Genomic DNA, 53,931 nt, shown 5'->3' with positions numbered 1-53,931 from the left:
CCAAGTCGCAAATCTATCCCGTCAGCAGAAGGTGATCGCCAGACAACGCTTACACGTTGATGAAAAAACAGCGTGATCATTGAACCAGAAACTCTCCGGCAAACCCGGGCCGGTTCACAGTGCCAAAGCATTATGCCCGCAGCGAAAGTCCACTGGGCGTGTCGCGATCAGGATCGGCAGCCGCCCGCCAGCGACAATCACGACGCCCCTCGCAACGCCTGTACCAGTGCGGCCGCGCGTTCCACTGCAACATCGCCGGGAATGCGCAGCAACAGATCGCGTCCGACCTCGATCACCATCACCCCGGAACCATCCTGCACGGCAACGGCAGTCGAAAAAGGCACGGGCTGATCCGCTGGATCGGGCAAAATGGAGAGCGGCACGAAGGCAGGCTCCGCCACCGCCGAGCCTGAGGATGTGGTCAGCTCGTCCATCAGGTCACCAGGGAGTGCCAGCCGACCCTGCCGGGCAAGGCGACGCCAATCTGACAGGTGATGGGGCAGAATGTCATAGCGCGCCGCAACATCGACAACAAGCACACCCGGTTGAAGGCTCTCGGCGACGATCCGTGCCTTGACCACAGTTGGCCACCGCCGCTTGCCTCGCCGCCGCGGTTCGACAACCTCGCACCGGCCCACGAACCCATCACCACCATCCGACATGCGCAACCTCCATCTGCTCAAGCAGACCCTATCGCAGGCGTGTCAGGCATCAGGAACACATCAACTCAATGGGGCGTGGCCGCCGCTTACGGTGAGGCGCAACGCAGCATCAAGCTGGCGACTGAACTGCAACGCGCCGGAGGTGGCAGGACGCTTTATGTGCTGGATGAACCCACTTCTGGCCTGCATCCCGCCGATGCCGACCGCCTGATGCGACACCTTCAGGAGCTTGTCGATGCCGGCAATACGGTCGTGGTCGTCGAGCACGACATGCGCATTGTCGTTCAGGCGAATTGGGTGATCGACCTCGGGCCGGGTGCTGGCAAGGAAGGTGGTCATGTGATCGTGGCCGGTCTTCCAGCCGAGGTTGCCCGACATCAAATGAGTCCTACCGCGCCCTATCTGAAAGCAGCATTGTCGTAGGAGCGGAGCAAGCGGGTTTATGGATCCTTCGGTGTGCCGCCCGAGGTCAATGGGATTGCCGGAGCCATTTATCGGCCTGCCGGTGCCGCAGCACTGCCGGCTGCGGCCACATCATGCTGTCTTGCCGCCCTCGAATGTCAGCTTTTCCAGTATGCTGCATCCGCCATGACGCGGTGCCGCCGGCGTCTTGATTACGCCATTGGGAAGCGATCCTCGACCCATCCAGCCAGCCCGGCTGTGGCGAGAACTGTATCCGCTTCGCCTGCTCCTGCTTCGGCATGCCCTTTCCAATCTCGTCAATGATCGGCAGAGCGCCGTAATCGCCCAGTGCCACAGGACGGTTCAGACCACATGGGGCAGCCAGAGGGCGATGCCCGGTGCGGCGATCAGCAGGGCCATGAGCAGCAGCAGGACGGCAAAATAGGGCACCACGGATCGTGCAATGCGGGTCATTGTCTCGCTGGTGATGCCCTGGATCACAAACAGGTTGAAGCCGACCGGCGGGGTGAGTTGGGCCATTTCGATGGCGACCACCAGAAAGATGCCGAACCAGAGCGGGTCCCATCCTGCCGAGAGGACTGCAGGCAATGCGATGGGAAGTGTCACGACGATCATCGACATGCCGTCGAGAATACAGCCAAGAAGCAGATAGATCACCAGCAGGGCCAGCACGACGCCAAGCGGCGAAAGTTCGGCACTATTGACGAGATTGACGACATAGGTCGGAATCTGAAGATAGTTGAACGCGACCGAAAGGAAGGCGCCACCCGCGGTGATCAGCGCCAGCATCGCCGAGGTGCGCAACGTGGCGATGGCTGCTTCCTGCAGGGCCTTGAGGCTCAACTCTCTACCCAAGGCTGCAAGTCCGATAGCGCCGGCGACACCGATGGCTGCGGCCTCGGTCGGGCTGGCAAAACCGCCATAGAGCCCGACGATGAGCAGCAGGACGAGGGCTGTGATCGGGCCGAGCTTGCGGATGCTGTCCAGGCGGTCTTTCGCGCTATAGACCTCTTTCTGTGGTGGCGATGCGCCGCGCAGAAGCGTCAGCGCCATGGTCATGAGGGAAAAGCCAAGGGCCAGTACCAAGCCCGGCAGAATGCCGGCAATGAACAACTTTAGGATAGAGACCTCGGCTAAAACCCCATAGATGATCATGGGCAGGCTGGGTGGTATCAGAAAGCCGATGGTGCTCGCCCCCGCGAGCGAGCCGATGGCGATAGAGCGGTCATAGCCGCGCTTGTCCAATTCGCTCAGCGTGATCCGCCCAACGGTTGCCGTGGTCGCGGCCGATGAGCCCGAGACCGCAGCAAATAAAGTCGAGGCGATGATATTGATGTGCAGAAGTTGCCCCGGAAGCCAGGTCGTCCAAGGCGCGAGGCCGCTGAACATGTGATCGGAAACCTTGGTGCGGAACAACAGCTCCGCCATCAGGATGAACAGGGGCAGGGCAAGCAGCTCGGTCGAGCTGACAGTGTTGAACAGGCTTTGCGCCAGGACCTTGTCAACCGGCAGCGTATGGAACATCTCCAGGCCGAAGATGCCTGCGGCCATCATCGACAGGCCGATCCACAGGCCACCGGCCAGAAGCAGCACGAAGAACAGCACGATCGCGGCAATAGTCGTGCTCATTCCTGGTCCTCCGCCGATCGTTCTGGCGCGCCAATAAACAGAAGCAGCAAGCGCGCGGCAAAGGTGAGTGCGAAGAGCGCCATACCAAGCGTGACGGCCGCCTGGGGCAGGACCAGCGGCAGCGACAACTCCCAGGACTTTGCGCTACGGCTCAGCGAGGTGAGGCTGAGTTTGGCGAGGGCCAGGGCGGCGTAGCTGCTGACCATAAAGGCGATGAGCAGGATGAGCGCGTCGAGAATGCGAGCAGGCCGTCCGGTCAACAGGCCCGATAGCATCACAACACGCACATGACTGTTCGCGCGCAGGGCGGGCGCAAGGCCTAGGCTGAACATCGCCGCCATCAGAAAGGCCGCCACCTCCCAACTGCCCGCCAGTGAATGCGAGAACAAGTTGCGCGACACCAGTTCAGCCACAAGGACCGCGAAGATCAGCCATAGCAGGATTGCCGAGACGATTTCGGCAATCCTGATCAGCATGTCCACGCCACGATCCGTGGCGCGGACAATTGCGGTCCGCGTCATCGGTCGCGCTCGGCCAGATAGGCGTCCATGACCTTGGCGGCTTCGGGACCGCCGGTGCTGGCGAAAGCGTCCCATTGCTTTTTCGCCGCCTCTTCCAAGGCGGTAGAGAACGCCTCGCTGGGTGCGGATACGACCATTCCGGCGGCTGCAAGTTCTTCCAGCCGGACGGAATCTTCGCTTTCGGAGACGGCGCGGAATTCGGGCTGCATCTTTGCGGCAAGCTCGGTGATGATCTGCTGGTTCTCGGGTGACAGCGCATTGAATGCATCAAGATTGACAGCAACCACGGCAGTCGGATTCACATAGCTGATCGTGTTGACGGCGCCCATGAACTCCCAGAACTTGCCATCGACGCCCGAGGTGGCGGAGGTGGCGATCCCGTCGAGGCCGCCCGAGGCGAGCGCAACGAGCGCATCGGCCCAGGGCATGAGCGTCGGAGCGGCGCCCATATCGGCAAAGAAGTCGGTGCTCGGCTTGTTGCCGGTGCGGATCTTCAGCGCATCGAGATCGGCGACATCCACGACTGGATTTCTTGTGTAAAGCTGCACGCCCGGCCAGAAGACCGAATAGAGGATCTTCTGGTTGTTGCGCTCGGCAATCATTTCATAGGTTGGGGCGGCCATCGCTTCCAGCTTGGCGGCGTCGGCGAAATTGCGGGTCAGGTAGGGAACGCCCTGAATGCCGAAGAACGGCTCTTCTCCGACGGCGGTGTCCAGATGGTAATGCGCGATGGGCACGATGCCGTCGCGAACTGCGCCCAGAACTTCCGGTCCTTTCAGACCAAGAGAGCCGCCGGGCATGACCTCGATCACCACCTCGCCATTGGTCTGCGTCTTGACGGCTTCGGCGAATTTCATCGCGTTCTGAGTGTCGAAATTTCCGGCTGGAAAATTGATATGCATCTGCCAGGTCGTTTCGGCTTGGGCCGAAGCGGTCAGCAAAACAAAGCCTGCCGTGAGTACTGAGAATTTCATCGGTGGTCCTCGCGTTGTTGGATCGGTCAGTTGGTGGGTTGCACCCCGCTGCGGGCTTCTGTGCGGCCCTTGTTCGCAACCGGGGATCGGAGTCGGGCGTCAGATCGTATTGAAGAAAGACTGCATGCGGTCCATAGCCAAGGTCAGGCGTTCCGGGCTTTCCGAGCCGAAGCAGACGCGCAATCGGCCTTCACCCGCCGGGCCATAGAAGGCGCCGGATTCGACGACGACGTTGGCTTCCGCCAGCAGCCGGTCGGCGGCGTCTTGGCTGCTCAGTCCGCTCGCAGAGATGTCGGGGAAGGCATAGATCGTGCCTTCCGGCAGCGGGCAACGGACGCCGGGCATCTGGTTCAGCCGTTCTACAACGAGGTTGCGCTTCAAGCGGTCGTCCTCGACCAGATGCGCCAAGATCTCTTCCGGCCCTTCCAGCGCGGCGCGGCCGCCATGCTGGATGAACGTGTTGACGTGAGTCACTTCGGTCGCGACGATTTTGGCGATGGCCGGCATCAACTTCGGTGCCGCCGTCAGATAGCCCAGGCGCCACCCATCCATCGCATAGGCCTTGGTGAAGGCATACATAGAGACCGTCCGCTCTGCCATGCCGGGCAGGGCGGCGATGCTCACATGCTCGATCCCGTCGAAAACGATATGGTCATAGACTTCGTCGGCAATGACGAACAGATCGCGGCGGCGGGCGATCTCGGCCAGGCCCTCCAACTCCTCGCGGCTATAGGCGCGGCCGGTCGGGTTGCAGGGGTTCACCAGCACGATGGCCTTGGTGCGGGGTGTCACGGCGGCCTCGATGGCAGCTGCGTCTATCGCATAGCCTTTCGCGGCATCCAGTTTCACGAAGACCGGTCGGGCGCCCGCCATCTCGATCTTGCCGACATGTTGCGGATAATAGGGCTCCAGCAGGATGACTTCGTCGCCATCGTCGATCAGCGCCATGAAAGCAGCGAAGGAGGCCTGTGTCAGGCCATTGGTGACGATCACGTCAGAGGGTTCGACATCCAGCTTGTTGTAACTGCGCAGTTTGGTTGCAATGGCCGCGCGAAATTCCGGCAATCCGGCGAGGTCGCTGTAATGCACGTCGCCCGCACGCAGAGCCGCGACCGTCGCATCGACAATATGCGGCGGCGTTGTGTGGAAAGGTTTGCCCAGTTCCAGATGGATCAAATCGCGGGCCGGATCGTCGATCCCGGCCGCCTTGGCGAACATCCCATAGCTTTTCTTGGATGTTTGCGTGACGCGTTTGGCGAGTTCGGGCATTTCCACTCCTGCTCAGGGCCGACGGGAGGATTGTCAGCCGGATCCGAACAAGATAAACATCATTTGATCAAATGAGCAAGTATGAAAGGTATGCAGAGGATGGCGGATAGGTGGACGATTTCATCCGGCTCGAAGTTCGAGGAGCTTGCCGGCTATAGCAGGGCGGTCGTTGACGGAGAGTTCATCTTCGTTTCAGGCACGGTCGGTTACGACTTTCAGACCGGCGAGATTCCCGAAGGCGCAGAGGCGCAGACCCGTCAGGCGCTGTCCAATATCGCCCATGCCTTGGCGCAGGCGGGCGCGACCTTGAAGGACATCGTGCGGGTGCGGGTCTTTCTGACTCGACGCGAGGATATCGTTCCTGTCTCGCGGATCCTCGGCGAAACCTTCCAGGAGCCGCGTCCGACAAACACCACCGTCATCGTGACCCTCGCAGAAGAGGCAATGCGGGTGGAGTTGGAGGTGACCGCGCTCAAACGCTGAGCGGCTGGTTCAGCCGGCCAGCGCGCGCAACGGCTCCTGCATCTCGAAGCGCGTGCGCCGGATATCTGCCTCGATCGCATCGGCGGCAGCCTCGGCATCGCCGGCGCGGATAGCTGCGACAATACGCCTGTGACCTTCGGCGTAGACGCCATGCCCCCCCTGTTCGCGCGCGGCATTCAAATGATCAGACAGAAGGCGCATATAGGGCCCATATTGCAGCCATAGCGATTCGATCAGCGGCGGTAGCACGGCAGAGTGAGATGCCCGATAGATCGCGAAATGAAAGCGGCGGTTTTTCAGCAGCATGTCGTAGACATCGCGGTGATTGGCAATTTCGGCATGGATGCGGGCGAGGCGATCAATTTCCGTCAGATCTTCCGCCGATGCCTGAACTACGGCAAGCTCCGTCGCCCGACGCTCTAGCAGCACGCGAGCCTCGGTGATGTCGTCGAGACGCCTTGCATCGACCGATGGCACCTTGGCCGAACCGCTGGTCCCCACTTCCAGCGCGCCTTCCGCCACCAGCCGGCGCAATGCCTCGCGCGCAGGCATGTGGCTGGTGTTGAACGCGTCAGAGATCGCGCCGATGGTCAACGCCTCGCCGGGATCGAACCGACCGACCGATAGCGCATCGCGAAGCTCTCGATAGACGGCGTCACCCAGGGTGGCGCGCACGGCGACCGGCTTGACATGCGAAAGACCGGGTCTGGCGCGATTTTGTAGCACGGTATTGAAAACCCTCAATTGAAAGGCGGTAATGCGCGATAGGAATATCCGTGTCAGCTTAGAGCGCTTCGTCATTGAAGGCCATATCCGGCCAATGCGGCGAAACGGCGCCTGTCAGTGGGTCAGGATCTGGTCAAGGAAATCCCTGGTCCGGCATTCGCGTGGGTTCTGGAAGAACTCTTCTGGCGGAGCTTCCTCGATGATCTGGCCGCGATCCATGAAAATCACCCGGTCGGCCACACGCCGGGCGAAGCCCATTTCATGCGTGACGCAAACCATGGTCATGCCACCTTCTGCCAAGGCGACCATGGTATCGAGCACCTCTTTCACCATTTCCGGATCGAGTGCCGAGGTTGGCTCATCGAAAAGCATGATCTTCGGTTTCATGCAAAGCGCGCGCGCAATCGCGACCCGTTGTTGCTGACCACCGGAAAGCTGCATCGGGAATTTCTGCGCCTGATCCTGAATCCGAACCTTGGTCAGATAGTCCATGGCCACTGCCTCTGCCTCGGACCGGCTGATATGCCGCACTTCCATGGGCGCAAGAACGCAATTCTCCAGGACCGTCATGTGCGGGAACAGGTTGAACTGTTGAAAAACCATGCCGATTTCACGCGTGGCCGCAGCGTTGGCGCGAGAACCCGGAACAAGCTCGGTGCCGTCGACGGTGATGCGGCCCTTCTGGTGTTGCTCAAGCTGGTTGAAGCACCGGATCAACGTCGATTTTCCCGAACCCGACGGGCCACAGATCACGATCTTCTCGCCGGGTTGCACCGACAGATTGATATCCTTCAGCGCCTGATACTCGCCGAACCACTTTTCCAACCCTTCGACCTTGATCACTGCGACTGTCGCGGAACGGTTTTCTGTCATCACCATGTCTCTCTCAGTCCTCGCTCGGATAAATGGGGCCATACTGCAAGTGCAGCATCAGGCAGGCTGGCGGAGGTTTACCCGGACCATTCCGCGCGGGTGAGCTTGCGGTAACTCTTTTCGCCCTCCATGACGAAGCGGCTCATGCAATTACTTGCGGCCAGAGCGTCCTTTGCCTTGAAGGCCTCCAGAAGCTCAAGCTGACCTGCGATGATCGTCCTTTTGGTGTCGAGGTCGCGCATCGTCGACAGGCGCACCGATTGAACCTGCCCGGAATAGCGCTGGATTGTCCGACGCAACTCCGTATTCGGAACAGCGTTGAGCCAGCTGTCCCTGAAATGCTCACAGGCGCGGAAGAATGGTTCAAAGGCGCGGGTTGTGAGCGTGGCTTGAATTGCTGACACGGCCTCCTGCATCGCGGCGATTACCTGCTCCGTCCGTGCCTGCGCTGCGCTCGCAGCCGCATGGGGTTCCAGCAGTCGGCGAAGCACGAAAAATTCCAGAATTTGCTCGTGGCTCAGGCTTGGCAGGGCAAAGCCCCGGCTGGTGCCTTCCAGATAGCCTTCGCTGACAAGCTGCATCAATGCCTCGCGGACGGGCATGCGCGACACGCCCAGTTCTCCGGCAATGGCTGTGTCGACAAGCTTGGTATCTGGGCCGATCTCTCCACGCAGAATCTGGGTCCGTATGTCTTCATGGACACGTTGGCGGATATTGCGGCGGGTCATGCTGTTCCTTCCCGGTTGCTTCAGGAGAACGCCGACTCGCGGGGGAAGTCAAGTCAATTAGTATACGATATCTCCACGTCATTTTGACCAATTCTTGTTCATATCCAAATATTTATCTTCTGTTTGATAAAATTTCAGCATTAACTGTATACTTTTTGTTGATATGAAAGCGGGACTCCGTGTAGCGTCGCAGGTGTTGCTACCGGGGAGGGAGCGATGCGACACGCTGAAAGCGCCATTGTTCATGTTGCCTCGGTCGAGGTTGCCGTGCCGGCGGACTATGCCTTTGACCGGCTATCTGACGCGGCTTTCGTTGGCGGGTGGTCGCTTGGCTCCATGGGGCTGGCACAGCATGACGGCGAGGTTTTCGTCGGCACGTCGTTGTTTGACCGCTCGCAGGCCTTTGTCGAAATCCATCCGGTGCGAAAGCTGGGCCTGATCGACTATTCGGTCGGCAGTGCCTCGCATCGGGAACCGCGAATCTATATCAGGATCACCGATGCCAGAATGCTCGGATGGCAGGACAGCCAGTCCATCGTCGCCCTGCATGCCATTCGTGGCGGCGCGGCGACGCCCGAAAGATGGGCTCGGACCTGCACGGCGCATGAGACTGAAATATTGTTGATTAAAGCGCAGCTTGAGCGCGCTTTCGGTCAGGCAGCATGACCGAGGCTTACGATCTTCGGCTCGCTGCCAGAAACGGCACCTTAATCGGACCGACGGGGTCGATGGCGGCGGGTTTCATGCAGGCCAATCTAGCCCTGATCCCGCTTGCCCTTGCTGATGATTTCGAAACCTTCCTGAAGGCCAACCCGGCGCCTTTTCCCCTGCTGGCCAGGGGCGCGCCCGGCGATCCGACGCTACCCGGGCTGGGGCAAGATATCGACCTACGTACGGACCTGCCGCAATATCGCGTATTCCGGGACGGTCATGCGGTTGAAATGCCCCGCGATATCTCGCGGTTGTGGCGCGATGATCTCGTAGCTTTTGCCATCGGCTGCTCGCTCAGCTTCGAAGCTGGTCTTGTCGCCGGGGGGGTCACGCTCAGATGTCATGCGCCGGGCAAGACCTGCTCGGCCTTCGACAGCAACATTTCCATGGCCGAGAGCGGCGCATTCGGCGGCAATCTGGTGGTGAGCATGAGGGCGGTGCCGTCGTCGCAAGTGCCGCGAGCGGTCGAGTTGACCGGCGCCCAGCCGGAATCGCATGGCGCGCCGGTCCATATTGGAGACCCACAGCGCATTGGTGTGGATCTGTCCCGGCCCATCGACGGCATCGGACTGACCGACATCGCCGATGGCGAGACGCCGGTGTTCTGGGCCTGCGGCGTGTCGCTGGAACGAGCAATCGCATTCGCCGCGCCGGATCTCGCGATCACCCATGCGCCGGGTCACATGCTGATTACCGACCGTAATACAAGAAGACGGGCGCCCTAACGGACGAACCCGGCAAGGAACACAAATTGAGCCGCAAACAACAGGGACCAATCACATGCTCAACATGAGACGCATTTTCCTCAAATCAGCAGTCGCCTTGTCGATTGCACTCACCGCCCTGCCAGCGCTGGCACAGGAGACGTTCCGGGTTGGCGCCTATCCGGCGAACCCACCCTGGCAAAACCGCCAGGAGGACGGCAGTTTCGTCGGCTTCGAGGTCGATATCGTCAATGAAATCGCCAAGCGTCTGGACATGACGCCCGAAATCAGTGGTTACGACTTCCGGGCGCTGTTCGTCGCAACGGCATCGGGGCGTGTCGATGCGGTGATCTCGTCCCTGACCATCACCGACGAGCGCCTTGAGGGGCAGTCTTTTACCCAGCCCTATGTCGAAGGTGCGCTTGGCATCGGCGTGAAGTCGGGCAGCGACATCAAAAGCCTGGAGGATCTGGAGGGGATCCGCATTGGCACTATCGCGACATCATTCCCGGAAACCTGGATGAAAGAACGCGAGGCCGAGATCGGTTATTCCAGCCTTTCCAGCTATGACAGCGTTGCCAATATGCTGACCGATCTGCTTGCCGGTCGTGTCGACGCGGTCGTCAACGATGCGGTCGGTCTGCGCTATGCGTTCACGCAGATGCAGGGACTGGAACTCAGTTATGAAATCACCACCGGCGAGCTGTTCGCGATGATGATGTCAAAGGATTCTGCGCTGCTGGAAGACGTGAACAACACTATTTCTGACATGAAGAGCGATGGCACCATGGCCGCGCTTTACGAAAAATGGTTGGGCGCGCCCCCGGCCGACGGCAGTGTCACGGTCACACCATTGCCCATTCCCACCGTCGGAAACTACTGACCGAACCACGCCGGGGCAGTACCTTACTTCCCCGGCCTTCCTAATCAGGATGATACCTTCGATGAATATCCTGGACATATTCTTCAACATGAGCGTGCTGCAGCGGGCGCTGCCGATGCTGTTGACCGGGCTGAAGTTTACCCTTGGCCTCGGCATTGTGACGATCATTGGCGGCACAGTCCTGGGCACTCTTCTGGCTGTCGTCCGGCTTTATGCGCCCAAGCCGATCCGCATCCTTGCGGTGCTTTACATCGACCTGGTTCGTGCAATCCCGGTGCTGGTGCTCCTGATCCTCATCTATTACGCGCTGCCATTTGCGGGTATCACGCTCAACTCTTTCGTGGCGGCAGCAACGGCGCTGATCATGGTTCTGACCGCCTTCACCGCCGAAGTCCTACGGGCGGGCATTCAGGCCATTCCCAAGGGCCAATTCGAGGCGGCGCAATCGCTCGGTCTCGGATTCACGGTGACGATGCGCAAGGTGATCCTGCCCCAGGCGGTGCGGATCGTTATTCCGCCACATGCTTCGAACTGTGTTTCGGTCATCAAGGATACGGCGCTCGCCTCGGTCGTGGCGCTGTCCGATCTGCTCAAACAGGCCACCGACGCGCAGGCACTGTTCGCCAATCCCACCCCACTGATCGGGGCCGCAGGTATCTATGTGATGATCCTGTGGCCGATGGTCAGATTCACTGGATACCTCGAAAAACGGGCATCGAAAGCCTTTGCCCGATGACGGAAAAAGGATGACCTCATGAAACTCAGCACCCTGAAGCCCATCAACATCACCGCCGCGGCCCTGTTTGCCCTGGCCGCCCCGGCGGCGGCGCAGACATTGACCGTGGGCTTGTCCTTGCCCGAGACGATCGAGGGTTTCGATTTCGTCAACGGCATGTATCGGACCTTCGAAGAACAGGTCGAGGCCAATACGGATATCAACGTCGAACTGGTCTATGGAGGCGCGCTGGGTGCTCCGAACGACCGGCTGGCGCAGATGCGCCGCGGCCTTCTGGAAATGACCGATGCTGCAGACGGCAATTATGCCTCGATCTATCCCGACGTGATGGTTCTGAACATGCCCTATCTGTTTCCGGATGAGGAAACTGCCTGGGCCGTGCTTGACGGGCCGTTCGGACAATCCATGGCCGACGCCATCCTGAACGAGACCGGCATCCGCGTTCTCGGCTGGTGGGAATCGGGCGGCTTCAAGCATTTCAGCGCCAACCGTTCGATCGAAGGTCCCGACGATATGAAGGGCCTGAAATTGCGGGTGCTCGGGCCGCTTGCCACCATTCCGGTCGAGGCCATGGGGGCCTCTGCCTCTCCGGTCGCCTTCGGAGAGCTTTATACCGCGCTGCGGACTGGCGTGGTCGATGGACAGGACAACTCGGTTGCGATCTTCAACCTGATCAATCTTGCCGAGGTGCAGTCTCATCTGTCGATGACCGGCCATGTCTATGCCTTCGGGCCGCTCGGTATCTCTGACGATTTCTTTTCCGGCCTGCCTGAAGCGGACCAACAGGCCATCCGCGATGCCGCCGACGCCGCCATCGCCTATAACCGCGAAGCCTCTCGTGCTGCCGAGGCAGAGGCAATCGCCGCCGCCGAGGAAAATGGTGTGACGGTTCAGCGGTTGACTGGGGAACAGCGCGATGCCTTCAAGGTGGTGATGCAGCCGGCAGCGCTTGACTGGTTGCGGGAGAACCTCGATACACCCGAACTGATCGAACAGGCCTTCGGCGCGGTTGAAGGCGCCCGGTGACATGCACAGGCTGGCCCGGTCCGCTTCGATACTCGATAAGGTGCTGCGTGCCTCGGCTGCCCTGTGCCTGCTGGCGATGTTCGCATTGGTCGTGATCCAGATCCTGTTGCGCTATACTGGTGCCGGCATCCCGGTCTTTACCGAGGAGGTCGCCCGCTATGCCATGATCTGGTCGACCTTGCTGGCATCGGCTGTTGCCATACGTGAAGCCAGCCATATCCGCATCAGCCTGCTGCCGGATTTTCTGGCACAATCCCTGCCCACCGCGGAACGCGCCCTTCGATTTCTGCTGGATATCGTGACCCTTGGCGTTGTCGCGGTATTGTTCTGGCAGGGCATCGAGATGGTGATCTTTGCGGCGGGTCAACGCAGCGACGGATTGCGGATCAGCCTCTCCTATCCGTATGCCGCCGTGCCGGTCAGCTTTCTGTTCGCGACTTTCTTCGCTTCGGACCGGCTTCTGCGCGGAGACCGGATCGAATGAGTGGTGCCTTGCTTGCGCTGTTGGCCAGTTTCCTTGGACTGATGGTGCTCGGACTGCCGATTGCCTGGTCGATGATTGCCTCCATGCTGGTCTGGATGGCCTGGGGGGACCATTGGCGATATCTGCCGCTTGCGTCGGAACGACTTTATCAGGGGATGGACAGCTTTGTTCTGATGGCGATCCCGCTGTTCATTCTGGCAGGAGAGTTGGTGAATGCCGGTCGCATTACCGAGAAGCTGGTCCATTTCGCGAATGTCCTGTTCGGCTGGATGCGCGGCGGTCTGGCGCAGGTCAATGTTGGTGCCTCTATCCTGTTTGCGGGCATCACCGGCGTAGCACTTGGCGATATCGCCGCCCTGGGCCGGGTATTCATTCCTTCGATGGTCGCACAGGGCTATACGGCGGCCTATGCGGCAGCGGTCACCGCCTCGTCTTCGATCATCGGGCCAATGGTGCCGCCGTCTCTGGTTGCTGTGATCTATGGCTCCATGACCGGCATTTCCATCGGCGGGCTGATGGCGGCGACGCTATTGCCCGGTCTGGTCATCGGGCTGGCCCAGATGGGGCTGATCGCCGTGCAGGCGAAAATGCATGACTACCCTCGGATCGAGATGGATCGTTCGCCGCGTGCAGTCGCGCAGGCCACCGGCGCGGCCGCCCTGCCGCTGATGATTCCCGTCATCATCCTGGCCGGGCTATTGGGCGGGATCATGACCCCGACCGAGGCCGGTGCAGTCGCGGCCCTCTATGCCCTGCTTGTGTCGATGTTCATCTATCGCGCGCTGGATCTGCGGGGGTTTTTTGCTGTCCTGCGCAGTTCTGCGGTGTTTTCGGGGCAACTGCTGATCATCGTCGGCTGCGGTGCGGCGTTTTCATGGGTCATGGGCCGTGAGAATGTGCCAGCCCTCGTTGCCGGTGCGATCGGTGGTTGGGAACTTGGATATTTCGGCACGCTTCTGCTCTTCAATGTGCTGCTGCTGGTGCTTGGGATGTTCATCGACCCGACCACGGTGATCATCCTGTTCGGCCCACTGCTGTCGGCAGCGGCCGTGCAATCCGGCATCGACCCGATGCATTTCGGTGTTGTTGCCATCCTCAACCTGAATATCGGCCTGCTGACGCCGCCGCTTGGCGTCTGCCTTTTCGCGGCCGAGCGGATCGCGGGCTGCGGGCTGGGCGCGCTTGTGCGGGCCAATATGCCCTTCCTGCTGGTCAATTTTCTCGCACTCGCGATCATCTCGGCCTTTCCGCAGATCAGCCTGGCGCTGCCGCGACTGATGGGCTTCTGACAAGGATATATTTCATGCCCCGTAACAAGCTGACCAACGACCCTGGCCAAGGATATTTCCTGTATCATTCCATCGGCCAGTATCCCGGGAAAGAGGCCGAACTGGCAACTGCAATGGCCGATTTCGCGCGGGTCTGGGCGGCACCGGATGACGGGCAATGGGGCTATATCATGCAGAAGCGTGCCGCCTTCATCGATTGCTGGCGCCAGGTTCTGAATACGCCCGAAGGCACGACGACAACCTGTGAAAGCGTCACGGCGGGGATGCACATGCTCATGCGCGCCCTGCCGGAGGCGATGCTGAAAGGCAAGCGCGTCCTGGTCACGGCGGACTGTTTCCCCTCGGTTCATTTCCTGCTGGCGGGGTTGGCGCCGAAAATGGGGTTCACGCTTGAGACCGTGCCTCTGTCCGAAGGGAAAAGCTGGGTCGAGACCGAGGACATGATCGCCCATTGGGACCGCGACGTCGCCCTTGGTCTGTTCACCTGGGTGACTTCTATCGCCTCGGCCCGCTGCGACGCCGCGGCGCTGACCGCCCATGGGCACGATATGGGCAGTCTGGTCTGCGCTGACATCACGCAGGCGGCTGGACTGTTGCCGTTCGATGCCCATGCGCTCGATCTGGACTTTGTGCTTTCGACGAGCCTGAAATGGATGTGCGGCACGCCGGGTGCCGGCATTATTTATGTCAAAGAGGCGCTTCTCGACGATCTGTCGCCCGAAGCGCGCGGCTGGTTTTCGCAGGCCAACCCTTTCTCATGGGATCTGGACAAATTTGCATATGCACCGGACGCCCGGCGCTTCGATAGCGGCACGCCGGCAGCCATGGCCGCAGTCGCATCCTTGCCCGCGCTGCAATGGCACACGCGGCAGGATCGTGACACATTGGTCAGTGACAACCGCAGAATGGTGGAGCGCATCATCGAATGCGCCGATGGGCTGGGCCTGACTCTGAACTCGCCCCGCGATGCCGCGAAACGCGGCGGGTCCGTCATGCTGCGGCTGCCAACAGCGGAAGATGCAACGGCCGTCGTGACCACTTTGGCCGGAGAGGGGGTATCGACCGACTGTCGGGGTCAGGTGCTGCGTCTGTCGCCCGGCCATGTCAGCGGCGCATGGGCGATCGAAGCTGCCTTCGATACCATGGGCCGGCTGCTTGGGCGGTCTTGAAGCCGGTCGGGCAGAGGGTTTTTTCCTGCTTATTACGAAATAAGAGAGGAAAGCGGCAACAGAAGCGACCTAGGGATTGTGGGGATTCAGGATTTCCATTTTGGCGGAGATGTGATTCATACTTTGGATGGAACGCTTTGTCTTGACCGATGCCCAATGGGCGAAGATGGAGCCGCACTGCTTGGGTAAGGCGACGGACCCGGGTCGAAGCGGCAGGAACAACCGGCTTTTTGTGGAGGCGGTGTTGTGGATTGTGCGAACGGGCAGTCCATGGCGCGATCTGCCAGCGATGTTCGGTAACTGGAGCACGGCGTTCCGGCGCTTCCGCGATTGGCGAGAAGCTGATGTTTTCAAGCGAATTTTCGATGCCCTGTCGGAAGAACCTGACATGGAATACGCTATGGTCGATGCCACCATCGTCAAGGTTCACCGGCACGGCCAGGGCGCAAAAGGGGGACTCAGAGCCAGGCCATCGGTCGCTCCAAAGGCGGAATGACGACCAAGATCCGAGACTGTGCAGAATTTTGTGCGTGACGCGTTTTCTTACGCCATCGGGAAGCGGTCTTCGAACATGATGGCGAACTGCGATCTGACAGCGTGCCATTCGCGGACCGAACGCTTCCACTCGGTCGATGTAGCATTGAGCGCCAGATAGATCAATTTCGCCGCCGCATCGTCGCTTGGGAAATGGCCGCGTGTGCGGACAGCGCGACGGACCTTCGAATTGAGCGCCTCGATGGCATTCGTGGTGTAGATCAGTCTGCGCACCTCGGGCGGGTAGTCGAGGAACGGGATGACCTCGTTCCAGGCGCGGCGCCAGCTCGGCGCGATCGCCGGATACCGTCGGGCGAGATCGCTGTCCTCGAAATCGGTCAGGGCTAGTTCGGCCGCGTCAGCATCCACCGCCGTGTAGATCGCCTTGAGAGCGGCGGCGACGGCCTTGCGGTCCTTGTAACTGGCGAAGTTCATGGAATGGCGCAGGAGGTGGACGATACAGGTCTGGATCCTGGTCTGGGGGAAAGCCGCCTCAATGGCCTGCGGAAAGCCCTTCAGCCCGTCCACGACGGCGATGAGGATGTCCTGGACGCCTCGGTTGCGCAGGTCGCTGAGAACCTTGGCCCAGAACTTCGCACCCTCATTGGCCTGGAACCACAGGCCCAGAACGTCCCGCGTGCCATCCGGCAAAACCGCCAGGGCTACGAAGACCGCCTTGTTCGAGACCGTCCCGTCGCTGCGGATATTGACCCGGATCGCGTCCATGAAGACGATCGGATAGCAGGGTTCCAAGGGGCGGTTCTGCCAGGCGGCAACCTCGTCCATGACCGCGTCGGTGATCGCAGAAATCAAGCTCGGCGATGCCTCGACGCCGTAGATTTCCTCGATATGACCCTGGATCTCGCGGGTCGTCATGCCCCGGGCATACATGCTGATGATCTTGCGATCGAACTCGGGAAAGCGCCGCTGATATTTGGCGATCAGCAGCGGATCGAAGGTGCCGTTGCGGTCGCGCGGAATGTCCAGGACAACCTTGCCGCTGTCGGTGGTCACCGTCTTCTGGCTACGCCCGTTGCGGCGATTGGGGGGCTGGTTCTGGCCCTCAGGCGCTTCCTCGGCGCGCTCTTCATCGAGATGGACGTCCATCTCCGTGCTCAGCGCACGTTCCGCCAGTGCCTTGGTCAGTTCCGACAGGATGCCGGTCTTGCCAAACAGATCTCCAGGCGACCGTCCTTCCATCAGGCGATCCAGCAAGTCTTTGTCGATGCTCATACGTGGGTCTCCTCTTCGAGCAGTTACCACGTCAGCGCACAAAATTCAGGATAGTCCCCAAGATCCTGGCGCTGACCGATGCCTTGGGCAATCTGGTCCGCTTCGAACTGCTGCCTGGACATCGCTTCGACACCATCGGCGTTGCGCCGCTGATCGAGGGCGTCAATTTCGGCGCGCTGCTGGGTGACAAGGCCTATGACGCCAACTGGATCGTCGAGGAACTCGACAAGCGCGGCGCCAAGGTCGTCATCTCGCAGCATCCCGGTCGCGCCCAGAAGCTCAAGATCGACGCCGAGATCTACAAATGGCGCCACTTGGTCGAAAACTTCTTCTGCAAACTCAAAGAGTTCAAGCGTATCGCCATGCGCGCCTGCAAAACCGACCAAAGCTTCTCCGCAATGATCTATCTCGCCGCCGCCGTCATCAACTCAAGATGAATCCCCACAATCCCTAAGCTGTCGATCGGTCGGTCCGTCAGGTCCCAAAACTGCCGAATGCCGATGATCTCTCTCGCACCACCTATCAGGTAGATACTGCCTCCTCGCCTGAGGCTGGCGTATAGAACGATGTCACACCAACGGCCCTGCAAGCTGACTTCTGCCCAGGTTCGGCTTCCTGCGGTTCGAAAGCCCCGCGAGCCCCTCGGAAATGTAACGATGCACCCAATCCCGCAACGTTTGCCTGTCCATTCCGCAACTCTCGGCTGCGGTCTTCCGGTCCACGCCTTCCATTACCAGCGCGAGCGCCAGCATCTGCCACGCCGCTCAAGCGTCCTTCGTTCGGATAGCCGACTTGCGCAACTGCCCCGCCGTCAGATCCCTCAGCGTGATCGCAATCCCTGCCGCCCCCAACTCCATGTTGTGCAATGGCATTGCTTCAGAAAGACGGCGCATCCCGAAGCCCCATAAAGCGAGTCAGGATCGAGGGCCGTTGGTATAAGTCAACAAACACTACCTTTGGTGTAGGTTCTTGAGACGCGCCTTAGGCCGGCGCCGAACCGGGTCATCGCAGGCCTGGCTCCTGATCATCGGCCTCGCTCCGGCTGAGCAACTGTCGGCTGGCCCGTGCCACGCGGCGCAGGACCGCGTCGTTGCCCTCTGCCGCAGCGAAGGCGGACATCGGCACCTCGACCGAGACGGGAAGGTCCTTCGGCAGTGCCGCGAGGAAGTCCCGCAGGTCGATCTGACCCTCGTCGGGGGGAAGTCTCTCGTCGCGGGCGGTGTGCAGCAGCTCCGCCTCGGAATAGGACGGCTGCACCATCGCATCGGCGAGATGGGCGAAGGGCAGGCGCGCGGGCGGGACGTGGCGAAGCTGGTCGAGCGTGGAGCCGGAGCGGTCGAAATGCAGGCTGTCGACGAGGATGCCGACCTTCTCGCCCGCGGCCACGGTCACACGGATTGCGGTGGCGAGATCCGGGACGACGGTCCAGGGGAAGAACTCCAGCACGATGCCGAGGCCGCGCCCGGCGGCATGGAATGACAGTTCCGCCAGACGCTCTGCAAGGCGGTGCAGATCTGGATCGTAGGGGGCGCAGATCACCTGCCTTGCGCCCAGTTCCGCGCCCGCGTCCAGGAAGGCGCCAAGGCTGGCCGGCTCGGTCTCGGGCGTGATCCGCACGAACTCGATGTCATGCACCGTCAGGCCCGTCGCCGCCATTGCGCGTCGGGTCTCGCGCATGGCTGCCGGGTCATCCATCAGCGGATAGCCGGGGCTGGTCCCCGTCACCCGCAAAAGTCGCAGGCCGACATGGTCGAAGCCGGCACGCGCGGCGGATTCGATGAAGGCCGCGGGCGCAAGGTCGATGGCGGTCAGATGGGCGACACCCAGTTTGCGGGTCATGGGCGGCCCCCTGCGGCATGGCGACCGGCGATGAAGCCGAAGGTCAGCGCCGGGCCGAGATTGATGCCGCCGGCGGGGTAGAAGCCGCGCATGACGCTCGCCATGTCGGTGCCGGCGGCATAGAGGCCGGGTATCGGCGATCCCTCCGCGTCCAGCACGCGGGCATGGCCATCGGTGAGCAGTCCCGCGAAGGTGCCGAAGCTGCCGGGGACAACCTTCACCGCATAGAAGGGTGCCCGGACAATTGGGGCGAGGCAGGGATTGGGGCCGTGATCGGGATCGCCCTGCAGGCGCATATAGGGTGTCGTGCCGCGTCCGAAGGCCGGATCCTCGCCTTGCGCGGCGGGTCCGTTGAACGTGGCGATGGTCTGCGCCAGCCCGTCGGCGTCGATCCCGCAGGCCCGCGCCAGTTCGGCGATGGTCCGGCCCGTCTTCAGATAGCCCGTGCGCAGCCACGGTCCGACCGGAACCGGCGACGGGCGCACGATGCCCAGCCCGTAGCGACGCAGGAAGCGGCGGTCGCAGATCAGCCAGGAGGCGACTTCCTCGCCCTCGGGGACATGCGCCAGCATGGCTTCGACGTAATCGTGATAGCCCAGCCCCTCGTTGCAGAAGCGCCGGCCAGTGGCCAGCACCCCGATCAGCCCCGGCTTGCCGCGGTCGATGATATGCGGGAAGACCCCATGAGTGCCATCGGGCCAGTCGACGCGCGAGACCGGGCACCAAGCGGCAGGGGCGGCAAGGCCCTGTGCCTGACTGCCGCCGGCGCTTTCGCCAAGGCGCAAGCCGTCGCCGCAGGCCTCGGGCACAGCCAGCGTCAGATGCCCTTCGGGGCGCGGAAAACTTCTGGCGCGGCGCGGCAGGTCATGGGGATAACCGCCGCAGGCCAGCACCACGCCGCGCCTGGCCCGGATGGCGATCTCGCGGCCATCGGCAACCAGAACGGCGCCGGCAATGCCGTCCCCTTCCGACACCAGCCTTGCCAGTGCATGTCGCGGTCGCAGGTCCACGCCGCTGTCGAGCGCCGAACGGATCAGCCGCGCGACAAGTGCGCTGCCATTGCGCATCTGCATGGCCCGGCCGTGGCGCAGCAGGTCCCGGAAATGCCGCCCCAGCCTGCCCGCGACATGCAGCGCCGCTCGCGGCGAGCGGGTCGCCGTCATGAAGGCGCGCAGGTCGGGGCCGGCCTGAATGGTCAGGCCGAGGAACGTCGTCTCGCGCATCGGCGGTCGCAGGAGGTGGATCTGCGCCCCGAGTTCGCGGCCGTCATAGGGCTTCGCGATGACCGAGCGCCCGCCCATGCCGGCCCCAGGTTGATGGCTGTAAGTGTCGGGGATCTTCAGCCCGGCATCGAATTGCAGCGCGGTATGGCTTTCGAAGAAATCCACCATTTCGGGCGCAGCATTCAGGAAGGCCAAGGCCAGTTCCGGGTCGAAGCGGTTGCCCAGCACCGCTTCGAGATAGCGTTGCGGGTCGCCCGCCTTCTCCTGCACGCCGGCGCGCCGGGCGACCGGATTGTCCGGCGCCCAGATCCAGCCGCCCGACCAGGCCGTCGTGCCGCCCAGCACCGGCGCCTTTTCGGCCAGCACCACCGACAGGCCGTGATGCGCCGCCGTCACCGCCGCCGCCAGCCCGGCCGCACCGGCGCCGGCGACGATCAGGTCGCAGGTCTCTGCCCATTCGGGCGTCTCGTGATTGTCTGTCTGCGCTTTCATATGCGCAGGTTTGGAAATCTGTGATGTAACGTCAAATGCTTGTATGTATCATCGCATAACATCAGGTTAACATCCACCCTGGGGAGGAGAGGGAAGATGTCGGAAATCACCCTGCGGCAGGTCGAGGTCATTCGGGCCGTCATGCTGACCGGCACGATCAGCGGCGCGGCCAAGATGCTGCATGTCTCGGCCCCCGGCATCAGCCGGCTGGTGAAGCATACCGAAGAATCGCTCGGCATCCGGCTGTTCGAGCGAAAGGCGGGACTTTTCGTGCCCTCGGTCGAGGCGTCACGGGTCTTCGACCAACTGCGCGAGGTCTATCGCGGTGTCGAGAACCTGCAGACGGCCGTCAATGCGCTGCAGAAGGGCGAGGATGTGCAACTGGCCTTCGCCTCGGCCCCGTCGATCGCCCAGTTCATCGCCGCGCGGGTGATGCGCCGGGTCCGGTACCGCTATGCCGACCTGTTCATGGACCTCAATATCCTCAAGATCGAGGAGACCGTCGATTACCTGCTTCTGGAACGGGGGGAATTCGTGGTCATGAGCTCCGCCGTACAGAACGAGGCCATCGAGAACGAGCGGATCTCTGAAGGGCGGCTGGTCGTCATCATGCCCGAAAATCATCCGCTCGTGAATCGTCCGGCGATTTCGGTCCACGACCTTGCCGATCAACCGATGATCGGCGTCAGCCCCGTCGACCCTTACGGCGCGCTCATGGCAAAGCCCTTTATCGATGCCGGACTTCCGGTTCGCCACGTGATGCGCGGTCGTTTTGCCCAGACGGTTGTCAGCCTGGTCCGTCACGGCCTTGGTGTCGCGATCATCGACGAATTCTCGGTGGCCGAGGTCTATATGCCCGGCCTGGTGCGCCGCCCGCTGGCCGAGGACGCCAGTGTAAGCATCTATATCGCCCGCAAGAAGGGGCGGGTTCTATCCGGATTTGCCGAATACGCGATCCAGCAATTCCGCCGCGAGTTGTCCCGCGCAGTTGCCCAGGGGCCGTCCTTGCGAGAAGAAAAGTAACATTAAGTTAACGATCACGAAAAAACTGTATTTGACGTTATGACCCCCTCCCGCGATCATGCACTGACACACCGCTGTCGGAAACCGGGCGGTCCGTATCGAAAGGGAGGAGACTCATGAAGCGAATGGTATTCGGCGCGCTCGGCGCGCTTGCACTCAGTGTCACGGCAGCCGTGGCGGAATATCCGGAAAAGGAAATCCAAGGCATCATTCAATGGGGTGCCGGCGGCTCGACCGACACGGTCATGCGTTCGGTCACGCCCCATGCCGAAGATGTTCTCGGCGGCAAGGTCGTGCTGCAGAACATCACCGGCGGCGTCGGCGCGATTGCGCTGAACCAGGTCGCGGGTGCCAAGGCAGACGGCTATACCCTGCTGATGGGCGCCGAGAACCCGCTGCTCTACAAGGTTCTGGGCCTCGGCAAGAAGGATTATTCGGACTTCATCCCGATCAACGTCCTGGCCCGCGGCACCGCCATTCTGGTTGCCAGCCCGGATGCGCCCTTCGACGATTACGCGGGGATGATGGAGCATATCAAGGCCAATCCCGGCGCTGTGCGCTTCGGCTCGACCGGCCCCGGCGGTCTGCCGTCGGTCATCACCGCGATGATCGAATCGGTCGAAGGCGGCCTCGATGTCATCAAGGTGCCCTATGACGGCGACGGCCCGGCGCTGACGGCGCTGCAGGGCGGGGCCATCGACGTGATGCCTGCCGTGCTCGGTGCCTCGATCGAGTTCATCCGCGCCGGCAGCATGAAGCCGCTCGCGGTCTTCGATACCGAAGCGAACAAGAACCTGCCCGACGCGCCCACCATCACCAGCTTCAACGCCGGCTATGAGGCGCATCTGCCCTGGGGTCCGTTCTTCGGCGTCTTCGTCCCGAACGGCACGCCCGATGACGTGGTGGCGAAACTGACCGAGGCCTACAAGGTCGGTGCCGAGAATGCCGATTTCATCGAGCTCATGGACGGTCGCGGCTTCACCATGATGAACATCTCGGGCGCCGAGGCGCAGGACTTCCTGACCAATTGGCAGCAGGGCACCGCCTGGCTGCTGCAGGATGCCGGCCTGACCAAGGCCTCGCCCGAGGAATTCGGGATCGCCCGCCCCGCCGAGTGACTGCCGAACCGGCAATGACGGTCGCCTTCCGGTGACCTTCGGCGCCGCACTTCCCTTGCGAAGCGCGGCGCCGTTCCTATCCTGCATGCGTGAGGAGGACGCTATGCCTGCCACCGATCCAGACATCTATATCGATCCCGAACATCACGACGGCACCTCGGATGCCACCCCCGGCGGCGAGCAGACGCAGCGCCGTCCCGGCGAACTCGTCTTCGCGGCGATCATGCTGATCGCCAGCCTTGCGCTTCTATGGAGCGCCTATGGCATCGCTGGCTTCGACGCTTTGTCTTCGCCCGGTGCAATCCCGATGGCGACGACTCTCGCGATGGTCATCACTGCCGGCATCATCCTGTTCAAGACCGCGAAGCTGCCGCTCGATCACAGCGAGACCGTCGTGCGCGACATCCTGCCGCCGGTGGTCCTGGTCTTCGCCGGTCTGCTGATCGCCTATGGCATCCTGCTGCGCCCGCTTGGCTTCCTGCCGACTTCGGCACTGTTCCTGATTGCCGCGATCAAGCTTCTGGCGCGTCGAGGCTGGGGCTGGACCATCGGCGTTTCGCTGGGCAGCCTTATCACCATCTGGCTGATCTTCCGCATCGTCTTCTCTGTCCTGATGCCCTCGGGCGTCGTTCCCGAGGCAGAGTTCATCCAGTTCTTCCGCAACATGATCAATGGAGGTGCCGGGTGATGCAGGCATTCCTGGACATAATGACGATCTTCACCCAGCCGCAGCTGCTGCTGCTGGTGGGGCTGGGGACATTCGCCGGCGTCTATGTCGGCGCGATCCCGGGCCTTTCGGTCACCATGGCGGTGTCGATCCTGATTTCCTTCACCTTCTCCTGGGATGTCTATCCGGCGCTGTCGCTGATGATCGGCATCTATATGGGCGGCGTCTATGGCGGCTCGCGGACCGCGATCCTGTTGAACATTCCCGGCGCGCCCTCGGCCATCGCCACCGCGCTTGACGGCTATCCTCTGGCACAGCGCGGCGAGGCTGGAACGGCCATCGGGGTGACGACGGTGATGTCATTCATCGGCGGCTTCATCGGCATTGGCGTTCTGGCGCTCGCCGCGCCCTTCGTGTCGGATTTCGCGCTGACCTTCCAGCCTCGCGACTATATGCTGCTGGCGGTTCTGGGCATCCTGCTGGTCGGCTCGCTGAGCCAGGGAAGCCTGGTGAAGGGCATCTTCGCCGGTGCGCTCGGCATCGCCATCGGTGCGGTCGGCCGCGACCCGCTGACCTTCGACGAGCGTTTTACCTTCGGCCTGCCGATCATGGAGAACGGCATCTCCTTCATCGCGGTGATGATCGGCATGTTCGGCGTGTCCGAGGCGCTTTTGCAGCTTCACCATGTCAACAAGGATGCCGTGCGCCAGAAGATCGACAAGATCGTGCCATCCTTCGCGACCGTGAAGAAGCACCTGCCGCTCAGCCTGCAGACATCGTCCATCGGGGTTTTGATCGGCGCGCTTCCGGGCACCGGCGGCGATATCGCGGCGCTGATGGCCTATGACCATGCCAAGCGCGTGACCAAGAACCCCGAACGTCCCTTCGGGACCGGTGCGATCGAGGGGCTGGTGGCCCCGGAAACCGCGAACAATGCCGCCGTGGGTGGCGCCTTCATCCCGATGATGACGCTGGGGATCCCCGGCGATGCGGTGACCGCGATCATGATCGGTGCGCTGTTCATCCACGGGCTGAACCCCGGCCCGATGCTGATGATCGAGCAGCCGCACATGTTCTGGTTCATCGTCGGCGCATTGATCACGGCGAACTTCTTCATGCTGATCTTCGGCCTGACCGGGATCCGGCTGTTCACCAAGATCGTCGAAATGCCGCGCAGCGTGCTGATCCCGCTGATCATGCTCCTGTCCATCGTCGGCGCCTATGCGGTGAACAACGCGATCACGGATGTCTACTGGATGCTTGGCTTCGGCCTGTTCGGGTATTTCATGCGCCATTACGGCTATCCATTGGGACCGGTCATCCTGGGTGTGATCCTGTCGCGCCTGCTGGACGACAACTGGCGCCGGGCGATCATCTCGGAACGAGAGGATCTTGGCCTGTTCTTCCAGGGTATCCTGACCAGCCCCTTGTCTCTGGTCCTGTTCATCGCGGTGATCCTGATCTTCGTCTCGCAGACGCCGATCTGGCACAAGGGCAAGGCCCGGCTTCTGGGCGGAAAGGCGGCCTGAGCCATGAAGCGCGTCTCCATTGCCATCGTCGGTGCCGGTCTGATCGGCAGGAAACATGCGGTGGCGCTGGCGCAAAGCAAGGGCGCGCGGCTGGCGGCCATCGTCGATCCCGATCCGGGTGCCGATGCCGTCGCCGCCGCTCATGGCGTCGCCCGCCATGCCACGCTCGACGAATTGCCGGCTGGCATCGAGGGCGTGGTGCTGGCGACGCCGACCGGGATGCATGTCTCGCAGGCGCTTGCCTGTATCGAGCGTGGCCTTCCGGTGCTGGTGGAAAAGCCGGTCGCGGCGACATCGGCCGAGGCTTCGATTCTGGTCGAAGCGGCCCGGGCCTCGGGCGTTCCGGTGCTGATCGGACATCACCGCCGCCACAACCCGCGCATCGCCGCCGCAAAGGCGGCGATCGAGGCCGGCGCACTCGGGCGGATCGTGACCGCCCATGTTTCGGTCCTGCTCTGCAAGCCCGACGACTATTTCCGGCCCGATTGGCGGCGACAGCCGGGGGCCGGGCCGATCCTGACCAATCTCGTCCATGAGATCGACACCCTGCGCAACCTGCTGGGCGAGGTCACGGATGTCAGCGCCTTCGTCTCGAACGCGATCCGCGGTCATGCGGTCGAGGACAGCGCCGCCGCGATCCTGCGCCTTGCCTCGGGTGCTTTGGCGACGCTGGCGGTTTCGGATGCGACGGCCGCGCCATGGAGCTGGGAACTGACCGCCGGGGAAAACCCGGACTATCCGGAAACCGGGCAGTCCTGCCTGACCATCTCTGGCACCGATGCGTCGCTGGAACTGCCGGGCCTGCGCCTCTGGCGACCGGACGGACCGCGAAGCTGGCTGACGCCGATGCGCGCGACCGCCCTGCCGGTCGAGGATTCCGACCCGCTGGTTCTTCAGGCCGATCACTTCGCCGCCGTCATCCGCGGCGATTGCCCGCCCATCGTGGATGCGGCCGATGCGGCAAGGACGCTCGCCGTGGTCGAGGCGGTCGGGCGGGAATTCAACGCCACGCAAACTGAAAGGGTCGAGCAATGACCGAGACACTGTATCTGGGACTGATCGGCGACAATATCCTGCGGTCGCGCTCGCCGCTGCTGCATCGGCTCGCGGGGGTGCAGAACGGGATCGAGGTCACCTATGACCGGCTGATTCCGAAGGAACTGGGCCAGGATTTCGATACCGTCTTCGCCTCGGCTGCCGCGCGCGGCTTTCGCGGGGTGAATGTCACCTATCCCTATAAGGAGCGGGTGGCGCGAATGGTCACCATCGACGACCCGCTGGTTCGCGCCATCGGGGCGGTCAATACGGTGCTGTTCGAAGCGGACGGCCCGAAGGGATGCAATACCGATTACTCGGGCTTTGTCGCCGCCTATCGCCATGCCCGCCCCGATATTGCCCCCGGCATTGCCTGCCTGATCGGCACCGGCGGCGTGGGCCGCGCGCTTGCCTTCGGGCTGGTCACGCTCGGTGCCAGCGAGATTCGGCTGGCCGACCGGGATCTGGCCAAGGCCGAGGCCCTTGCCGCCGATCTGCGCGCCCTGCCTGGCGCCCCACCGATCACCGTGGAAGCGGACGCCGCCCGGGCAGCACATGGCGCGGCCGGGCTTCTGAACGGCACCCCGGTCGGCATGGTCGGCCATGAGGGCACGCCGCTGCCCGCCGGATCCATGACCGGCGCGAGCTGGGCCTTCGATGCCGTCTATACGCCGGTCGATACGCAGTTCCTGCGCGATGCCGAAGCGCAGGGGTTGAACTGCATTTCAGGCTATGAGCTGTTTTTCCATCAGGGCCTCGATGCCTGGGCGCTGTTCGCGGGCCTGCCGTTGGACCCGGCCCGGCTGCGCGCCGATCTTCTGACGCAGGATGAAGCGGCATGAAAACCTCTATCGCCACGGTCTCGATTTCCGGCAATCTCCGCGAAAAGCTGGCCGCCATCGCCCGGGCCGGCTTCGACGGGATCGAGATCTTCGAACAGGATTTCATTGCCGATGCCGGCTCCCCGCGCGAGATCGGCGACATGATCCGCGATCACGGGCTGGAGATCACGCTTTTCCAGCCGTTCCGGGACTTCGAGGGGCTTCCGGGCGACTTGCGCGCCAAGGCTTTCGAGCGCGCGCGCCGCAAGTTCGACACCATGGCAGAGCTTGGCACCGACCTGATGCTGATCTGTTCCTCGCTTCACCCGGCGGCGCTTGGCGGGATAGACCGCGCCGCCGACGACTTCGCCGAACTTGGCGAGATCGCCGCCACGCAAGGGATGCGCGTCGGATACGAGGCGCTCGCCTGGGGTCGCCATGTCAACGACCATCGCGACGCCTGGGAAATCGTCCGGCGCGCCGATCACCCGAATATCGGGCTGATCCTGGACAGTTTTCACACATTGGCGCGCAAGATCGACCCCGACACCATCCGCCGCATCCCGAGCGACAGGATATTCTTCGTGCAACTGGCCGACGCCCCGCTGATCGACATGGATCTGTTGTACTGGTCGCGGCATTTCCGCTCCATGCCGGGTGAGGGAGATCTCGCCGTCACCGATTTCATGCGCGCCGTTGCGGCCACCGGCTATGACGGGCCCGTCAGCCTGGAGATCTTCAACGACCAGTTCCGGGGTGGCCGCCCCGATGGCCTGGCCCGCGACGGTTACCGGTCGCTTGTCGCGCTCATGGACGATGTCCGCCGCAGCGAACCCGGCATCCGGATCGAGGTGCCCGACATTCCGGCGCGGGTCGATGTCGACGGATTTGCCTTCATCGAATTCGCCACCCGCGACGAGGAAGCCGCAGCCCTGACGGCGCTGCTTCGCAGCATGGGCTTCATTCATGTCGGCAACCATGTCTCGAAACAGGTCGCGCTGTGGCAGCAGGGCGATATCCGGATCGTGGTCAATACCGAGACAACCGGTTTCGCGAATTCGGCCTATACGATGCATGGAACCAATATCTGCGATGTCGGACTGTCCGTCGCCAGTGCCGCCGACACCGAACAGCGGGCCGTCGCACTTGCCGCCGCGCCCTTCAGCCAGGCCGTCGGCCCGGGAGAGATGGAGATCCCGGCCATTCGTTCGGTCGGCGGCAGTGTCATGCATTTCATCGACGAGGCCAGCGGTCTTGCGAATGTCTGGTCGGTCGAGTTCCAGCCAACCGGGCAAAGCGCGCAAGCGGATGCCGGCCTGTACAGGATCGACCATATCGCCGAAACGATGAACTACGATGAGATGCTCAGCTGGTCGCTGTTCTATAGCTCGATCTTCAACATGCGGCGCGCGGTCATGGTCGATGTCATCGACCCCGACGGGCTGGTGCGCAGCCAGGCGATCAAGTCACCCGATGGCGCGACACGGATCACGCTGAATGGCGCCGAAACGCATCGAACGCTTGCCGGCAGGTTTCTGGCCGACAGCTTCGGCGGTGCGGTCCAGCATGTCGCCTTCGCCACCGGCGACATCTTCGCGACCGCGCGCCGGATGTCCGGGATGGGCTTTCAGCCGCTGCCGATGACCGGCAATTACTATGCCGATCTGCAGGCCAGGTTCAGCCTGGATGCAGATCAGGTCGAGACGATGAAATCGCTCAATATCCTCTATGACGAGGACAGCGACGGCTGCTTCTTCCAATATTACAGCAGGCCTCTGGCCGGCGGGCTGTTCTTCGAGATCGTGCAACGGGTCGACGGCTACGATGGCTATGGCGGTCCGAACGCACCGTTCCGAATTGCCGCCCAGAAGCGCGTCCTGAACCCGAAAGGCATGCCGAGACGGTGACCGCCGAGCAAACCAGACCGCGCGCCACCCCCGATCAGATCCAGCGTTACTGCCTGATCGGCTGATGGCCGCCTCCCTTTGTGGATCGTTGCGGACCCTCCGAGGCACAAAGATGCCGCCGGGGGGGGCGGTTATGGCATCAATTCCGATCCAAGGCCGAAACCATCTGTCCAGATCTGACGTATTGGCCTGGTATCTCTGTTGAAACAACGGAGATGGACAATGATGCACGAACAACACCTCGCCCTTGATCTGATCGCCCGACTGGCTGACCGTTTCGGTCCGGCAAGCCGCATAGCCAAAGAGCTGCCCAGCTGGTTGGAATACCTAACCGACATTGAATGCCCAGAGCGGCCCCGTAGCCGGCCTAGCGCCCACTGGTGGGAAAAGGTCCGGTCCATCGCTCATGACCTGGTTCCCTCAGCAGGGGGAGGAGAGGCAGAAACCGTTCAGCGCAACGCAGCCCTCTTTGGCGATCATTTCGGGTTGTCCCGGGTCGAGACATCCGCCCTAGCCTTCGTTGCCCTCTACAAGTTGTTCGACGGGTTCGAACATGTTGTCGATGGCGCGCTTGAAACAGGGGAGGTCACGGTGCCGCTGCTGTTGTCGTGGTTCTGCGCGGCACCTGAACATGAAATCCGGGCTGCGATGCGCGCCTCGGGCAGGCTGACAAACTCGGGATTGGTGCAGCGCAATCACGGTCGGCTTCGCAGCCGGATGCCGTTCGATCTGTCTGATCGCCTGACCCTCGCGCTTCTGGCCGAAGTCGACAGCATTGTGGACCTGATCGCGCTGATGTTCCCGCGCGCCGCTGCGCCGGAGGCTGAATGGCGGGATTTCGAAGCTTTGGGTCGTGACGCGGATCTGATGCGTGACCTGCTGTCGCACGCGCTCGCCAAGCGTCGGCCAGGCATGCACATTCTGCTCTACGGACCTCCCGGCACAGGCAAGACTGAATTCGCCAAGGTGCTCGCGCGAGAGGTCGGTGCTGAACTGCGCGCGGTGGGGGAAACTGACGATGAGGGCGGGGAGCCGTCGCGCCAAGAGCGGTTGGCCGAACTGACCATGGCGTCTCGAATGCTGGGGCAAAGATCGGACACCGTGCTGCTGTTCGACGAGATGGAAGACCTGTTTGCTGCGGGGAACTTCTTCCTCAGCCGCCCGACCCCGTCGAAGGTCCATTTCAACCGAATCCTCGAAACGAACCCGATCCCGGTGATCTGGACCACGAACTCGGTCAAGGCCTGTGATCCCGCTTTCCTGCGGCGGATCAGCTATTCGGTCCTGATGCGTCCACCATCGGGCCGGGTCCGGGCGCGCATCTGGCGACGGCTTGAGGAACGACATGGTGTCGGCATACCGGATGCCGCCCTTCCGGAAATGGCGGAACGGCACGATCAGGCACCGGCGCTTGTGTCGGATGCAATGGAGGTGGCAAGGCTTTGCAATGGTGGGGAAGCGGTTGTCTCGCAGGTGCTTGATGCCGCTGCCCGTCTGGCAAAGGGCGGCGCCGATAGTGCGCCGCGGCATTATTCGGAAGTGCCCTGGCAACAGGGTCTGGCCCGCGCAGATGCAGATCTGGGCCGGATCGAGACGCGGCTGGCGGCCCGCGATGCATCCCGCAGGGTTAGTTTCTGTCTGGAAGGACCGGCGGGGACCGGCAAAAGCGCATGGGCAAGGCACCTGGCCAGGGTCATCGGTATGCCAGTGATCGAAAAGCGCGCCTCGGACCTGATCTCGAAATGGGTTGGCGAAAGCGAGCAGAACATCGCGCAGGCCTTTTCTGACGCACGCGCCGACGGTGCCATGCTCATCTTCGACGAGGCAGACAGTCTGCTGGCTGACCGTCGCGGCGCTGAACGCAGCTGGGAGGTGAGCCAGGTCAATGAAATGCTCACCTGGATGGAAAGCCACCCGCTGCCCTTCGTCTGCACAACCAACTTCGTTGAAAAGCTCGACCCTGCAACACAGCGCCGGTTCACCTTCCGCATCCGGTTCGATTTTCTTTCAATCGACCAGCTTCCGCTGGCTTGGGCTGCGCATTTTTCATGCTCGCCTCCAGCCGGGTTGTCTGCACTTACCGGGCTTACTCCCGGGGATTTCGCGAATGTGGCCCGCAAGGTGCAGGCACTGGGCGATTCAGACCCGGAGGAAATCCTGCGCGCGCTGATCTGTGAAGATGCGGCAAAGACCGGGACAGCGCGACCGATCGGCTTTGGGCGTTGACGCCAAAGTCATGCGCCGCAATGCTTGCTCGGCATTGTCAGGAGAACCCATGCGCTACGCTCGCCAGGAAGATCTGCAAAGGCTGGCCCTGAAAATGCAGGGATCGGCCGAGGGTGTTTCACTGTCCGATATAGAACGCGAATTCGGCGTTTCCCGTCGGACAGCAGAACGGATGCGTGATGCCCTGCGCAACGCATACCCTCAAATCGAGGAACTTTCTGGCGAAAGTGGCCGAAAATACTGGCGTTTCCCGCCGGGATCATTGGGTCGCATGGCCGAGCCGACGCTTGATGAGTTGACCGCCGGGCACCGCGCCGCCGCCATTGCCCGGCGCGAGGGCGATGAGTTGACGGCAGAAGTGCTGGAGCGTCTTTTGGGAAAGGTGCAGGCAATGTTCCGCGAAGACCGCCGCAGGATAATTGCTGCTGACCTGGAAGCCCAGCTGATGGCTGACGGCGTGGCGTTTCGACCAGGACCGCGTGAAGACATTTCCCCTGAGGTCTTGTCTGAGCTTCGTGAGGCAATCCTTGCCGGGGTCATGATCTCGGCTGACCATCGCGCGCGCGCCACGGCAAAACTCTCGCGCAATACCCGACTCGGCCCAATTGCCCTGCTCTTTGGCCAGGGGCGCCAGTACCTATTGGCGTGGAGCGAGTATCAGGACGATCTGCGTCTGTTTGCGCTCGCCGGTTTCGAACGGGTTTCATTGGAGTCAGATGTCTATGAGCGCCCCGAATGGTTCGATCTGCAGGAGTGGCTATCCGAGAGCTTCGGCGTCTGGCGCGAGGAACCGCTGGATGTCGTATGGCACTTTCTGCCGGAAGTGGCCGATGAAGCGGCGGGATATGTGTTCCATCCGAAACAGCAGACCGAGCGCATGGAAGACGGATCGCTGGTGGTCCGTTTCCGTGCTGGCGGGCGGCAGGAGATGGAATGGTATTTGGCGAGATGGGGCGATCAGGTTGAAGCGCAATTCCTGGAGGTTTCTTGAAGCTCTGCCCCTGATACGACCGAAATTGACGTAATCAGGCGATATTGTGAATTCGAACCGACAAGGAAAGAACATCGCTTGCTTCGTGACCGTGCTTCTCACCCGCGCCGCATCGACAGCTTGGCTGTTGGCAACGGCTCGACGCAGGATCAAAAATCCGAGGCTGGATGTCCTTTGCATGCCCACAGGAACCCGAGACTGATTATATAATCCATTGATTTAAAACAATATCAAAACACACCACCAAATTCATGCAGAGAGCCGAAAGCCCATGTTCTATCCGTTTCTCGTGGCCGATCCCCGGTCCGGCTTGCATTATCGACTGACTGATACCGGCCTCGCAGAACTGTCGCTTGCCCCCAAAGCCCCTGATTGGGCACCGGGGCGAGCGATTGCGGAGAACCCCCATCCGGTCTGGCGGGAGAGCCTGGTCAATGCGCCGGTCGAGACGATCTCTGCCGTCAGCGCGGCCTTGGAAGGTCTGGTCCTGGCCACAGCCGATCTGCGCGTGCCCTCGGCGGACGCGATGGGTGCCAGCCGGGCAGGGCGACATCTGGATGCTCTGACGGCGCTTTGGCGAAAACTGGGAGAGGCCTTGCCCGAGGGACTGGCCCCGGTGCGGCATGTGCTTGAACTGCCGCATGGGCGGTTCCTTGAGCAGGCGCCAGTGGTCGAGGGGTCACTCGATCCACATGCGCCAGCCGCGATGAAGGCACTTTACGCGCGGCTGCAGCAGGAATTCGGGGCGGTGGCCGCACCCGCGAAGAAGCGCGCGGCGGCGGAAGGCTCAAGGCTTCACGCCTTGCAGGTTGGGGTGGTCGAGGCCGGGATCGAGGCCGCGCCAAAGGATGACAGCCTCGCCTTTTATGGTTTGCGCGATTTGGCCGCCTGCGCCGATTTTGCGGCGGCCCAAGCGCGCGCATTGATCGAAAGCGGTATCCCGGCGCGAGAGATTGCCGTGCTGACCGCTGGTGATACGCGCCAGATCGCACGGGCCTTTGCCGATCAAGGCGTGCCGATTTCAGGTCTTCCCGGCAGCCTGCCAGAGCGTGACATCATTGGTGAAACGGCACTTCAACTGGCACTGGCCAAGCGCACCCCCACGCCCGCGATGGTCCTTGCCAGTCTGGCCTTGTCCCCGCTGATGCCATGGGCCGCGCAGACAGGGCGCGATCTTGCCGAAAGCCTGATCGGAGGTGACTTTCGCGGTGATATCCTGTCATCCACCCCCGCGCACATGGACCTCTGGACGGATATTCGGGCATCGGCCGGCAGCCTCGCCCAATTGCGGTTCCTGATCGACCGTATCTGCGGGCGCATTTCGCAGGGGAACGAAGTCCGTGCGCGGCTGTCTATCCCACCCGGCGACGTCAGCCCGGACTGGGAAGGGATATTGCGCGGTATCCAGATCTCGTCGCCGCCGCAAGCCGGTGCAGACCACAACCTTGAAGGCGTCAGCCTGTGGGCTGCGCACGAAACTCCGTGGCGGCATTGCCGACATCTGATCGTCACGGATTTCTCGGACGGTCTCTATCCGACCCGGTCCCGCGCCAACCCACTGTTTCTGGACAGCGAAATCACCGCGATCCGAACCACCACCGGGCTTCAGCTTCGCGGGCGGGCAGAGAGCCTGGCCGAAAGTCTCTTTCTCTTCGATCGGCAGCTTCAGGCGGTGTCAGACTCCGTGACCTTTCTGATTCCGTGGCGAGATCTGTCGGGCGCGCGGCAGCAGCCTTCAGCGGGGCTGTCACTGGTCGCACGCGCAATATCGGATGTGGAGGAGGCTCAGGATCTGATCCTCGACCTGTCGCGCCTGCCGCCCGAGGACTGGCCTGTGGCCCATCACCGCCTGCCGCCCTTGCCGGAGCCTGACGAACTCCCCGAGGCGCTCTTGTTCCCGGGCCTCGACCTCCTGGCGCTCCGTCGCAAGGATGATGGGACAAGCAAGCCGCAGTCACCCTCTCGGCTGGAAACACTTCTGGTCAGCCCGCTGGCCTGGCTTCTGGATGAGATTGGCGCGGGCGACATGTCCTGGTCCGCCGAGGAGCTCGACGTGATGGCCAAAGGCAACATCGCCCATGACGTGTTCGAACATGTGTTCCTCAAGGATCAGCCCGTGCCGGATCTTGCAGCACTGACCGACGCGGTGGACCAGGCCTATGATCTTGCGCTGACCCGTCACGCGGGGTTCCTGCGCAGCGCATCATGGGAAATGGAACGCAACGGCCTGAAACGAGAGATCCAGCAGGCCGCGCTGCGCTGGCGCGAACATCTGCTGGCGCTTGGCGCGAAGATCATCGGTAACGAGATCTGGCTGGCGGGTGAAGCGCATGGCATCAGCCTGCATGGCAAGGCCGATGCAATCCTTGAGTTGCCTGACGGCGCGCTGCTTGTCGTCGATCACAAGAAAAGCGGCACATCGGCCCGGCGCAGGCGAATGGAGGCCGGCTGGGATCTGCAAGCGGGGCTCTATCGTGACTTGCTCGCGTGTCCTGTTCGGCGCGACGGCGACGGGATGGTCCCACTGACTGGTCGCGAGATCGGCATCGCCTATCACCTGATGAATGACGGTGGGCTTTTGACATCCGGCCTTGCGCCCGCAGAAGGCTCGCCCGCCCAGGACATGGGAGACGCCGTCAACGAAGCGGCTGTTGAGATGCTTGCTGAACGGCTGGAGCAGCTTGGCGCCGGGCAGGTGGTGCTGAATACCTCGGCTGACGAGGGGTTCTTCAAGAAAGAGGCCGGGTTCACACCCTATGCGCTGACCGATGGCTCGACCCTGGTTACCGCATTCATCCGCCAGATCGAGGAGGAATGACTATGGACGGCGCAGATTCAGACCTTGGATTGGTCATCGTCCCCGCAGGCGCGGGCGCAGGAAAAACCCATCGTATCAAGACCCAGCTTTCCGACTGGGTGAAGCGTGGCGTGGTGCGGCCTGAGCGTATTCTTGCGGTGACCTTTACCGAAGCCGCCGCAGGCGAATTGCGCGAACGCATCCGGGCGGGGCTTCTGGCGGATGGGCTGGTCGCCGAGGCCATGGCGGTTGAAAGGGCCTATGTCTCAACGATTCATGGGTTGGGCCTGCGGCTGTTGACGGAACATGCGCTGGCAGCGGGCGCGTCACTGCAACCGCGCCACCTTGGCGATCCCGAGCGCGACCTTCTGATCCGGCAGGCGCTGGCCCATGCCAAATCGCTTGACCCGATCAAGGCAGAGCCCGAGCGGTTCGGCTATCAGCCCAATTGGCAGAAAGGCGAAACGGTCGAGGATTCGCTGCGAGGTCGGGTTCTTTCGATGATCGACCTGTTGCGGGGGCTGGGCGACAAGGGCCTCGACCCGGGCCTGATCGCGCCCGCGTTGAAGCGGCTCGATACGATCTATGGCAAGGTAATCAAGGATCCCGCGGCCGCCCGTAAAAGGTTGGCGAAGGCGGTTTCCGCCATGCTTGCAGCCTTTCCAGAGGGCGGCATGGCCACCGTCACGGCCAAGGGCCCCAGCGAGACGCTGGAAAACAATCTGGCCCTGTTTCGTCGTGTCGAACGTGACCCGACCCTGCTGGACCGGGACTGGGGCCTCTGGCAATCCCTGCGCAGCCTCTTCACTTCGAACCGCAATTCGCAGACGCCACCTCGCTACGATAAGCTTGCCGGTGCGATCATGAAGGCGGCGGACGTTCTGCCCGCACATCCCGGCCCCTTGGCCGATGCAAAGCTGCATTTTCGGTGCATGATCGCCTGTGCGCAGGAGGTGATGGAGGCTTACGAGACGCGCAAGAAGGCGCTTGGTCTGATTGACTTCGCCGACATGATTGCAGGCGCCGAACGGCTGTTGCGCACCGATCCGGCGGTGCGACAGGCCGTGCTGGATGAGATTGACTGCGTCATCATCGACGAATTTCAGGACACCAACCCGGTGCAGTTCGCGCTTCTCTGGCAGTTGGGTGCCCGCGCGCCGCGCACCCTGCTGGTGGGGGATGTCAAACAGTCGATCATGGGGTTTCAGGGCGCTGATCCGCGCCTGTCGCAGGCATTGGCGGCGGCCAACCCCGATGCGACGCAGCCGCTTGACCGCAACTGGCGATCAACACCGGCGGTGATGGAGTTCGTAAATGCCATGGGTGCAGGGCTGTTTGGCGCAGGCTACAACGCGCTGGCCCCGACCCGTGATCCTGTGTCCGGCCCGGCGTTGGAGGTCCTGAACACCGTCCGAAGCCGCGGGGTAAGAAAGTATTCCAAGCCGCACGAGCATATTGCCGAGCGCATCGCCCAGATCCTGGAGGCGGAGGACAAGATCACCGACCGGCAAAGCAAGGCCGAGAGGAGCGTGCGTCCCTCTGACATCGCCCTTCTGGTCTGCACGCACGCGGCAGCCGCACGCTATGCCGAGGAATTGCGCGCGCGCGGCGTGCCTGTTCGCATTGCCGAGGATGGTTGGGCAGCCAGTCCGGTTGTTCAGGCGGCGCGCGCGGCGCTCAGCTATGCCGCGAACCCCGCCGATACGAATGCCGCGCTTGTGCTGCGCACCCTCGGCCCCGATCCGCTCAGCCTGCAAGCCGCAATGCAGGCGCAGATTCAGGGGCGGTTTGCGGATGATCCAATGCTGATGCAACTGGCGGCCCTGTCGGACAGCCTTGCACGCTTGCCGATGTCCAATGCACTGGATCTGGTGCTCAATGCCTCTGGTCTGCGTCTATGGGCCGACCGTCAGCCTGACGCGGCACAGGCGCGGGCAGACCTCTTGCGACTTGAAGCAGAAGCTGCCGACTTCGAATCCGCGCACCGCGACCTCAAGGCCGCCGCCGGGTTTCATGGCGAAAGCGCCAAGGTGTTTCTGGGCTGGCTGGATGCCCGCGCGGGCGAGCGCGATTTCGACCGTCGTCCCGACCCCGCCGCCAACAGCGCCGAGGCGGTCGAGATCGTCACATGGCATGCCAGCAAGGGGCGTGAATGGCCGATCACCGTGGTCGCGGAATTCGACCATAAGATCGAAGAATGGCCGGGAACCACTGCGACCCGGTTCACAGCGCTTGACAAGATCGACGATATGGACGCCGTTCTGGCCTCGGCCGCACTGATCCACACGCCGCGATTTGCCGCCCCGGAGCCCGAGCGGCGGTTCATCGAGGATCGGCGCGCGGATTTCGAGGCAAATGCGAAGAACCTTCTTTACGTCGCCCTGACCCGGGCCCGCGACAAACTGGTGCTGGAGTGGCCTGGCTTCGTGAAAAAGCGTGACGAGGAAGCCCCGGAAGCCGAGTGCCTGTTCCATGTCTTTACAGATGCCTGCGCGCCCAAGATCGATGTTAATAAGCTGAGCATCGGCGAGACTGATTGCCCGGCCACCATCCGGCAGTTGCCCGACCTTGCCGGCTTCACCGAGTATCTGGAGGGTGAGATCACGGATACGCCACGGCTCGGCAGCGCCACCCCCTTGCCTGCCGTGGACTTGACGCCCTGGCGGTTGCAACCATCGCAATCCACTACGGGCCGGTCTGCACCAGATAGCCGGGGTATCACCTTGGGTACTCCATGGCCCCGCTCGGTCAGCGATGCGGCCCGAGGCACGGCGCTGCACCTTGCCTTGCGGACGTGCCTGACCCGGCCCGACATGATCACAGCCTTGCCTGCGGCAACCGGACTGGACGACGCAACCCTGGACCTGGTGGCAGAGAGGGCGGCGGCGCTGAGGGCCTGGCTGTCGGCCGAAGGCTACACCGATCTGCTCTGTGAAATCCCTCTGCTGGGGCACACTTCAGGGGGTGCTGAAATTCCCGGCATGATCGACCTTCTGGCAGTTGGGCCGAAGGGATGCCTGCTGATCGACCACAAGACCGGCGGTGCGGGCGAGGGTTTTGGCACCTACTGGCCGCAGCTTTCTGCCTATGCCGGCCTGGTCCGGGTCGCGTTCCCGTCATACGAGCTGAATGGCGTGGCATTGCTTTGGGTCGATCATGGGCGGCTCGATTTTCTGGACCTGACCTCTGCCCGCGCCCGGGCATGTCAGGCAGATGTGCTGTAAAGCCCTTGCGCCCTTGAACGACATCGCCACACACCTCTCCCACCTTGGCGCTTCGCCCAGACAATCGCGGTTCAATTTCCGGCATCGGAACGGTCTGCGACAGAACCGCCCATGACTATACCCGCGACCTCACCTGACAGGAGTTCACATGACCCATTGGTATAGCGCTGACCTGCATCTTTCCGATGATGGCATCCGGCGCTTCTTTGATCGCCCGTTCGGCGATGTTGCTGCGATGAACCATGCTGTCATTGAAAGGCTGGCGGCCCGGCTCGGCCCCGATGACGACCTCTGGATCCTGGGCGACGTTGCCGATGCCGCGCAGGGCGGCGCGGCCATTGCGTCAGAGCTTCTGACAGGATTGCCGGGACGCAAGCACCTCATTCGCGGCAATCATGACGATGCGCAGATCGAAGCCTTGCCCTGGACCAGCATTCATGACCTCACCGAGGTGCAGGACGGGCCGGAGCGTTTCGTCCTTTGTCATTACCCATTGCTGAGTTGGAACGGGGCGAGGCAGGGGGCCATTCAGCTCTTCGGCCATGTTCATGACCGCTGGGCTGGCTCGGACCGTCAGGTCAATGTCGGGGTCGATCTGTGGGACTTCGCGCCCGTCCGAGCCGCCGATATCGTCATCAGGGCGGCAACTCTGCCACCGCTGGAATTTGCCGACCGGATCGAAGAAGGCGGGTGAGCCACCGATTGTCATGTTCTCTGGGTCGGACATCGTCAGGCGGCGTGCTGTGCGATCTTCTCCAGGGTGATGACGGCAGACTGCCCTTACGGACCGACTCGTCACCGAGAAGCTACAGGGGGAGGCCGGGATTCAATCATTCTGCGGGTGGAGTATCTGTTTCTGATGATAGCTCTCTCGCCAAGATCAAAGATAGCCTCTGCCTTCCGCCAAAGCCCCGCGCTGCCGGATAACTACGCTGTTTCATCATCGGCAATGGGTTCGATACCCAACATGGTATCCGCTCGCGCCATACTGATTCTGCCGGATCACCTTGGCACACCAATGCCATCAGGGGCGGTCGCATCATGTGCGGGTCGGGCGGCGTTTCCTGCGCCGCGCAGAACCGGAAAAACGCCCATCAGCTCAGCGGGATCGGACGCTGTTCCTCGATGGCTTCCATGGCGAAATAGGAGGTGACGGTCTCCAGCTCGATATCGGCGATGAGGCGCTTGTAGACATCGTCATAGCTGGCCATGTCGCGGGTGACGATCTTCAGCAGATAGTCGTATTCGCCGCCAATGCGGAAGAAGTCGATCACCTCGGGGATGGCAGAGACATGGTGACGGAACTGGCGCAGCCAGTCAGCCGAATGGTGCCGGGTCTTGATCAGCGAAAACACCACGAAGCCGCCGAACAGCTTGTCGCGATCCAGCACCACGGTGCGGTTGCGGATCACGCCCGACGCCTCCAGCGCCTTCAGTCGCCGCCAGCAGGCGTTCTGAGAGAGCCCCACCTCATCTGCCAGCGCCCGCTGCGACTGCGCGGAATCGCGCTGCAACGCCTCCAGAATGCGGAAATCGAAATAATCGAATTTATGGTCCATAGAGCGATCATATGACCCAATAATGCGGATCATGCAATGAGAATATGTAAAGATTCTCGCGAAATGCAAGTTATACTGATCGGGTCTTTCAGAGGGCGACATGACCGATATCGACGACTTCAAGGCGGCACTTTCCGGCGATGACATTCATGGCCGGATCCGCGCCGGCCTGATCGGTGATAATGTCGAATTCGACGGGCCTTTCGGCAGGCGCCCGCTGATCTATGCCGATTATGTCGCCTCGGGCCGCGCGCTCTCGCAGGTCGAGGACTTCATCCGCGACCGGTTGCTGCCCTTCTACGCCAATACCCATACCGAGGCTTCGTTCTGCGGCGAATACATGAGCCGGCTGCGCGAAGCGGCGCGGGCCGAGATCGCCCGGCTGACCGGCGCCGGCCCCGGCACCAGCGTCATCTTCACCGGGGCCGGCTCGACCTCGGGCATCAACAGGATCGTGGGGCTGCTTGATCTGGCGGGTATCGTGCGCGAGGGCGGCCGGGCGGTGGTGCTGACCGGACCTTACGAGCATCATTCGAATATCCTGCCCTGGCGCGAGACCGGCGCCGAGGTGATCGAGATTGCCGAGGCGCCGGAGGGCGGTGTCGACCTGAAGGATCTCGCCCGGGCACTGGCGGCGGCGCAGGGGGCAGCGCGGATCGTCGGCGCCTTCTCGGCTGCGTCGAATGTCACCGGGATCCTGAGCGACAGCGACGCGGTGACGCGGCTTCTGCGCGCGCATGGGGCGCTGGCGATCTGGGATTACGGCTGCGCCGGCCCCTATTGCCTGATGGAGATGGGCGAGGGCACCGATGCGCAAAAGGATGCGATCGTCTTCTCGGCCCATAAGTTCCCCGGCGGTCCCGGCGCCAGCGGCGTGGCCATCATCCGCGACGAACTCGCCCGCCGCCGCAGCCCCACACAGCCCGGCGGCGGCACGGTCAGCTTCGTCTCGCCCTGGGGCCATGTCTATTCCGACAGTATCGTCGCCAGGGAAGAGGGCGGGACGCCGAACCTGACCGGCGATATCCGGGCGGCGCTGGTGATGCTGGTCAAGGAAGCGCTCGGCCAGGACTGGCTGGACGCACGCCAGCAGGCCCTTCGCGCCCGCGCCCTTGCCACCTGGTCCGACAATCCGCGTATCCTGATTCTGGGCAATCCCTGCGCGCCGGCGCTGCCGATCTTTTCCTTCCTCATTCGCGATGCCGCCGGCCAGCCGGTCCATCACCAGTTTTTCACCCGGTTGCTCAGCGACATGACCGGGGTGCAGGCGCGTGGCGGCTGTGCCTGCGCGGGGCCCTACGGGCACCGGCTGCTGGGGCTAGGGCGCGCGCAATCCGACGCGACCATCGCGGCACTGGAACGCGGCGAGGAGACATCGAAGCCCGGTTGGGTGCGGCTGAACCTCTCGGCGCTGATGAGCGATAGCAAGGCCGACATGATTATCAATGCGGTAGATGAGCTCGCGCGGATTGCGCCCGAGTATCTGAGCCGGTATCACGTGGAGAGCAGTACCGCCCGCTTCAAGGCCAGTAATTCGCTGAAAAACCTGGTTCCATCATGACCGAGACGCTGAAAAGCCCCATCGGAAATCCCGCGTTCCGCACGCTTTTCCTTGCGCAGATCTGTTCGCTTCTGGCCATCGGGCTGATGACGGTGGCAATGTCGCTGGCCGCCTATCGGATCGGCGGGGCCGCGGCGGCGGGGCAGATCCTCGGCTTCCTGCTGGCGGTCAAGATGGTCGCCTATGTCTTCCTCGCCCCGATGGCCGAGACGTTGCTGGCCGGCCGGCCGCGCAAGCCGGTGATGGTCGGGCTGGACCTGGCGCGGATGCTGCTGCTTCTGCCCATGGCCTTCGCCACCGAGACCTGGCAGATCGCGGCGCTGGCATTCCTGTTCTTCGGTGTTTCCTCGGGCTTCACGCCGGTCTTCCAGTCGGTCATTCCCGATATCTTTCCCGACGAAGGACTTTACAGCCGCGCCCTGGTCTGGTCGCGCATCGCCTATACGCTGGAATCGATCCTGTCGCCGGTCATCGCCGCCGTGGCGCTGCAGCTGATCAGCGCGCAATTCCTTTTCTGGCTGGCGGCACTGGCCTTTGTCGGCTCTGTCGCGGCGCTGCTGGCGACGCGCTTTCCGGCCACGCCGAAAGCCAATGGCAAGGGACCGTTCATGAAGCGCGCCCTGAAGGGGCTCAGGATCTACCGCAAGACGCCGCGGCTGCGCGGGCTGTTCCTGCTGAACCTCGCCCTCTCGTTGAGCATGGCCTGGGTGCTGGTCAACTCGGTCGTGCTGGCGGGCAACTGGCTGGGCGATTCCGAGTATTACTATCCCAAGCTGATGGCCTTCTACGGGCTGGGCGCGGCGCTTGGCGCCATATTCGTGCCCCGGCTGATCGCAGCCTTGGGCGAGCGGCGGGTGATGCTGGCCGGTGCGCTAATCCATGCAGCACTCGGGCCGCTGATCGCGCTGCCATTGGGGCTGGCGGGCTATTTCGCGCTGTGGTCCTGCTTGGGTATCGCGGCGTCGCTGGTGCTTACGCCCGGCGGGCTGGTCATCGCGCGCTCGGCCGTTTCGGCGGATCGCGCGGCGCTTTTCGCGGCGCAGTTCTCTCTGTCTCATGCCGGCTGGATGCTGGCTTATCCGCTGGCCGGGCAACTGGCGGCGCGGGCGGGGCTGGCGCCGGCGCTGATCATGCTGTCGGTGCTGACGGTGCTGGTCGCGGCAATCGCCGCGCGGGTCTGGCCGGCAGGCGATCCGGCAGCCCTTGAACATGACCACCCCGAACTGCCCGAGGACCACCCCCATCTTCGGGACGCGCCCGCCAGTGGGCTGCGGCACCGGCACAGCCATACCTACCATATCGACGACCTTCACACCGAATGGCCCGGCGCGCAGCGCGCGTGACCCGGGCCGGACGGGACGCAGAAACCAGGAATCTGAGCAGATGACAGTGAACGCAGCGCCGCCCCCCGGATCCTCCCCCATCGACGGCAAGGGCCTGCCGGTGCTGGAGGCGCAGCTGCGCGAGGCGCTGAACTTCCTGTGCTGGCCGGGCAAGGACTGGGTCCGCCCTCGGGACGGGGTTCGCGATGTCGTCATCATCGGTGGGGGCATGTGCGGCATGGTTGCGTGGCTTGCACTCCAGACCGGCGGCATCCGCGATATACGCGTGCTCGACCGCAGCGCGGCCGGGCGCGAGGGACCATGGCTCAGCTATGCCCGGATGGAGACGCTGCGCTCGCCCAAGGAACTTACCGGCCCTGCCTATGGCCATGGCGGGCTGACCTTTCAAGCGTGGTATCGCGCCCAGTTCGGCACGGAAAGCTGGCAGGCGCTCGACAAGATCCCGCGACCGATGTGGATGGACTATCTGCAATGGTATCGGCGCGTCCTCGACATTCCGATCGAGAACGGCATCTCGGTCGACCGGGTCGAGCCGGAGAACGGGTTGCTGCGCCTGCATCTCAGCGGCGGGGCGGAACGCTCGATCCTGTGCCGGAAGCTGATCTTCGCGACGGGTCGCGACGGCACCGGCCTGCCGAATATCCCGGGCTTCGTCAAAGGCCTCGACCGCCGTTTCTGGGCGCATAGCGCGGACGAGATCGACTTCGCGGCGCTGAATGGAAAGCGGGTGGCGGTGATCGGCGTCGGCGCCTCGGCCGTCGACAATGCCGCCGAGGCGCTGGAACATGGCGCGGCAGAGGTGCGCCACCTGATCCGCCGCCGCCAGATGCCACGGATCAACAAGATGATGGGTATCGGCTCTTTCGGGTTTACTGCCGGCTATGCCGGTTTGCCTGATGAATGGCGCTGGCGCTTCATGCAATATTCCTTCGCCACCCAGACCCCGCCGCCGCATGGATCGACGATGCGTGTCAGTCGGCACCCGAATGCCTTCTTTCATTTCGGAAAGGCCGTCGCCTCAACGGCCGAGAAGAATGGCGCCGTGCATATCGGCTTTGCCGATGGCAGCGCGCATGAGGCCGATTTCGTCATCCTCGGCACCGGCTTCACCGTCGATCCGATGTCGCGGACCGAATTCGGCCCGGCGGCGGGCGATATCCTTCTGTGGGAGGATGTCTATACCTCGCCCGAAGACGAGGCGTCGCGCGATCTCGGTCGCTTTCCCTATCTGAACGCCGATTTCACCTTCCGCGAGAAGCGGCCGGGCACGGCGCCCTGGCTGTCGGATGTCTATTGCTTCAACTATGGGGCGACGGCCAGCCTGGGCAAGGTCAGCGGCGATATTCCGGGGATTTCCGAAGGCGCGGCCTGGCTCGCCCGCGCGGTCGCGGCGGCGCTTTATGCCGAGGATGTGGCCGGGCACTGGCAGGCAATGCTGGATTACGACAAGCCGGAACTGGATGGCAGCGAATGGGTGCCGTCGGAACTGCCCGGCGATACGGGGAAAGGAAAGGTGGCCTGATGACGCCAGAGCTCACGACACTTCGCATGGCGGGGACCGATGGCGTGCTGGAGGCAGTCATCGCCACCCGCGCCAACATCTTCGAGATGACCCAGGCTGCCGAGGACGCGGTGCTGCGCCCAAAGGCCCCGGGCGCCTGGCCGCATTCCCTGCGCGCCGCACTGGCCGCGCGTATTGCCACCCTGAACGCCCAGACCGCGCTCGCCCGGCACTATGCGACCGGCGCGGGCGATGATGCCGCCCTTGCCGATCCGGCGCAGGATGGCGCGGCGCGCGGGCTTGGCCCGGTGCTCGCCTTCATGGACAAGGTGGCGGCGGATACGCGCCAGGTCGTCGCCGGGGATATCGCGGCCCTTCAGGCCGCGGGCATCAGCGATGCCGATATCGTCCGCCTGGCCGAGTTGAACGCCTTCCTCGCCTATCAGATCCGGGTCGTCGCCGGGCTTCGCCTGCTGCGGGAGGCGCGCGCATGACCAAACCGATCACCAAATTCACCCGCAATGTCCCGCATTGGCAGCCGCGCGTGGTGCCGGTCGATCTGGCCGAAGCCACCGCAGAACAGCTTGACGCCCTGCAGGTCACCCCCTCCAATACCAAGGTTTCGGCCTATGTGCTGACGCTCGCCCATGATGTCGAAAGCCTGAAGGTGCGCTCGCCGCTTTTCAACGCGATCATGTATGACAAGGGCGGCATGAGCCGGGCCGAACGCGAGTTGGGCGCGCTTGGCGCCTCGATGGTCAATCACTGCATCTATTGCGCGGCGGTTCATGCCGACCGCCATGCGCAGCTGGAAAAATCGACCGAGGTGACGGACCGACTGTTCCGGGACGGCGCGCGGGCCGATCTCGGACCCCGCGACCGGGCGATCTTCGATTTCGCAGTGGCACTGTCGCAATGCCCCCCGCAGGCCACCGCGAGCCATGTCGCGGCCCTGAAGGCCGCCGGGCTGGATGAGGCCGAGATCCTCGATCTGATCCTCTCGACATCGCTTTTTGGCTGGGCCAACCGGCTCATGCATGTGCTGGGCGATCCGGTGCGGCCAGACAGCGCGGGAAAGTGACCCGTCATCCTGCATAACAGATGACATACCGTTCAACTGGTGTAACCTGACAGAAAAATACATAAATAATACGAGGATGGATGTGACGATGGCAGGACTGGCAGGGGCGGGCTCGATCGCCTTCGGAACGGCTGCGCTCATCCATGAGAGCGGCCATGACCCGATGCTGTGGTCCCCCTCAGGCAAAGGCACGGCCGAGCTTGCGGCGGGCGCTTCCCTGACCGCCACCGGCGCCGTCGAATGCAGCTTCTCGCCGCGCATCGCCGAAAGCGCCGCCGAACTCGCGCGCCGGAACGACGTGCTGATCGTCGCGCTGCCGGGCTATGGCCACAAGGCGGTTCTGGACGCGCTTGCCCCGCATATCGAGGATCGCCATCACGTCATCATCTCGTCCCATGCCTCGCTTGGCGCCATCTATCTGATGCAGCTTCTGGCACGGCGCGGGGTGACGGCGCCGGTCACCGCCTGGGGGACGACGATCTGCACCGGACGACGGACCTCGGGCACCAGCGTCAGGGTGAATACGGTGCGAAGCCGGGTCGACCTTTGCACCGTGCCGGCGGATCGCTCGGCCGAGGCGCTTGAGGTCTGCCGGGCGCTTTTCGGCGACCGTTTCCAGCCCCGTGACGGGCTGCTGGCGATTTCACTCTCCAATCTGAACCCGCAGAACCACATGGGCATCGCCCTTGGCAATATCACGCGGATGGAACGGGGCGAGACCTGGTCGCAGGGCCAGAACGTCACCCCGACCGTCGGCCGGCTGCTGGAACGGCTGGACGAGGAACGGCTGGAGATCGCCCATGCTCTCGGCCTCGACGTGAAGACCATCTTCGAGCATTTTCACCTGTCTTTCCATGTCCCCGTCGCCTCGATCTCCGAGATGAACCAGCAGATGCACGAACAGGGCAACGGCGGCACCGGCCCGGCTACCGCCGACAGCCGTTATGTCACCGAGGACGTGCCTTACGGGCTGGTGCTGACCGCCGCGCTCGGCCGCCTGGCGGGGCATCCAGCCCAACTGCACGAGGCCGGCATCCGGATCTTCTCGGCCATGTATGGACGGAACTTCGAGGACGAGAACACGCTGCTGAAGGCGCTGGAACTGGAGCGCTACAGCCTGGACGACCTGAAACTGGCGGCCAGCACCGGCCTTCTGGACCCGCGGATCGGGGCCTGAACCGCAAGACGACCAAAGAAGAAAAATATCACCAACAAGGAGACGAAGACATGACGAAGCTGATCTATAACCGCCGCCGCTTCCTGGGCACGGCTGCCGCCACTGGCGCGGTGCTGGCCTCGCCCGCTTATCTGCGCCACGCTTCGGCCCAGTCGGGCGGCGAGGTGAATATCTGGACCTATAACAACTTCGTTCCGGACAGCTTCAAGTCCCAGTTCGAGGCGGATACCGGCATCAAGGTCAATGTCCGGCTGGTGGACGACCAGGGCAAGCAGTTCAACCTTCTGGCCGCCGAACAGCCTAACCCGACCGTCGACATCATGACCGTCGCCGGCCACCGCTTCCTGCAGTTCATCGAAGGCGGCCTGCTGGCGCCGCTGGATACCGGGCGGCTGACGAACTGGGGCAATATCAACCCGGTCTATTCGGAAAGCGACTGGTCGACGATCAATGGCGAGAAATGGGGCGCCCCGATCCTCGCCGGGATGGAGGTTCTGGCCTATAATACCGAAGTGGTCGGTGCCGAGGAGGCCCTGAGCTGGAACACGCTTTTCAGCGATAAATACAAGGGCAAGAACGCCTATATCATCCAGGACATGATGTCGATCGTCATGCTGATGAAGGGCTATGACGGCAATATGGTCGAATATCTGAACGACCCCGAAAAGGCCGCCGCCATCGTCGAGGAGGCGAAGAATTTCCTGATCGAGAAAAAGCCGCTGGTGCGCAAATATTACGACGGTGGTGCCGAGTTCCAGCAGATGATGGTCAATCAGGATATCGTGCTGGGTCATGCCTGGAACGGCCCTGCGGCGGCGCTGATCAATGACGGCTTCCCGCTGGCCATGGCGATCCCGAACGAAGGCTCCTACGGCTTCGTCTATACTTATAACATCGCCAATAACGCCCCGAACGCGGACAACGCCTATACCTTCATCGACGCCATCCTCTCCTCGCCCGAGATCGGCGCGGCGATGACCAAGGCCTCGGGCTTCATCTCGACCTACAAGGATGTCGCGCCGCATCTGTCCGAGATCGAGCAGAAATCGACCTCCTTCCCCGAGGAACAGCTGGCGAATATGAAATTCTTCCGCGCTGAGGCAAACGAGTTGAAATACGGCCTCGTCGATCCGGCAGTCGAGGCGATCAAGGCCGCCTGAAGCCGTTCCGGCCATATCCGTTCCTGTCCCGCAAGGCGCGGGGCAGGTGCCTCCAGTTTTCGACAGGTGAGCGAATGAAGCGCGAGATATCGGCGAGCAATGACGCACCAAGGGTGCAGAGCGGCGTGCCCGACCGGACCTTCTGGGGCCGTCTGACCGGCTGGGCGCCCTATACGGCGATGATGCGCCTTGTTACTGCATCGCCAAAGCGCCAGTTCGCGATCCTGGCCGCATTGCCGATCGTCTGGGTCCTGACCCAGCATCTCGGGCCGATGCTGCAGATGCTGCGGGTCTCGCTGACCGATGCCTATCCGGTCGCGCCCGGTGTTGAGCAGCATTTCACCTTCGACAACTACCTGCGCTTCTTCGGCGACAGTATCTTCTGGATGCCCTTCTTCCGCACCCTGACCTTCGCCGCCGCCTTTACCTTCTGCACGCTGGTGCTGGCCTATCCCGTCGCCTATTTCCTGGCGCGCCATGTCAGCCGCCGGAACCAGATGCTGTTTCTGCTGATCCTGCTGATCCCCTTCTGGGTGGGCGAGATCGTGCGCACCTATGCGATCATGATCCTTCTGGGCAATACAGGCGCGCTGAACCTGGCTCTGAAATGGCTGGGCCTGATCGATCAGCCCATTCCCTTCATGTATACAGGCTTCTCGATGGGGGTCGGGATCGTTTACCTGACCGCGCTCTACATGCTGCTGCCGCTGTATTCGGCGCTGGAGAAGCTGCCGAAAAGCATGAACGAGGCTGCCGCCGATCTTGGCGCCGGGCCGTGGACGCGCTTCTGGCGGATCTCGTTGCCGATGACGCTGGAAGGTATTGCTTCGGGCTGTACGCTGGTCTTCCTGATCTCGACCGGCTTCTATGCGACCCCGGTCCTCTTGGGCGGGCCATCCACCACGGTCTTCGCCGAAACCATCGCCGGCTTCTTCCATGTCGCCGGTGACCAGTGGCCGACCGGCGCCGCCTTCGCGGTGCTCATGTTCGTGGCGGCGCTGCTGATCACCGCCGCCTTCCAGAAACTCATGAGCGCGCTGCGCCGGGGAGAGAGCAGATGAACGACCGGGTCGAGCTTTACCGCGGCAACCGGATCCTGCTCAGTTGCCTCTACTGGGCCTTCGTCGTCTATGTCTTCGTGCCGCTGATCCTGATGGTGATGATGGGGTTCAAGGATTCCAAGTTCATCGGCTTCCCGATCAAATCCTGGACGCTGGACTGGTATGTCGAGGTCTTCCGCGATGCCGAGGTCATGTTTGCCTTCGGCTATTCGATGCTGATCGCGATCCTGTCCACGCTGATTTCGGTCGTCGTAGGCACCTGGATCGCGGTGCTGCTGGAGGGGCGCAGGTTCCACGGCCGCGCCGTGATGTTCGGGCTGACCGTGCTGCCGGCCCTGGTGCCGGGCATCATCTCGGCCATCGCCTTCCGCATCTATGCGCGCTGGGTGGGGATCGAGCCGGGCATGGGCGCCATCGTCTGGTCTCATGCCGTCCATAACGTGCCCTTCGTGGCGCTGGTGGTCATGGCCCGGCTGTCGACGCTGCCGAAAAGCCAGATCGAGGCCGCCCGCGACCTTGGCGCCGACCCGCTGGTCGCATTCATCCGGATCACCTTGCCCTATCTGGCGCCCGCCATCCTCGGCGCGTCGATCTTCTGCCTGCTCCTGTCCTTCGACGATTTCGTCCGCTCGTTCTTCCTCGGCGGTTACGAACCAACGCTGCCGGTGCTGATCTTCGCCAAGCTCCGTTCCGGGATGAGCCCGGAAATCAACGCCATAGCCTCCATCGCCCTGGTCCTGACCGCCATTATCGGCGTCTGGGCCGAGCGCTTCACGCGCCGTCTGAACAAGGATAACTGAGACATGAACGACCAGTCACCGCTTGTCCGAATCGAAGGAATGTCGAAGCATTTCGGCAAGACCGTCGCGCTGGACAATCTGACGCTCAATATCGCACGCGGCGAATTCGTGACATTTCTCGGGCCGTCGGGCTGCGGAAAATCCACCACGCTGCGCATCCTCGGCGGGTTCGAGCGACCGACGACCGGCAAGGTCTTCCTCGACGGCGTCGACGTGACCTACCAGCCGGCCGAAAAGCGACATGTCAACATGGTGTTCCAGGATTACGCCCTGTTCCCCCATATGACCGTCGCCGGCAATATCGCCTTCGGGTTGGAACTGAAGGGCATGGGCAAGGCCGAAATCCGGCGCCGCTCGGACGAGATCATGTCCTTCCTCGAACTCGGCGATTTCGGCGGCCGCTATCCGGCGCAGCTATCCGGCGGGCAGCGTCAGCGGGTGGCGCTGGCACGGGCGCTGGCGCCCGATCCGGCGCTGCTGCTGCTGGACGAACCGCTCGGCGCGCTTGACGCCAAGCTGCGCGGGCAGGTCCAGCAGGAGTTGAAATCCATCCAGCGACGGACCAGCAAGACCTTCCTGTTCGTCACCCACGACCAGGAAGAGGCACTGACCATGTCCGACCGCATCGTGGTCATGAACAGGGGCCGGGTCGAGCAGGACGGCACCCCGGAAGAGCTGTATTTCCAGCCCGCCAGCCGCTTCGTGGCGGAATTCATCGGCGAGACGAACCTGCTTTCAGGCACGCTGCGCGAGCGCAAGGGTGCCCAGGTCGCGATGGAGTGGCAGGGAAAGACGCTGCTTGGCACCGCGCGCAGTGGCCTGCCGGCCTCTGGCCAGCCGGTCACCGCCTCGATCCGGCTGGAGAAGCTGGACCTTCATGCCGCCCAGCCCGAGACGCCGAATGCCGTGAAGGGTCGCGTCACCGGCAAGACCTTCTACGGCTCGCGCGTGGCCGTCCAGCTTGCCGTCGGCGAGCATGAGGAGGCGACGATGCGCGCCTATGTCGATACCGATCTCGGTCATGCCGTTGGCAGCGATCTGGTCTGGGTCAGCTGGGATGCCGAGAACATGGCGATCCTGAATGACTGATCCCCGGCGGGGCTTGTCATGTATAGGCAGTTCCTTTTTGCATAGTTTTCGATAGGATATGGCCAGATATCGTCATCGCAAGACCCCTTGGCGACCATCACCGGCACCTTGGGCTGTGCTGGATGTTGCGCGACCAGCAGGCGACCATGGCCTGCAATCACGGTGCCATCCTCAGCAACCAGCATCGCTATCGCTCGGTGTCGCAGCAACATGCGCGCAGTTCCATTACCAGCCGTTCCTTGAGGCCATCGGCCGGATCTTCATCGAGGCTTTGCAACTGCTGAAGTCTCCTCCAGGCATCGTGGGCACCCAGGGTCGCGGCGGAGCCTGACAGCCGATGGACCATGCGCCGGTGCTGTTCGTCAGGCGCAGGAACGGTTTCCAGCGTGTCGAGCAATTCCGTAAGCTCGGCGCAGAACTCCTTCATCGCCGACTGGTAACGGTCCTGTCCAAAGCGTTTCTCGAACTCGGACATATCAGGCTTTCGGGAAGCCGACCTGGAGGGCAGGGCTTCAGCGCCAAGAACCGATGCGACGGCCTTGCCGATTGCGGCCGGGTCTACGGGCTTGACCAGAAGGCCGCTGAAATCGGCACGCAGAATGACGTCATGGTCCTGAGGCGAGACATGCGCGGTAACGGCGACGGCAGGCACATTGCGCCAGCCGACCTCCAGCGCGCGGATGCGGGCGAGGGTGTCGATCCCGTCGATGCCTGGCATGCTGATGTCGAGAAAGACAATGTCAAAGGGTCGATGCCGCACCGCTTCGATGGCCTGCAACCCGTCGGCGGCCTGATGAACCTCGAAGCCGAGGTCCGATACCATATCGGTCAGGACTATTCGGTTGATCTCATTGTCATCGACGACGAGCGCGCTTTGACCGGGACGGATGCCGGCAGGGACCAGCTCCGATCCCTTGGCCTCGGTTCTCTGCATCTCGCCGGCCTCTGGCAGGGGAATGCGCATGGTAAAAAGACTGCCTTCGCCCGAAATGCTGTCGACCTCTATGGTGGCCCCCATCGCATCGACAAGCCGCCGGGTGATGGCAAGCCCGAGGCCGGTCCCGGCGTTTTCTCGGGAAAATGCGGTGTCTATCGTCACGAACTCGTCGAAGATCCGCGCCAGATCCTCGGTCGCCATTCCGATGCCGGTGTCGGCCACCCTGATCTCTACCAGATCATCATGGGCCAGCCGCTCGACCTCGATTGAAATGACCCCGTCGCGGGTAAACTTGATGGCATTGCCAACGAGATTGACCAGGCATTGTTGCAGGGCGATCTCATACCCCAGGACGACGCGCGGGGTCTCGGTCAGAAAGCTGACATTCATCTGGTTGCCGCGCGCCTCGGCATTCGCCCTCAGGCTGGTCCAGACCTTGCAGACAAGCTCTCGCAGGTCGAATGCGACCTTCTTGCGTTTCGGGCTGTCGCCGTTCTGATTGGACAGGTCGAGCACGTCGTTGACATGCGACAGGATCAACTCGCCCGATATTTCAATCGACTTGACATGCCGCTTGTTCCGTTCGGAAAGCTCGTCGAAGTCGATGAGCGAGAGGGATCCCAGGATGCCGTTCAGCGGCGTGCGCATTTCGTGGCTCATGACCGTCAGCAGGTCTGATTTGGCTTTCTCGCTTTCCTGCGCCCGGTCGCGGGCCGCGCGCAGCATGTCTTCCGCAGCCAGATCGGCGGTAATATCGCGCAGGAACGACACGAAGACCTGCTCGCCATCGGCCTCTGCGACCGACATGGACAATTCGACCGGAAAGACCTCGCCGGATTTGCGCATCCCCTCAAGCCTGACCCGGCCATAGCGCATCATTTTCTGTTCGCCGGTCTTGAGGAAGCGCTGCACGCCGGCGCGGTGTTTTTCGCGCAGATATTCCGGCACGATCAGTTCTGCCATGTCGGCGCCGATGGCCTCCTGGCGGCTATAGCCGAAGACGGTTTCGCCCGCGCCGTTGAAATCGACGATCCGTCCGGCGGTATCCATCACCACCACGGCATCCTTCGAGGATTTGACCGCCGCCTCGAAGCGAGAGCGCGCGGCCATGATGTCATGGGCGTAGCGCTGCCCGCGCCGGAACAGCCGAAGCACGATCACCAGGGCCAGAAACAGTGCCAGAATCAATGCCTTAAGCGTGCCGCCCAATGTGATCAGCGTCCGTGAAATGCTCTTTCGGCGGTCCGAACTTTCGGCGGCAGCACCCTGGACGAGATCGAGCGTGAGCTGGCGCAGATTGGACCATTCGTCGTCCAATTGCTGATACAGCTTTGGCAAAGCGGCGCGCAGGTCATCGTCAGGGCCGTCGATCAGGGGCAGCATGGCATCGAGATTTGCCTTTGCCCGCGCCACCAGGGCGGCGGCATCCGGATCGCGGTTCAGCTGTCCGAAACGCCGGCTTTCGTACATCGTGGCAACGCGGCTGTAGAAGATGTCGAAACGCATGCGGATCTCGGACAGCGACAGGCTGGGATCTGCCTGCGCCCGCATGATCGTGTTCTGCGTGCGCAGCAATTCCACCTCAAGCTGAGAGGAATTCCAGCTGACATTGTCGTTCTTCGCGATTGAAAGCGCTTCGAGATCCGAGATGATGCTGCGTCCCAAAAGGGAAATGGCGATCAGGCTGGCCAGCAGCGGGATCGCGATAAGTGCGAAAAGCCAGCGGCTACGCAATGTTGTCGGAGGCCCCTGTTCGATATTTCCCTCGCGCTATTTCCCGTCCGCAATGGTGAGGCGTTTCAACTGCCAGATGCTGCGGGAATAATATTCCTCGGATTGATAGGTTCTGTTGGCATCGAAGGGATAGACAAGCCAAAGCGGTCCCTTGTCGCGCACGCCGATCTCGTGGCCATTGCGCATATAGGCGATGATGGGGCCGCCGTCGACAGCATCTTCGGTCGGGACTTCGACCATGTAATCATTCAGCGCGATGGCCTTTATCGTGCCCTCGGCGGCCCCGACCCGATCGAGCAGGGTCTTGAGCAAAACGCCCTCAAAGCTCTGCGGGCCGTCCGTCCATATGGTTGAGGTGGTGAAGCTGGTTACGGGCAGGGCGTGCAGCGCCTCGCTGTCGAAGGTCCAGTCGCCGCCATCCGGGCCGGGGGCGACATCGCCGGAAATCGTCAGCATGACCTCGCCGGCATGAAGGGGGGCGGTGATGAACAGGGCTAGTGCGGCGGCGTGAAAAATGCGTTTCATGAACATTGGGACCGAACTCCACAAGCGGTAAACTGGACAAATCAACAAGCGAGATGTTGCCGCATTCATCTGCTTATTTCCCGCGTGCAAAGGTGTTACTACCCTATCCTAAAGTAGAGGATTGATAGTCCTAGTGACCCTGCTCACTACCTAAGCGCGAGATATAATATTAAAGTTATATGTAAGAATAGTTCTACCGCGCTGCCACTAAGACATTGGGAGCGGGAGCTTGTTTCAGTCCGATGTGCGGTTCAAGGGGTAACCGAGATGAAATCCGAGCGGCCTTCCAGTTTTACTGGTCTGAACGATGACAACGCGCTAGACAATCTGCAATTGAGTAAACCTTTGCGGGAATTTTTGATGAGAGTATTGCTTGCCGACGATCATGGAATGGTTCGTGGAGAGTGTCAGATCTTCTGTGTATGAGCGATCCGGTCCATGCTTCTTCGAAAGG

At 62.5% G+C, this 53,931-nt stretch carries 49 protein-coding genes and 1 pseudogene; 34 read left to right on the top strand and 16 right to left on the bottom strand.

The genetic code is table 11. The annotated features are described in order from the left end of the window. Positions 1-197: 197 nt before the first annotated feature. On the bottom strand, positions 198-581 hold the full coding sequence (locus tag Q0330_RS11575; protein ID WP_299479083.1) for a transposase: 384 nt from the start codon (positions 579-581) through the stop codon (positions 198-200). Between Q0330_RS11575 and Q0330_RS11570 the strand changes: the two genes are divergently transcribed. Then, positions 495-1,085 (top strand): hypothetical protein, encoded by a 591-nt coding sequence (locus Q0330_RS11570; protein WP_299479086.1) that lies wholly within the window; start codon positions 495-497, stop codon positions 1,083-1,085. The genes Q0330_RS11575 and Q0330_RS11570 overlap by 87 nt on opposite strands. A 46-nt stretch (positions 1,086-1,131) precedes the next feature. Here Q0330_RS11570 and Q0330_RS11565 read toward each other — a convergent pair whose 3' ends face one another. The 5 genes from Q0330_RS11565 to Q0330_RS11545 form a co-directional block, all read right to left on the bottom strand. Beyond that, positions 1,132-1,419, bottom strand: coding sequence for a hypothetical protein (locus Q0330_RS11565; RefSeq protein ID WP_299479071.1), 288 nt, complete (start codon positions 1,417-1,419; stop codon positions 1,132-1,134). 8 nt (positions 1,420-1,427) lie between these two features. Then, a complete protein-coding gene (locus Q0330_RS11560; RefSeq protein WP_299479068.1) occupies positions 1,428-2,714 on the bottom strand; it encodes a TRAP transporter large permease subunit in 1,287 nt (428 codons plus the stop codon). Continuing rightward, the gene (locus tag Q0330_RS11555) at positions 2,711-3,190 is read right to left on the bottom strand and encodes a TRAP transporter small permease (protein ID WP_299479080.1); all 480 of its coding nucleotides are present in this window, start codon (positions 3,188-3,190) and stop codon (positions 2,711-2,713) included. The genes Q0330_RS11560 and Q0330_RS11555 overlap by 4 nt, the downstream gene beginning before the upstream one ends. Before the next feature lie 41 nt (positions 3,191-3,231). Then, complete coding sequence (locus tag Q0330_RS11550) at positions 3,232-4,209, bottom strand: TRAP transporter substrate-binding protein (RefSeq protein ID WP_299479065.1); 978 nt, start codon at positions 4,207-4,209, stop codon at positions 3,232-3,234. A 99-nt stretch (positions 4,210-4,308) separates the two neighbouring features. After that, entirely contained in the window at positions 4,309-5,478 is a 1,170-nt protein-coding gene (locus Q0330_RS11545) for an aminotransferase class I/II-fold pyridoxal phosphate-dependent enzyme (RefSeq protein ID WP_299479062.1), read from the bottom strand. 99 nt (positions 5,479-5,577) lie between these two features. On the opposite strand from Q0330_RS11545, the gene Q0330_RS11540 reads away from it, so the two are divergent. After that, positions 5,578-5,961, top strand: a complete 384-nt coding sequence (locus Q0330_RS11540; protein ID WP_299479059.1) for a RidA family protein — start codon at positions 5,578-5,580, stop codon at positions 5,959-5,961. Between the two features lie 9 nt (positions 5,962-5,970). On the opposite strand, the gene Q0330_RS11535 is transcribed toward Q0330_RS11540, so the two are convergent. The 3 genes from Q0330_RS11535 to Q0330_RS11525 all read right to left on the bottom strand — a co-directional run bounded on the left by Q0330_RS11535 (position 5,971) and on the right by Q0330_RS11525 (position 8,288). Continuing rightward, positions 5,971-6,762 carry a GntR family transcriptional regulator gene (locus Q0330_RS11535; RefSeq protein WP_299479056.1) on the bottom strand — a complete coding sequence of 264 codons (792 nt, stop codon included), beginning with the start codon at positions 6,760-6,762 and terminating at the stop codon, positions 5,971-5,973. 39 nt (positions 6,763-6,801) lie between these two features. Further along, positions 6,802-7,566, bottom strand: a complete 765-nt coding sequence (locus Q0330_RS11530) for an amino acid ABC transporter ATP-binding protein (RefSeq protein ID WP_299479077.1) — start codon at positions 7,564-7,566, stop codon at positions 6,802-6,804. Between the two features lie 71 nt (positions 7,567-7,637). Next, a complete protein-coding gene (locus Q0330_RS11525; protein WP_299479053.1) occupies positions 7,638-8,288 on the bottom strand; it encodes a GntR family transcriptional regulator in 651 nt (216 codons plus the stop codon). 216 nt (positions 8,289-8,504) lie between these two features. Between Q0330_RS11525 and Q0330_RS11520 the strand changes: the two genes are divergently transcribed. The 9 genes and pseudogenes from Q0330_RS11520 to Q0330_RS11480 form a co-directional block, all read left to right on the top strand. Further along, positions 8,505-8,954, top strand: a complete 450-nt coding sequence (locus Q0330_RS11520) for a hypothetical protein (RefSeq protein WP_299479050.1) — start codon at positions 8,505-8,507, stop codon at positions 8,952-8,954. Further along, complete coding sequence (locus tag Q0330_RS11515) at positions 8,951-9,724, top strand: DUF1445 domain-containing protein (RefSeq protein WP_299479048.1); 774 nt, start codon at positions 8,951-8,953, stop codon at positions 9,722-9,724. Before Q0330_RS11520 ends, Q0330_RS11515 begins: the two co-directional genes overlap by 4 nt. A gap of 64 nt (positions 9,725-9,788) precedes the next feature. Next, entirely contained in the window at positions 9,789-10,586 is a 798-nt protein-coding gene (locus Q0330_RS11510; RefSeq protein ID WP_299479045.1) for an ABC transporter substrate-binding protein, read from the top strand. Between the two features lie 61 nt (positions 10,587-10,647). Beyond that, positions 10,648-11,322, top strand: a complete 675-nt coding sequence (locus Q0330_RS11505) for an amino acid ABC transporter permease (protein WP_299479042.1) — start codon at positions 10,648-10,650, stop codon at positions 11,320-11,322. A gap of 18 nt (positions 11,323-11,340) precedes the next feature. After that, positions 11,341-12,348, top strand: a complete 1,008-nt coding sequence (dctP, locus tag Q0330_RS11500; protein ID WP_299479039.1) for a TRAP transporter substrate-binding protein DctP — start codon at positions 11,341-11,343, stop codon at positions 12,346-12,348. A gap of 40 nt (positions 12,349-12,388) precedes the next feature. After that, entirely contained in the window at positions 12,389-12,832 is a 444-nt protein-coding gene (locus Q0330_RS11495) for a TRAP transporter small permease subunit (RefSeq protein ID WP_299479036.1), read from the top strand. After that, positions 12,829-14,121 carry a TRAP transporter large permease gene (locus tag Q0330_RS11490; protein WP_299479032.1) on the top strand — a complete coding sequence of 431 codons (1,293 nt, stop codon included), beginning with the start codon at positions 12,829-12,831 and terminating at the stop codon, positions 14,119-14,121. Before Q0330_RS11495 ends, Q0330_RS11490 begins: the two co-directional genes overlap by 4 nt. Before the next feature lie 14 nt (positions 14,122-14,135). Next, positions 14,136-15,290, top strand: coding sequence for an aminotransferase class V-fold PLP-dependent enzyme (locus Q0330_RS11485; protein ID WP_299479029.1), 1,155 nt, complete (start codon positions 14,136-14,138; stop codon positions 15,288-15,290). 127 nt (positions 15,291-15,417) lie between these two features. Then, positions 15,418-15,797: pseudogene (locus tag Q0330_RS11480) on the top strand (IS5 family transposase); the annotation flags it as partial. A 36-nt stretch (positions 15,798-15,833) separates the two neighbouring features. Here Q0330_RS11480 and Q0330_RS11475 read toward each other — a convergent pair. After that, positions 15,834-17,057 (bottom strand): IS256 family transposase, encoded by a 1,224-nt coding sequence (locus Q0330_RS11475; protein WP_299479026.1) that lies wholly within the window; start codon positions 17,055-17,057, stop codon positions 15,834-15,836. 2 nt (positions 17,058-17,059) lie between these two features. On the opposite strand from Q0330_RS11475, the gene Q0330_RS11470 reads away from it, so the two are divergent. After that, positions 17,060-17,494: a transposase gene (locus tag Q0330_RS11470; protein WP_299479022.1), complete on the top strand. Its 435-nt coding sequence runs from the start codon at positions 17,060-17,062 to the stop codon at positions 17,492-17,494. A 132-nt stretch (positions 17,495-17,626) separates the two neighbouring features. On the opposite strand, the gene Q0330_RS19230 is transcribed toward Q0330_RS11470, so the two are convergent. From Q0330_RS19230 to Q0330_RS11460, 3 genes are all read right to left on the bottom strand, one after another. Then, the gene (locus Q0330_RS19230) at positions 17,627-17,809 is read right to left on the bottom strand and encodes a helix-turn-helix domain-containing protein (protein WP_366518331.1); all 183 of its coding nucleotides are present in this window, start codon (positions 17,807-17,809) and stop codon (positions 17,627-17,629) included. Positions 17,810-18,059: 250 nt separating this feature from the next. Beyond that, positions 18,060-18,896: a TIM barrel protein gene (locus Q0330_RS11465; protein ID WP_299479019.1), complete on the bottom strand. Its 837-nt coding sequence runs from the start codon at positions 18,894-18,896 to the stop codon at positions 18,060-18,062. Further along, the gene (locus Q0330_RS11460) at positions 18,893-20,611 is read right to left on the bottom strand and encodes an FAD-dependent oxidoreductase (RefSeq protein WP_299479016.1); all 1,719 of its coding nucleotides are present in this window, start codon (positions 20,609-20,611) and stop codon (positions 18,893-18,895) included. Before Q0330_RS11460 ends, Q0330_RS11465 begins: the two co-directional genes overlap by 4 nt. Positions 20,612-20,707: 96 nt before the next feature. On the opposite strand from Q0330_RS11460, the gene Q0330_RS11455 reads away from it, so the two are divergent. The 12 genes from Q0330_RS11455 (at position 20,708) to Q0330_RS11400 (ending at position 38,643) form a co-directional block, all read left to right on the top strand. Further along, positions 20,708-21,634, top strand: a complete 927-nt coding sequence (locus tag Q0330_RS11455; RefSeq protein WP_299479014.1) for a LysR substrate-binding domain-containing protein — start codon at positions 20,708-20,710, stop codon at positions 21,632-21,634. 116 nt (positions 21,635-21,750) lie between these two features. Continuing rightward, complete coding sequence (locus Q0330_RS11450) at positions 21,751-22,752, top strand: tripartite tricarboxylate transporter substrate binding protein (RefSeq protein WP_299479011.1); 1,002 nt, start codon at positions 21,751-21,753, stop codon at positions 22,750-22,752. 103 nt (positions 22,753-22,855) lie between these two features. Further along, entirely contained in the window at positions 22,856-23,440 is a 585-nt protein-coding gene (locus tag Q0330_RS11445; protein ID WP_299479008.1) for a tripartite tricarboxylate transporter TctB family protein, read from the top strand. Next, complete coding sequence (locus tag Q0330_RS11440) at positions 23,440-24,948, top strand: tripartite tricarboxylate transporter permease (protein ID WP_299479005.1); 1,509 nt, start codon at positions 23,440-23,442, stop codon at positions 24,946-24,948. Before Q0330_RS11445 ends, Q0330_RS11440 begins: the two co-directional genes overlap by 1 nt. A gap of 3 nt (positions 24,949-24,951) precedes the next feature. Next, the gene (locus tag Q0330_RS11435) at positions 24,952-25,983 is read left to right on the top strand and encodes a Gfo/Idh/MocA family oxidoreductase (RefSeq protein WP_299479002.1); all 1,032 of its coding nucleotides are present in this window, start codon (positions 24,952-24,954) and stop codon (positions 25,981-25,983) included. Next, a complete protein-coding gene (locus tag Q0330_RS11430; protein ID WP_299478999.1) occupies positions 25,980-26,825 on the top strand; it encodes a shikimate dehydrogenase in 846 nt (281 codons plus the stop codon). The genes Q0330_RS11435 and Q0330_RS11430 overlap by 4 nt, the downstream gene beginning before the upstream one ends. Further along, positions 26,822-28,711, top strand: coding sequence for a sugar phosphate isomerase/epimerase and 4-hydroxyphenylpyruvate domain-containing protein (locus tag Q0330_RS11425; protein ID WP_299478996.1), 1,890 nt, complete (start codon positions 26,822-26,824; stop codon positions 28,709-28,711). Before Q0330_RS11430 ends, Q0330_RS11425 begins: the two co-directional genes overlap by 4 nt. Positions 28,712-28,933: 222 nt before the next feature. Continuing rightward, positions 28,934-30,937, top strand: coding sequence for an AAA family ATPase (locus Q0330_RS11420; protein WP_299478993.1), 2,004 nt, complete (start codon positions 28,934-28,936; stop codon positions 30,935-30,937). A gap of 49 nt (positions 30,938-30,986) precedes the next feature. Beyond that, positions 30,987-31,928, top strand: a complete 942-nt coding sequence (locus tag Q0330_RS11415; RefSeq protein WP_299478990.1) for a WYL domain-containing protein — start codon at positions 30,987-30,989, stop codon at positions 31,926-31,928. Positions 31,929-32,199: 271 nt separating this feature from the next. Next, entirely contained in the window at positions 32,200-34,746 is a 2,547-nt protein-coding gene (locus Q0330_RS11410) for a PD-(D/E)XK nuclease family protein (RefSeq protein ID WP_299478987.1), read from the top strand. 2 nt (positions 34,747-34,748) lie between these two features. After that, a complete protein-coding gene (locus Q0330_RS11405; RefSeq protein ID WP_299478984.1) occupies positions 34,749-37,949 on the top strand; it encodes a UvrD-helicase domain-containing protein in 3,201 nt (1,066 codons plus the stop codon). A 148-nt stretch (positions 37,950-38,097) separates the two neighbouring features. Beyond that, positions 38,098-38,643, top strand: coding sequence for a metallophosphoesterase (locus tag Q0330_RS11400; RefSeq protein ID WP_299478982.1), 546 nt, complete (start codon positions 38,098-38,100; stop codon positions 38,641-38,643). Between the two features lie 400 nt (positions 38,644-39,043). Here Q0330_RS11400 and Q0330_RS11395 read toward each other — a convergent pair whose 3' ends face one another. Beyond that, positions 39,044-39,508: an Lrp/AsnC family transcriptional regulator gene (locus Q0330_RS11395; protein ID WP_299478980.1), complete on the bottom strand. Its 465-nt coding sequence runs from the start codon at positions 39,506-39,508 to the stop codon at positions 39,044-39,046. A gap of 100 nt (positions 39,509-39,608) precedes the next feature. Here Q0330_RS11395 and Q0330_RS11390 point away from each other — a divergent pair, with 100 nt between their 5' ends. From Q0330_RS11390 to Q0330_RS11345, 10 genes are all read left to right on the top strand, one after another. After that, the gene (locus Q0330_RS11390; protein WP_299478978.1) at positions 39,609-41,069 is read left to right on the top strand and encodes an aminotransferase class V-fold PLP-dependent enzyme; all 1,461 of its coding nucleotides are present in this window, start codon (positions 39,609-39,611) and stop codon (positions 41,067-41,069) included. Further along, positions 41,066-42,412: an MFS transporter gene (locus Q0330_RS11385; protein WP_366518330.1), complete on the top strand. Its 1,347-nt coding sequence runs from the start codon at positions 41,066-41,068 to the stop codon at positions 42,410-42,412. The genes Q0330_RS11390 and Q0330_RS11385 overlap by 4 nt, the downstream gene beginning before the upstream one ends. A 40-nt stretch (positions 42,413-42,452) precedes the next feature. Continuing rightward, a complete protein-coding gene (locus Q0330_RS11380; protein ID WP_299478975.1) occupies positions 42,453-43,934 on the top strand; it encodes an NAD(P)/FAD-dependent oxidoreductase in 1,482 nt (493 codons plus the stop codon). Then, positions 43,934-44,407 carry a hypothetical protein gene (locus Q0330_RS11375; RefSeq protein ID WP_299478972.1) on the top strand — a complete coding sequence of 158 codons (474 nt, stop codon included), beginning with the start codon at positions 43,934-43,936 and terminating at the stop codon, positions 44,405-44,407. Before Q0330_RS11380 ends, Q0330_RS11375 begins: the two co-directional genes overlap by 1 nt. After that, positions 44,404-44,994, top strand: coding sequence for a peroxidase-related enzyme (locus Q0330_RS11370; RefSeq protein WP_299478970.1), 591 nt, complete (start codon positions 44,404-44,406; stop codon positions 44,992-44,994). The genes Q0330_RS11375 and Q0330_RS11370 overlap by 4 nt, the downstream gene beginning before the upstream one ends. Positions 44,995-45,082: 88 nt before the next feature. After that, on the top strand, positions 45,083-46,171 hold the full coding sequence (locus tag Q0330_RS11365) for an NAD/NADP octopine/nopaline dehydrogenase family protein (RefSeq protein WP_299478968.1): 1,089 nt from the start codon (positions 45,083-45,085) through the stop codon (positions 46,169-46,171). A gap of 50 nt (positions 46,172-46,221) precedes the next feature. After that, positions 46,222-47,331, top strand: coding sequence for an extracellular solute-binding protein (locus Q0330_RS11360; RefSeq protein ID WP_299478965.1), 1,110 nt, complete (start codon positions 46,222-46,224; stop codon positions 47,329-47,331). Positions 47,332-47,405: 74 nt separating this feature from the next. Then, positions 47,406-48,392 (top strand): ABC transporter permease, encoded by a 987-nt coding sequence (locus Q0330_RS11355; protein ID WP_299478962.1) that lies wholly within the window; start codon positions 47,406-47,408, stop codon positions 48,390-48,392. Further along, the gene (locus Q0330_RS11350; RefSeq protein WP_299478959.1) at positions 48,389-49,192 is read left to right on the top strand and encodes an ABC transporter permease; all 804 of its coding nucleotides are present in this window, start codon (positions 48,389-48,391) and stop codon (positions 49,190-49,192) included. The genes Q0330_RS11355 and Q0330_RS11350 overlap by 4 nt, the downstream gene beginning before the upstream one ends. Before the next feature lie 3 nt (positions 49,193-49,195). Next, positions 49,196-50,281 (top strand): ABC transporter ATP-binding protein, encoded by a 1,086-nt coding sequence (locus Q0330_RS11345; RefSeq protein ID WP_299478956.1) that lies wholly within the window; start codon positions 49,196-49,198, stop codon positions 50,279-50,281. Between the two features lie 187 nt (positions 50,282-50,468). Here the strand turns inward: Q0330_RS11345 and Q0330_RS11340 are convergent, their stop codons facing one another. Continuing rightward, the gene (locus Q0330_RS11340) at positions 50,469-52,952 is read right to left on the bottom strand and encodes a PAS domain-containing hybrid sensor histidine kinase/response regulator (RefSeq protein ID WP_299478953.1); all 2,484 of its coding nucleotides are present in this window, start codon (positions 52,950-52,952) and stop codon (positions 50,469-50,471) included. Positions 52,953-52,988: 36 nt separating this feature from the next. Continuing rightward, the gene (locus Q0330_RS11335) at positions 52,989-53,477 is read right to left on the bottom strand and encodes an oxidoreductase (protein WP_299478950.1); all 489 of its coding nucleotides are present in this window, start codon (positions 53,475-53,477) and stop codon (positions 52,989-52,991) included. Positions 53,478-53,931: the final 454 nt, after the last annotated feature.

The organism is uncultured Paracoccus sp. (assembly GCF_937873615.1).
In the GTDB taxonomy this organism is placed as follows: domain Bacteria; phylum Pseudomonadota; class Alphaproteobacteria; order Rhodobacterales; family Rhodobacteraceae; genus Paracoccus.
The sequence above is the reverse complement of the archived record's forward strand: the minus strand, read 5'-3'. Positions and strand labels throughout refer to the sequence as shown.

Bases quoted from the DNA above. Each gene is read 5' to 3' on its own strand.
- Q0330_RS11570 (WP_299479086.1), top strand. From the start codon at position 495: ATGGGGCAGAATGTCATAGCGCGCCGCAACATCGACAACAAGCACACC.
- Q0330_RS11560 (WP_299479068.1), bottom strand. From the start codon at position 2,714: ATGAGCACGACTATTGCCGCGATCGTGCTGTTCTTCGTGCTGCTTCTG.
- Q0330_RS11555 (WP_299479080.1), bottom strand. From the start codon at position 3,190: ATGCTGATCAGGATTGCCGAAATCGTCTCGGCAATCCTGCTATGGCTG.
- Q0330_RS11550 (WP_299479065.1), bottom strand. From the start codon at position 4,209: ATGAAATTCTCAGTACTCACGGCAGGCTTTGTTTTGCTGACCGCTTCG.
- Q0330_RS11545 (WP_299479062.1), bottom strand. From the start codon at position 5,478: ATGCCCGAACTCGCCAAACGCGTCACGCAAACATCCAAGAAAAGCTAT.
- Q0330_RS11540 (WP_299479059.1), top strand. From the start codon at position 5,578: ATGGCGGATAGGTGGACGATTTCATCCGGCTCGAAGTTCGAGGAGCTT.
- Q0330_RS11535 (WP_299479056.1), bottom strand. From the start codon at position 6,762: ATGACGAAGCGCTCTAAGCTGACACGGATATTCCTATCGCGCATTACC.
- Q0330_RS11530 (WP_299479077.1), bottom strand. From the start codon at position 7,566: ATGGTGATGACAGAAAACCGTTCCGCGACAGTCGCAGTGATCAAGGTC.
- Q0330_RS11525 (WP_299479053.1), bottom strand. From the start codon at position 8,288: ATGACCCGCCGCAATATCCGCCAACGTGTCCATGAAGACATACGGACC.
- Q0330_RS11520 (WP_299479050.1), top strand. From the start codon at position 8,505: ATGCGACACGCTGAAAGCGCCATTGTTCATGTTGCCTCGGTCGAGGTT.
- Q0330_RS11515 (WP_299479048.1), top strand. From the start codon at position 8,951: ATGACCGAGGCTTACGATCTTCGGCTCGCTGCCAGAAACGGCACCTTA.
- Q0330_RS11510 (WP_299479045.1), top strand. From the start codon at position 9,789: ATGAGACGCATTTTCCTCAAATCAGCAGTCGCCTTGTCGATTGCACTC.
- Q0330_RS11505 (WP_299479042.1), top strand. From the start codon at position 10,648: ATGAATATCCTGGACATATTCTTCAACATGAGCGTGCTGCAGCGGGCG.
- dctP (WP_299479039.1), top strand. From the start codon at position 11,341: ATGAAACTCAGCACCCTGAAGCCCATCAACATCACCGCCGCGGCCCTG.
- Q0330_RS11490 (WP_299479032.1), top strand. From the start codon at position 12,829: ATGAGTGGTGCCTTGCTTGCGCTGTTGGCCAGTTTCCTTGGACTGATG.
- Q0330_RS11485 (WP_299479029.1), top strand. From the start codon at position 14,136: ATGCCCCGTAACAAGCTGACCAACGACCCTGGCCAAGGATATTTCCTG.
- Q0330_RS11475 (WP_299479026.1), bottom strand. From the start codon at position 17,057: ATGAGCATCGACAAAGACTTGCTGGATCGCCTGATGGAAGGACGGTCG.
- Q0330_RS19230 (WP_366518331.1), bottom strand. From the start codon at position 17,809: ATGCTGGCGCTCGCGCTGGTAATGGAAGGCGTGGACCGGAAGACCGCA.
- Q0330_RS11465 (WP_299479019.1), bottom strand. From the start codon at position 18,896: ATGACCCGCAAACTGGGTGTCGCCCATCTGACCGCCATCGACCTTGCG.
- Q0330_RS11460 (WP_299479016.1), bottom strand. From the start codon at position 20,611: ATGAAAGCGCAGACAGACAATCACGAGACGCCCGAATGGGCAGAGACC.
- Q0330_RS11455 (WP_299479014.1), top strand. From the start codon at position 20,708: ATGTCGGAAATCACCCTGCGGCAGGTCGAGGTCATTCGGGCCGTCATG.
- Q0330_RS11450 (WP_299479011.1), top strand. From the start codon at position 21,751: ATGAAGCGAATGGTATTCGGCGCGCTCGGCGCGCTTGCACTCAGTGTC.
- Q0330_RS11445 (WP_299479008.1), top strand. From the start codon at position 22,856: ATGCCTGCCACCGATCCAGACATCTATATCGATCCCGAACATCACGAC.
- Q0330_RS11440 (WP_299479005.1), top strand. From the start codon at position 23,440: ATGCAGGCATTCCTGGACATAATGACGATCTTCACCCAGCCGCAGCTG.
- Q0330_RS11435 (WP_299479002.1), top strand. From the start codon at position 24,952: ATGAAGCGCGTCTCCATTGCCATCGTCGGTGCCGGTCTGATCGGCAGG.
- Q0330_RS11430 (WP_299478999.1), top strand. From the start codon at position 25,980: ATGACCGAGACACTGTATCTGGGACTGATCGGCGACAATATCCTGCGG.
- Q0330_RS11425 (WP_299478996.1), top strand. From the start codon at position 26,822: ATGAAAACCTCTATCGCCACGGTCTCGATTTCCGGCAATCTCCGCGAA.
- Q0330_RS11420 (WP_299478993.1), top strand. From the start codon at position 28,934: ATGATGCACGAACAACACCTCGCCCTTGATCTGATCGCCCGACTGGCT.
- Q0330_RS11415 (WP_299478990.1), top strand. From the start codon at position 30,987: ATGCGCTACGCTCGCCAGGAAGATCTGCAAAGGCTGGCCCTGAAAATG.
- Q0330_RS11410 (WP_299478987.1), top strand. From the start codon at position 32,200: ATGTTCTATCCGTTTCTCGTGGCCGATCCCCGGTCCGGCTTGCATTAT.
- Q0330_RS11405 (WP_299478984.1), top strand. From the start codon at position 34,749: ATGGACGGCGCAGATTCAGACCTTGGATTGGTCATCGTCCCCGCAGGC.
- Q0330_RS11400 (WP_299478982.1), top strand. From the start codon at position 38,098: ATGACCCATTGGTATAGCGCTGACCTGCATCTTTCCGATGATGGCATC.
- Q0330_RS11395 (WP_299478980.1), bottom strand. From the start codon at position 39,508: ATGGACCATAAATTCGATTATTTCGATTTCCGCATTCTGGAGGCGTTG.
- Q0330_RS11390 (WP_299478978.1), top strand. From the start codon at position 39,609: ATGACCGATATCGACGACTTCAAGGCGGCACTTTCCGGCGATGACATT.
- Q0330_RS11385 (WP_366518330.1), top strand. From the start codon at position 41,066: ATGACCGAGACGCTGAAAAGCCCCATCGGAAATCCCGCGTTCCGCACG.
- Q0330_RS11380 (WP_299478975.1), top strand. From the start codon at position 42,453: ATGACAGTGAACGCAGCGCCGCCCCCCGGATCCTCCCCCATCGACGGC.
- Q0330_RS11375 (WP_299478972.1), top strand. From the start codon at position 43,934: ATGACGCCAGAGCTCACGACACTTCGCATGGCGGGGACCGATGGCGTG.
- Q0330_RS11370 (WP_299478970.1), top strand. From the start codon at position 44,404: ATGACCAAACCGATCACCAAATTCACCCGCAATGTCCCGCATTGGCAG.
- Q0330_RS11365 (WP_299478968.1), top strand. From the start codon at position 45,083: ATGGCAGGACTGGCAGGGGCGGGCTCGATCGCCTTCGGAACGGCTGCG.
- Q0330_RS11360 (WP_299478965.1), top strand. From the start codon at position 46,222: ATGACGAAGCTGATCTATAACCGCCGCCGCTTCCTGGGCACGGCTGCC.
- Q0330_RS11355 (WP_299478962.1), top strand. From the start codon at position 47,406: ATGAAGCGCGAGATATCGGCGAGCAATGACGCACCAAGGGTGCAGAGC.
- Q0330_RS11350 (WP_299478959.1), top strand. From the start codon at position 48,389: ATGAACGACCGGGTCGAGCTTTACCGCGGCAACCGGATCCTGCTCAGT.
- Q0330_RS11345 (WP_299478956.1), top strand. From the start codon at position 49,196: ATGAACGACCAGTCACCGCTTGTCCGAATCGAAGGAATGTCGAAGCAT.
- Q0330_RS11335 (WP_299478950.1), bottom strand. From the start codon at position 53,477: ATGAAACGCATTTTTCACGCCGCCGCACTAGCCCTGTTCATCACCGCC.